This window comes from Anaerostipes butyraticus (genome assembly GCF_016586355.1).
GTDB lineage: Bacteria > Bacillota > Clostridia > Lachnospirales > Lachnospiraceae > Anaerostipes > Anaerostipes butyraticus.
On sequence record NZ_BLYI01000038.1, the window covers coordinates 1 to 52,031 of the forward strand.

Annotated in this window: 61 protein-coding genes and 6 tRNA genes; 59 read left to right on the forward strand and 8 right to left on the reverse strand. The window is 44.2% G+C overall.

Features of this window, described 5'->3' with window-relative positions; all coding sequences use genetic code 11:
• Positions 1-21: 21 nt before the first annotated feature.
• From JMF81_RS08805 to JMF81_RS08815, 3 genes are all read left to right on the forward strand, one after another.
• A tRNA-Ser gene (locus JMF81_RS08805) sits at positions 22-101 on the forward strand.
• A gap of 80 nt (positions 102-181) precedes the next feature.
• Positions 182-1,111 carry a DUF1848 domain-containing protein gene (locus JMF81_RS08810; protein ID WP_201311091.1) on the forward strand — a complete coding sequence of 310 codons (930 nt, stop codon included), beginning with the start codon at positions 182-184 and terminating at the stop codon, positions 1,109-1,111.
• A gap of 23 nt (positions 1,112-1,134) precedes the next feature.
• Positions 1,135-1,929 (forward strand): carbon-nitrogen hydrolase family protein, encoded by a 795-nt coding sequence (locus JMF81_RS08815; RefSeq protein WP_201311092.1) that lies wholly within the window; start codon positions 1,135-1,137, stop codon positions 1,927-1,929.
• A gap of 27 nt (positions 1,930-1,956) precedes the next feature.
• On the opposite strand, the gene JMF81_RS08820 is transcribed toward JMF81_RS08815, so the two are convergent.
• Positions 1,957-2,628, reverse strand: a complete 672-nt coding sequence (locus tag JMF81_RS08820) for a DUF554 domain-containing protein (protein WP_330611505.1) — start codon at positions 2,626-2,628, stop codon at positions 1,957-1,959.
• Between the two features lie 146 nt (positions 2,629-2,774).
• Between JMF81_RS08820 and JMF81_RS08825 the strand changes: the two genes are divergently transcribed.
• From JMF81_RS08825 to JMF81_RS08905, 17 genes are all read left to right on the forward strand, one after another.
• Positions 2,775-3,263 carry a C-GCAxxG-C-C family protein gene (locus JMF81_RS08825; protein WP_201311093.1) on the forward strand — a complete coding sequence of 163 codons (489 nt, stop codon included), beginning with the start codon at positions 2,775-2,777 and terminating at the stop codon, positions 3,261-3,263.
• 74 nt (positions 3,264-3,337) lie between these two features.
• Positions 3,338-5,281, forward strand: coding sequence for a penicillin-binding transpeptidase domain-containing protein (locus tag JMF81_RS08830; RefSeq protein ID WP_201311094.1), 1,944 nt, complete (start codon positions 3,338-3,340; stop codon positions 5,279-5,281).
• Positions 5,232-5,909 carry a DUF6070 family protein gene (locus tag JMF81_RS08835; RefSeq protein ID WP_201311095.1) on the forward strand — a complete coding sequence of 226 codons (678 nt, stop codon included), beginning with the start codon at positions 5,232-5,234 and terminating at the stop codon, positions 5,907-5,909. Before JMF81_RS08830 ends, JMF81_RS08835 begins: the two co-directional genes overlap by 50 nt.
• A gap of 179 nt (positions 5,910-6,088) precedes the next feature.
• Positions 6,089-6,589, forward strand: a complete 501-nt coding sequence (locus JMF81_RS08840) for a MarR family winged helix-turn-helix transcriptional regulator (RefSeq protein WP_201311096.1) — start codon at positions 6,089-6,091, stop codon at positions 6,587-6,589.
• Positions 6,573-7,004 carry a zinc ribbon domain-containing protein gene (locus JMF81_RS08845; protein ID WP_201311097.1) on the forward strand — a complete coding sequence of 144 codons (432 nt, stop codon included), beginning with the start codon at positions 6,573-6,575 and terminating at the stop codon, positions 7,002-7,004. The genes JMF81_RS08840 and JMF81_RS08845 overlap by 17 nt, the downstream gene beginning before the upstream one ends.
• A gap of 1 nt (position 7,005) precedes the next feature.
• Complete coding sequence (locus tag JMF81_RS08850; RefSeq protein WP_201311098.1) at positions 7,006-7,851, forward strand: DUF5685 family protein; 846 nt, start codon at positions 7,006-7,008, stop codon at positions 7,849-7,851.
• Positions 7,844-8,620 (forward strand): DnaJ domain-containing protein, encoded by a 777-nt coding sequence (locus tag JMF81_RS08855; protein ID WP_201311099.1) that lies wholly within the window; start codon positions 7,844-7,846, stop codon positions 8,618-8,620. Before JMF81_RS08850 ends, JMF81_RS08855 begins: the two co-directional genes overlap by 8 nt.
• 33 nt (positions 8,621-8,653) lie before the next feature.
• Positions 8,654-10,387 (forward strand): molecular chaperone DnaK, encoded by a 1,734-nt coding sequence (gene dnaK, locus JMF81_RS08860; protein ID WP_201311100.1) that lies wholly within the window; start codon positions 8,654-8,656, stop codon positions 10,385-10,387.
• A 164-nt stretch (positions 10,388-10,551) separates the two neighbouring features.
• Entirely contained in the window at positions 10,552-11,163 is a 612-nt protein-coding gene (locus tag JMF81_RS08865; RefSeq protein ID WP_201311101.1) for a DUF3793 family protein, read from the forward strand.
• A gap of 27 nt (positions 11,164-11,190) precedes the next feature.
• Positions 11,191-11,622: a flavodoxin gene (locus tag JMF81_RS08870; RefSeq protein WP_201311102.1), complete on the forward strand. Its 432-nt coding sequence runs from the start codon at positions 11,191-11,193 to the stop codon at positions 11,620-11,622.
• A 108-nt stretch (positions 11,623-11,730) separates the two neighbouring features.
• Entirely contained in the window at positions 11,731-12,012 is a 282-nt protein-coding gene (locus JMF81_RS08875; protein WP_201311103.1) for a DUF2325 domain-containing protein, read from the forward strand.
• A 203-nt stretch (positions 12,013-12,215) separates the two neighbouring features.
• On the forward strand, positions 12,216-12,428 hold the full coding sequence (locus JMF81_RS08880) for a FeoA family protein (protein WP_201311104.1): 213 nt from the start codon (positions 12,216-12,218) through the stop codon (positions 12,426-12,428).
• A 46-nt stretch (positions 12,429-12,474) separates the two neighbouring features.
• On the forward strand, positions 12,475-12,702 hold the full coding sequence (locus JMF81_RS08885; RefSeq protein WP_201311105.1) for a FeoA family protein: 228 nt from the start codon (positions 12,475-12,477) through the stop codon (positions 12,700-12,702).
• A gap of 49 nt (positions 12,703-12,751) precedes the next feature.
• Positions 12,752-14,938 (forward strand): ferrous iron transport protein B, encoded by a 2,187-nt coding sequence (feoB, locus tag JMF81_RS08890; protein ID WP_201311106.1) that lies wholly within the window; start codon positions 12,752-12,754, stop codon positions 14,936-14,938.
• A 114-nt stretch (positions 14,939-15,052) separates the two neighbouring features.
• Positions 15,053-15,226, forward strand: coding sequence for a FeoB-associated Cys-rich membrane protein (locus JMF81_RS08895; RefSeq protein ID WP_201311107.1), 174 nt, complete (start codon positions 15,053-15,055; stop codon positions 15,224-15,226).
• Between the two features lie 12 nt (positions 15,227-15,238).
• Positions 15,239-15,376 carry a hypothetical protein gene (locus tag JMF81_RS08900; protein WP_201311108.1) on the forward strand — a complete coding sequence of 46 codons (138 nt, stop codon included), beginning with the start codon at positions 15,239-15,241 and terminating at the stop codon, positions 15,374-15,376.
• A gap of 16 nt (positions 15,377-15,392) precedes the next feature.
• Entirely contained in the window at positions 15,393-15,758 is a 366-nt protein-coding gene (locus JMF81_RS08905; RefSeq protein ID WP_201311109.1) for a heavy-metal-associated domain-containing protein, read from the forward strand.
• A 69-nt stretch (positions 15,759-15,827) separates the two neighbouring features.
• Here the strand turns inward: JMF81_RS08905 and JMF81_RS08910 are convergent, their stop codons facing one another.
• On the reverse strand, positions 15,828-16,217 hold the full coding sequence (locus JMF81_RS08910) for a metal-dependent transcriptional regulator (protein ID WP_201311110.1): 390 nt from the start codon (positions 16,215-16,217) through the stop codon (positions 15,828-15,830).
• 278 nt (positions 16,218-16,495) lie between these two features.
• Between JMF81_RS08910 and JMF81_RS08915 the strand changes: the two genes are divergently transcribed.
• The 4 genes from JMF81_RS08915 (at position 16,496) to JMF81_RS08930 (ending at position 19,281) form a co-directional block, all read left to right on the forward strand.
• A complete protein-coding gene (locus JMF81_RS08915) occupies positions 16,496-16,747 on the forward strand; it encodes a transcriptional repressor (protein ID WP_201311111.1) in 252 nt (83 codons plus the stop codon).
• Positions 16,748-16,861: 114 nt separating this feature from the next.
• Positions 16,862-17,584 carry a class B sortase gene (gene srtB / locus JMF81_RS08920; protein WP_201311112.1) on the forward strand — a complete coding sequence of 241 codons (723 nt, stop codon included), beginning with the start codon at positions 16,862-16,864 and terminating at the stop codon, positions 17,582-17,584.
• Positions 17,581-18,321 (forward strand): glycoside hydrolase family 25 protein, encoded by a 741-nt coding sequence (locus JMF81_RS08925; protein ID WP_201311113.1) that lies wholly within the window; start codon positions 17,581-17,583, stop codon positions 18,319-18,321. Before srtB ends, JMF81_RS08925 begins: the two co-directional genes overlap by 4 nt.
• A gap of 15 nt (positions 18,322-18,336) precedes the next feature.
• Positions 18,337-19,281 carry a ketopantoate reductase family protein gene (locus JMF81_RS08930; RefSeq protein WP_201311114.1) on the forward strand — a complete coding sequence of 315 codons (945 nt, stop codon included), beginning with the start codon at positions 18,337-18,339 and terminating at the stop codon, positions 19,279-19,281.
• A 2-nt stretch (positions 19,282-19,283) separates the two neighbouring features.
• Here JMF81_RS08930 and JMF81_RS08935 read toward each other — a convergent pair whose 3' ends face one another.
• Together JMF81_RS08935 and JMF81_RS08940 are read right to left on the reverse strand one after the other, a co-directional pair.
• Positions 19,284-20,207, reverse strand: a complete 924-nt coding sequence (locus JMF81_RS08935; protein WP_201311115.1) for a CPBP family intramembrane glutamic endopeptidase — start codon at positions 20,205-20,207, stop codon at positions 19,284-19,286.
• A 15-nt stretch (positions 20,208-20,222) separates the two neighbouring features.
• Positions 20,223-21,059 (reverse strand): CvfB family protein, encoded by an 837-nt coding sequence (locus JMF81_RS08940; protein ID WP_201311116.1) that lies wholly within the window; start codon positions 21,057-21,059, stop codon positions 20,223-20,225.
• A 90-nt stretch (positions 21,060-21,149) separates the two neighbouring features.
• Here JMF81_RS08940 and JMF81_RS08945 point away from each other — a divergent pair, with 90 nt between their 5' ends.
• The 14 genes from JMF81_RS08945 (at position 21,150) to JMF81_RS09010 (ending at position 30,605) form a co-directional block, all read left to right on the forward strand.
• Positions 21,150-21,554: a MazG family protein gene (locus JMF81_RS08945; RefSeq protein ID WP_201311117.1), complete on the forward strand. Its 405-nt coding sequence runs from the start codon at positions 21,150-21,152 to the stop codon at positions 21,552-21,554.
• A gap of 124 nt (positions 21,555-21,678) precedes the next feature.
• The gene (locus JMF81_RS08950; RefSeq protein WP_201311118.1) at positions 21,679-21,954 is read left to right on the forward strand and encodes an HU family DNA-binding protein; all 276 of its coding nucleotides are present in this window, start codon (positions 21,679-21,681) and stop codon (positions 21,952-21,954) included.
• Between the two features lie 128 nt (positions 21,955-22,082).
• Positions 22,083-22,322, forward strand: coding sequence for an RNA-binding S4 domain-containing protein (locus tag JMF81_RS08955; protein ID WP_201311119.1), 240 nt, complete (start codon positions 22,083-22,085; stop codon positions 22,320-22,322).
• Positions 22,323-22,377: 55 nt separating this feature from the next.
• Positions 22,378-22,665, forward strand: a complete 288-nt coding sequence (yabP, locus tag JMF81_RS08960; protein WP_201311120.1) for a sporulation protein YabP — start codon at positions 22,378-22,380, stop codon at positions 22,663-22,665.
• Positions 22,665-23,144, forward strand: a complete 480-nt coding sequence (gene yabQ / locus JMF81_RS08965; protein ID WP_201311121.1) for a spore cortex biosynthesis protein YabQ — start codon at positions 22,665-22,667, stop codon at positions 23,142-23,144. Before yabP ends, yabQ begins: the two co-directional genes overlap by 1 nt.
• The gene (locus JMF81_RS08970) at positions 23,116-23,424 is read left to right on the forward strand and encodes a septum formation initiator family protein (protein WP_201311122.1); all 309 of its coding nucleotides are present in this window, start codon (positions 23,116-23,118) and stop codon (positions 23,422-23,424) included. Before yabQ ends, JMF81_RS08970 begins: the two co-directional genes overlap by 29 nt.
• A gap of 244 nt (positions 23,425-23,668) precedes the next feature.
• The gene (locus JMF81_RS08975; RefSeq protein WP_201311123.1) at positions 23,669-25,630 is read left to right on the forward strand and encodes a BglG family transcription antiterminator; all 1,962 of its coding nucleotides are present in this window, start codon (positions 23,669-23,671) and stop codon (positions 25,628-25,630) included.
• 18 nt (positions 25,631-25,648) lie between these two features.
• Complete coding sequence (locus JMF81_RS08980) at positions 25,649-26,086, forward strand: PTS sugar transporter subunit IIA (protein WP_201311124.1); 438 nt, start codon at positions 25,649-25,651, stop codon at positions 26,084-26,086.
• A gap of 30 nt (positions 26,087-26,116) precedes the next feature.
• A complete protein-coding gene (locus JMF81_RS08985; protein ID WP_201311125.1) occupies positions 26,117-26,407 on the forward strand; it encodes a PTS sugar transporter subunit IIB in 291 nt (96 codons plus the stop codon).
• Between the two features lie 31 nt (positions 26,408-26,438).
• On the forward strand, positions 26,439-27,716 hold the full coding sequence (locus JMF81_RS08990; RefSeq protein WP_201311126.1) for a PTS ascorbate transporter subunit IIC: 1,278 nt from the start codon (positions 26,439-26,441) through the stop codon (positions 27,714-27,716).
• Positions 27,717-27,756: 40 nt separating this feature from the next.
• On the forward strand, positions 27,757-28,134 hold the full coding sequence (locus JMF81_RS08995; protein ID WP_201311127.1) for a tetratricopeptide repeat protein: 378 nt from the start codon (positions 27,757-27,759) through the stop codon (positions 28,132-28,134).
• An 18-nt stretch (positions 28,135-28,152) separates the two neighbouring features.
• Positions 28,153-28,998 (forward strand): class II fructose-bisphosphate aldolase, encoded by an 846-nt coding sequence (locus tag JMF81_RS09000; protein ID WP_201311128.1) that lies wholly within the window; start codon positions 28,153-28,155, stop codon positions 28,996-28,998.
• A 66-nt stretch (positions 28,999-29,064) separates the two neighbouring features.
• On the forward strand, positions 29,065-29,676 hold the full coding sequence (locus tag JMF81_RS09005) for an AAA family ATPase (protein ID WP_243282594.1): 612 nt from the start codon (positions 29,065-29,067) through the stop codon (positions 29,674-29,676).
• Between the two features lie 14 nt (positions 29,677-29,690).
• Positions 29,691-30,605: a carbohydrate kinase family protein gene (locus JMF81_RS09010; RefSeq protein ID WP_201311129.1), complete on the forward strand. Its 915-nt coding sequence runs from the start codon at positions 29,691-29,693 to the stop codon at positions 30,603-30,605.
• Between the two features lie 202 nt (positions 30,606-30,807).
• On the opposite strand, the gene JMF81_RS09015 is transcribed toward JMF81_RS09010, so the two are convergent.
• On the reverse strand, positions 30,808-31,632 hold the full coding sequence (locus JMF81_RS09015; RefSeq protein WP_201311130.1) for an MBL fold metallo-hydrolase: 825 nt from the start codon (positions 31,630-31,632) through the stop codon (positions 30,808-30,810).
• A gap of 125 nt (positions 31,633-31,757) precedes the next feature.
• Between JMF81_RS09015 and JMF81_RS09020 the strand changes: the two genes are divergently transcribed.
• The 17 genes from JMF81_RS09020 (at position 31,758) to JMF81_RS09100 (ending at position 48,501) form a co-directional block, all read left to right on the forward strand.
• Positions 31,758-33,155: a SpoIIE family protein phosphatase gene (locus tag JMF81_RS09020; protein ID WP_201311131.1), complete on the forward strand. Its 1,398-nt coding sequence runs from the start codon at positions 31,758-31,760 to the stop codon at positions 33,153-33,155.
• A gap of 31 nt (positions 33,156-33,186) precedes the next feature.
• A complete protein-coding gene (gene tilS, locus JMF81_RS09025; protein ID WP_243282595.1) occupies positions 33,187-34,572 on the forward strand; it encodes a tRNA lysidine(34) synthetase TilS in 1,386 nt (461 codons plus the stop codon).
• A complete protein-coding gene (hpt, locus tag JMF81_RS09030; protein WP_201311132.1) occupies positions 34,517-35,032 on the forward strand; it encodes a hypoxanthine phosphoribosyltransferase in 516 nt (171 codons plus the stop codon). The genes tilS and hpt overlap by 56 nt, the downstream gene beginning before the upstream one ends.
• Positions 35,033-35,050: 18 nt before the next feature.
• The gene (gene ftsH, locus JMF81_RS09035; RefSeq protein WP_201311133.1) at positions 35,051-36,871 is read left to right on the forward strand and encodes an ATP-dependent zinc metalloprotease FtsH; all 1,821 of its coding nucleotides are present in this window, start codon (positions 35,051-35,053) and stop codon (positions 36,869-36,871) included.
• A 69-nt stretch (positions 36,872-36,940) separates the two neighbouring features.
• Positions 36,941-37,022, forward strand: a tRNA-Tyr gene (locus JMF81_RS09040).
• Positions 37,023-37,029: 7 nt separating this feature from the next.
• Positions 37,030-37,115 (forward strand) — tRNA-Leu (locus tag JMF81_RS09045).
• Positions 37,116-37,312: 197 nt separating this feature from the next.
• Positions 37,313-38,254, forward strand: coding sequence for a hypothetical protein (locus tag JMF81_RS09050; RefSeq protein ID WP_201311134.1), 942 nt, complete (start codon positions 37,313-37,315; stop codon positions 38,252-38,254).
• Between the two features lie 139 nt (positions 38,255-38,393).
• Positions 38,394-39,353, forward strand: a complete 960-nt coding sequence (locus JMF81_RS09055; RefSeq protein ID WP_201311135.1) for a leucine-rich repeat protein — start codon at positions 38,394-38,396, stop codon at positions 39,351-39,353.
• A gap of 14 nt (positions 39,354-39,367) precedes the next feature.
• Entirely contained in the window at positions 39,368-40,690 is a 1,323-nt protein-coding gene (locus JMF81_RS09060) for a vWA domain-containing protein (RefSeq protein WP_243282596.1), read from the forward strand.
• Complete coding sequence (locus tag JMF81_RS09065) at positions 40,680-42,179, forward strand: AAA family ATPase (protein ID WP_201311136.1); 1,500 nt, start codon at positions 40,680-40,682, stop codon at positions 42,177-42,179. The genes JMF81_RS09060 and JMF81_RS09065 overlap by 11 nt, the downstream gene beginning before the upstream one ends.
• Positions 42,176-42,955, forward strand: a complete 780-nt coding sequence (locus JMF81_RS09070) for a metal-dependent transcriptional regulator (RefSeq protein WP_201311137.1) — start codon at positions 42,176-42,178, stop codon at positions 42,953-42,955. Before JMF81_RS09065 ends, JMF81_RS09070 begins: the two co-directional genes overlap by 4 nt.
• A 13-nt stretch (positions 42,956-42,968) precedes the next feature.
• Entirely contained in the window at positions 42,969-43,808 is an 840-nt protein-coding gene (locus tag JMF81_RS09075) for a helix-turn-helix domain-containing protein (RefSeq protein ID WP_201311138.1), read from the forward strand.
• A gap of 241 nt (positions 43,809-44,049) precedes the next feature.
• Positions 44,050-44,454, forward strand: a complete 405-nt coding sequence (locus JMF81_RS09080; RefSeq protein WP_201311139.1) for a YbaN family protein — start codon at positions 44,050-44,052, stop codon at positions 44,452-44,454.
• On the forward strand, positions 44,447-46,210 hold the full coding sequence (locus JMF81_RS09085) for an ABC transporter ATP-binding protein/permease (protein ID WP_201311140.1): 1,764 nt from the start codon (positions 44,447-44,449) through the stop codon (positions 46,208-46,210). The genes JMF81_RS09080 and JMF81_RS09085 overlap by 8 nt, the downstream gene beginning before the upstream one ends.
• Positions 46,197-47,858 (forward strand): amino acid ABC transporter ATP-binding/permease protein, encoded by a 1,662-nt coding sequence (locus JMF81_RS09090; RefSeq protein WP_201311141.1) that lies wholly within the window; start codon positions 46,197-46,199, stop codon positions 47,856-47,858. The genes JMF81_RS09085 and JMF81_RS09090 overlap by 14 nt, the downstream gene beginning before the upstream one ends.
• Before the next feature lie 26 nt (positions 47,859-47,884).
• Complete coding sequence (locus JMF81_RS09095; RefSeq protein ID WP_201311142.1) at positions 47,885-48,268, forward strand: hypothetical protein; 384 nt, start codon at positions 47,885-47,887, stop codon at positions 48,266-48,268.
• Positions 48,269-48,428: 160 nt separating this feature from the next.
• A tRNA-Gly gene (locus JMF81_RS09100) sits at positions 48,429-48,501 on the forward strand.
• Positions 48,502-48,930: 429 nt separating this feature from the next.
• Here JMF81_RS09100 and bilS read toward each other — a convergent pair.
• The 3 genes from bilS to JMF81_RS09115 form a co-directional block, all read right to left on the reverse strand.
• A complete protein-coding gene (gene bilS / locus JMF81_RS09105) occupies positions 48,931-49,425 on the reverse strand; it encodes a flavodoxin family protein BilS (RefSeq protein WP_201311143.1) in 495 nt (164 codons plus the stop codon).
• A gap of 149 nt (positions 49,426-49,574) precedes the next feature.
• Positions 49,575-49,784 carry a DUF378 domain-containing protein gene (locus tag JMF81_RS09110; RefSeq protein ID WP_201311144.1) on the reverse strand — a complete coding sequence of 70 codons (210 nt, stop codon included), beginning with the start codon at positions 49,782-49,784 and terminating at the stop codon, positions 49,575-49,577.
• A 62-nt stretch (positions 49,785-49,846) separates the two neighbouring features.
• Positions 49,847-50,506 (reverse strand): HAD family hydrolase, encoded by a 660-nt coding sequence (locus JMF81_RS09115; protein WP_201311145.1) that lies wholly within the window; start codon positions 50,504-50,506, stop codon positions 49,847-49,849.
• A 234-nt stretch (positions 50,507-50,740) separates the two neighbouring features.
• Here JMF81_RS09115 and JMF81_RS09120 point away from each other — a divergent pair, with 234 nt between their 5' ends.
• The 4 genes from JMF81_RS09120 (at position 50,741) to JMF81_RS09135 (ending at position 51,953) form a co-directional block, all read left to right on the forward strand.
• Entirely contained in the window at positions 50,741-51,256 is a 516-nt protein-coding gene (locus tag JMF81_RS09120; RefSeq protein ID WP_201311146.1) for an HAD domain-containing protein, read from the forward strand.
• Positions 51,253-51,747: an HD domain-containing protein gene (locus tag JMF81_RS09125; protein WP_201311147.1), complete on the forward strand. Its 495-nt coding sequence runs from the start codon at positions 51,253-51,255 to the stop codon at positions 51,745-51,747. Before JMF81_RS09120 ends, JMF81_RS09125 begins: the two co-directional genes overlap by 4 nt.
• A gap of 58 nt (positions 51,748-51,805) precedes the next feature.
• Positions 51,806-51,878, forward strand: a tRNA-Phe gene (locus JMF81_RS09130).
• 4 nt (positions 51,879-51,882) lie between these two features.
• Positions 51,883-51,953: transfer RNA gene (locus JMF81_RS09135), tRNA-Gly, on the forward strand.
• Positions 51,954-52,031 lie beyond the last annotated feature (78 nt).

Consider the following 52,031-nt stretch of genomic DNA (forward strand, 5'->3'; position numbering starts at 1 on the left):
TCCATTAATTTCTGCCAAGTGCCGTATTTATGCGGCATAAGAGCATTTTTATTCCCTGACTCTTAATCAGGGTGTCGAGGGTTCGAACCCCTCATCGCGTACTGAAGATGCTGTTTTTGGCGGAAGCCGGGGATGGCATTTTTTCTTGTACATATTTATTATGAATTCAGAAAGGCAGTATATGATCATCAATACAGGAAACCGGACAGATATCCCGGCTTTTTTCAGCGAATGGTTTTATAATCGAATCAAAGAAGGGTTTGTCCTTGTAAGAAATCCTTATCACCCGGAACAGATTACCAGGTATCGTCTGGATCCTTCTGTGGTGGACTGCCTTTGTTTCTGTACGAAAAATCCGGAGCCGATGCTGGAACGAATTTCAGAACTGGATGATTTCCGGCAGCTGTGGTATGTAACGATCACACCTTACGGAAGAGATATAGAACCCTTTGTCCCGGAGTATTCCAAGGTGATCCGTTCATTTCAGAAATTATCTCAAAAGAAAGGAAAAGAGAGGGTCATATGGCGGTATGATCCGATTTTTATGACAGAGAAGTATGATCTTCAATTTCACCTGGAAGTATTTCATGAAATGGCGGAGAAGTTAAAAGGATATACCAAACGGTGCGTGATCAGTTTTATTGACCTGTATGAAAAGACCAGACGCAATTTTCCTCAGGCAGAGAGAGTTATGGAAAAGGACCGTCTGGAGATCGGGAAAGCCTTTGTCAGGATTGGAGAAGAGAACGGAATCAGGATTATGACCTGCTGTGAAGGAAATGAGCTGGAACCTTATGGAGCAGACTGCGGGGGATGCATGACCCAGGAAGTGATTGAAGAAGCCATCGGGGAATATCTGAAAGTGCCGGCTCAAAAGAAAAACATTCGGGAAGGGTGCAGATGTCTTCTTGGTGCGGATATCGGAGTGTACAATACCTGCGGGCATGGATGCCTTTATTGTTACGCAAACTATGACAGGGAATCTGTGGAATTTAACCGAAAATACCATGACCGCCGGTCCCCGCTTCTAATCGGACATTTGAACCGGGGAGAAATCGTGAAGGAAGCCCGTCAGGAATCATATGTGGATTATCAGCTAAGATTGTTTTGAACGTTTTGCAGGGAGGTAAGAAGATGGCGGTAAAAATTGCGCTGGCTCAGACAACATCAGGGAAAAAATGGGAAGTAAACCTGCGTAAAGCCTGGGAATATGCAGAAGAGGCATCTAGACAAAAAGCGGAGATGATTGTTTTTCCGGAATATTTTATGACTTATTATCCTATGGAAGAAGGAGATTATCAGAAGCAGGGGCAGAGCCTGGAAGGAGAGTTTGTACGGGAAATGGGCAGAGCTGCCAGAGAGACCGGGCTGTGGATGGTATTTGGAGTCAATGAAACGGGAAAAGACCGGAATTATAATACGATCGTTATTCTGGATGCGGAGGGGCAGCTCAGGGGAGATTACCGGAAAACACATTTGTTTGACGCCTACCGCTGGAAAGAGTCAGACGATACCATGGCAGGAGATGAGATTTTTTGTCCGGTGGACTCTCCTGCCGGGAAAATAGGAATCGGAACCTGTTATGATCTGAGATTTCCGGAACTGGCACGAATGGAGGCGCTGCAGGGAGCGCAGGTCATGCTGTATCCGTCTGCATGGGTCAAGGGAGAGAATAAGTTTATGCAGTGGGAGACTCTGCTTCGTGCAAGAGCCATTGAAAATGAGATGTATGTTTTTGGGTGCTGTCATTACAGCGAAAAACACTATATGGGAAGAAGTCTTGGATTTGATCCTTCAGGAAGAGAAATCCTGCGGGGAGGAGAAAAAGAAGAACTTCTGACCGGAGGGATCGAGTTAGAAGAGATTAAAAAGGTACGCCATGCCAATCCGGTGTTTTCGAATCGAAGGGGAGATTTATATCATATCTGATCTTCCGGCACGGCGAAATAAAGCAATTCAGAGAAAGAGGAAGAAAAGGATGGGAATCAGAAGAGACGGAAGCATGTTCAGTGTCTTCATATCCTTTACATTCAGGATGGACAATCCGGAGGCTGCGATCAGAAAGCCTCCGATGATGGTGATTTCTGTCATCAGCGGTCCGGTCAGGAAGGTCTGGAGGAAGGAAGCTCCCAGATAAATGCTGCCCTGCCAGCAAAAAAGCACAGGAGCGGCAAAGGCCATCCCGATTCCATAGGTGGACGCAAGCACGGTGGAAGTTACGAAATCCAGAGTCGCATTGGTAAAGAGATAGGTGTTATCGCCGTACAGAGCGCTCTGCATCGGTCCGAGAATGGACAGGCTTCCAATGCAGAACAAAAGGATTCCCGTGGACAGTCCTTTGGCAAGTTCTGATTTTCCAAAATGTCCCACCAGGGCCTGAAATCTGTCCTCAAGATTCAGAATGGTTCCGGCAAGACTTCCGATGGCAAGGCTTACAATAAATAAAACCGGATATTTGCTGTCGGACATATTAGAAGTGACAGAATTGATTCCAAGGCCGAGAGCGGCCAGACCCATGGCATTATAGAGACAATTCTGATATTTTTCTTTGATTCCCTGCCGCAGAACGCTGCCCAGAATGCTGCCGGCAAGGATCGTTCCTGTATTCACAAAAGTTCCAATCATCATAATTAAAAATATCTCCTGATCTTTTATGTTTTTTTCAGTATATCATAAAAAGCAGCTTCATACGGTCAAATTCTTGAAAGGAATGAAAAAGTGCGGTGCATTCTGTGAAAAATCCTGATACAATAGGAAGCAGGAGGAATGGAAGAATGAAAACAGTGGAAGAAAGCAAATATGCCAAAGAAGCGGGCGAATTGTTTATGGAAGGATATAATTGTGCCCAGTCTGTTTTTTTGGCTTTTCGGGAATTTTATGATCTGGATTTTGAAACGGCGGCCAGGATCAGCTCCTCATTTGGAGGAGGTATGGGACGGCTGCGGGAAGTGTGCGGCTCTGTCAGCGGAATGTTTCTGGCAGCAGGATATATCTATGGATACGATGATCCAAAAGATTACGAAGCTAAGAAAGAACATTACGCCAGGATTCAGGAACTGGCGGAAGCCTTCAGAAAAGAAAATGGATCCATTGTGTGCAGGGAACTTCTGGGTCTTAAGCAGAAGAAGGATGATCCGGAGCCGTCTCACAGGACGAAGGAGTATTATAAGAAACGACCTTGCAGGAAATTAATAGAAATGTCTGCCGGTATTTTTCATGAATATCTGGAGAAAAATCCGGTCAGGACGGAAAAGAACGCTTGACTTTAAATCTTACATATGTAATATTATAAAGAAAAGGGGATCAAGAAGATAAGGAAGGGAAAGAGAGGGAAAGTATGGACAGGTTAAAAAAAATATGGATTGGAATCGCGGTTCTTCTGGCAGCGGCAGGGGCATTTTTGTTTTATAAGAATCATATTGCCAGCAATCCTGGAAGCCGTCTGGTTACGTATATGGAACTGCTGGATGAAGGCAGATATGACGAGATGTATGATATGCTGGACAAAGCCAGTCAGAAGAGCATATCAAAAAAAGATTTTATCAGGAGAAACCGGAATATTTATGAGGGAATTTCCATGAAGAATCTGGAAGTAGAGGTTACTACGAAAAAAAGAGAAGAAAATGTCGGTTATCAGGTACACATGGATACCAGTGCCGGTGAAATCAGTTATCAGACAGAAACAAAATTTGTGAAAGAGAAAGGTTCCTATCGTATGTGCTGGGATGATTCGGTTATTTTTCCTGATCTTACAGCGGAAGATAAAGTCAGAGTCGAAGTGCTTCATGCCCAGAGAGGAACGATTACAGATAAAAATGGCAATCTGCTTGCAGGAGAGGGAAAGATCGATTCTGTGGGAATTGTCCCGGGGAAAATGGATAACAATACCATAAGCAGAATGGCAGCGATTCTGGATATGGATAAAAAGGAAATACAGAAAGATCTGGATCAGACCTGGGTAACCGATGAATCTTTTGTACCAATCTGTAAGATGGATGGATATCCGAAAGAACTTTTGTCAGTTGCAGGAGTTATGGTATCCAAGACAACGGAGCGGATCTATCCTATGGGGGAGGCAGCGGCGCATCTGATCGGCTACGTCCAGGATGGGGAAGGAAAAGCCGGACTGGAAAAACTGTATGACGGAACTTTAAAAGGCAGGGATGGAAGAAGAATCACTATCCAGGATAAAAATGGAAGGGTTAAGAAAAAGCTGGCTGTAAAGGCAGAAGAAGACGGAGAAAACATTCAGACTACCATCGACAGCAGCCTGCAAAAAGCATTATATGATCAGTTTAAGGATGACAAGAGCGCCCACGCAGCGATGAATCCGAAAACCGGGGAGATTCTGGCTCTTGTCAGCACACCATCTTATGACAGCGAGGCGCTTTCATGGGGAATGAGCCAGGAACAATGGAATGAGTTGTCAAAAGATCCCGATCACCCGATGCAGAATCGATGGAAAGGAACCTGGTGTCCGGGATCATCCATAAAACCAATCATTGGAGCCATTGGAGTGACAGAAGGAAAGTTTACCGCGGATGAGGATTTTGGAGATTCAGGAACCCGGTGGCAGAAAGATAAAAGCTGGGGCGGCTATTTTGTGACGACGCTGCACAATTATAAGAAGCATAATCTTTCCAATGCTCTGATTTATTCTGATAACATTTATTTTGCAAAAGCCGCGTTAAAGATCGGAAAGGAAGTTTTAACACAGAAGCTCAACGACATCGGATTTGGAGAGAAGGTACCCTTTGAATTTGGGCTGACAGAGTCTTCTTACGGCGGAAGCGGCGGTTTTGAGACCGAAGTACAGCTGGCAGACAGCGGATATGGACAGGGAAAGATGATGGTGAATCCAATCCATATGCTTTCTATTTATTCTGCTTTTTCCAATGATGGGAATATGCTTCGTCCAAGACTGGTGAAAGCAAAAAATTCCGGGAAAAAGGTGTGGAAATCCAAAGTATTTTCTCAGAAAGCGGTAAAAGAGATCAAAAGCGCCATGAAACTGGTGGTGGAAGATCCCAACGGAACCGCACATGCAGTGAAGATTGCAAAACTGGATATTGCGGGAAAGACGGGAACCGCGGAAATTAAGGAATCTAAAGAAGATACAAAAGGAACGGAACTGGGATGGTTTGTTACTTTTACGGGAAAAAACGGCGGAGATGATACAGTGGAAATGGTTTCTATGACGGAAGATGTAAAAGGCAGAGGAGGAAGCGGATATGTGGTCGATAAGACAAAGAAAGTCCTGGAAGCATATATGCAGAATTAGAGGATGGTGTCTTGCGGTGATCCTGGCAGGGGCTGTGCTGGTGCTGGCAGGATGTGGAAAAAATACGGTGAAGAAGCCGGCAGGAAGTGAAAACCGGGAGAAAAGCAGCGGGACATGGAAGCCGATGAAGCTTTCGGAAGACGAAAAAAAGCAGGCGGAAAAGTCCGTACAGGAGGCTGCCGGGGCATATGGAAAAATTTATCCGTATCAGGAGCAGAAAGCCATCAGTGAAAAAGACAGAAAAAAAGTCGTAGAAGCGATGGGAAAAAAGGGACTGGCGGCAGTGGACTGTGCAGATGGTTCGGTGATGGAAAACAGCCGCAGGGCGGAAAAATTCTATGAAAAAGTCCAGGCCGGGAAAACAGCGGATATGACGATCATAAGAGTCAGTCCGTCCGGCGGCTTCAGCTGTATCTGGCTGAAAGCAGAAAATGGAAATGTGACCGGCATTCTGGCAACTGCGGTCTGGGACCAGAATGGATCGGTTTCCATCAGTGAATTGGTAAAATATAAAGTAAAACAGCTGGAAATCACAGAAGATCATAAGATGATCTGTGAGTTTTATCTGTCAGACCAGGCGGAAATGCAAAGTGACGGTACCATGGAATTTGGTCTGCAGGATCTGTGAAAAAGCCGTTGTCTGCGGGAGATGAATCCTGCAGACAACGGTTTTTTTCAATTCTAAAAATAAATTTATAAATTATTCATTTGTGTTTTATTGACTTTTTTAAGGGCAGGGGGTATGCTCATGATTACAGAATTGATAACAGTGTTAACTATTTAGAGATCAGATAGGAAGTAAGGCCGATGGAGCAAAAAGCTATGGAAGATGATCTGATCCGCCTGTTCCGCAAGATGATAAAAGTCGATTTTTCCGCGTATCTTCAAGGAATTTCCAGAGAAGAATTTTACATGATGGGAGTGATTGAGGAATATTTTAAACAGGAAGAAGAAGCGGAAGGAATAAAAGTATCAGCCATTGCGAAAGCACTGGATGTATCCTCACCGGCGGTGTCAAGAATGCTGCGGGGGATGGAACAGAAGGGATATATCATGAAGCGGATCAGCAGTCAGAATCGGAGAAATACTCTGGTGAGACTGACTGAGAAAGGGACCCAGGCGTATACACGCTCAAGAAGTGAGCTGGACCGTCTGTTGTCAAAAGTAATGGATTATATGGGACAGAGAGATATGGAGGAATTCTTAAGACTCTGGAATAAACTGGCCGGAGGATTTATCGAAGAGTACCGGCTCTGTCAAAATGCTGTATATGCCAAAGGAGATGATCAAGATGAGAGAAAAATTTAATCAATTTATGCAGGGAAGATATGGATACGATGATCTGAACCGGTTTTTATCGAAAGTGTTCTTTGTGGCTCTGATTCTGTCACTGATTGGAACATTTGCCGGAGGATGGATTCCGGGAATCGCAGTTGTGTCAAGGGTTTTGTACTGGATTGCGCTGGTGTGCCTGGCATACTGTTATTTTCGTATGTTTTCCAGAAATATTTATAAGAGATCAGAGGAAAATAATCGTTTTCTGCAGAGGACGGAAGGCGTCCGGAGCTTTTTCAGGAACAAAAAAAATATCATGGAACAGAGAAAATATTACCATATTTATACTTGCCCCGGATGCAGACAGAAAATAAGAATTCCCAAAGGAAAAGGAAAGATCGAAGTACGCTGTCCGAAATGTGGAAAAACATTTATAAAAAGGAGTTAAGATGTTCGGGTATATTATTGTCAATAAACCAGAAATGAAATTTAAAGAGTTTGATGTTTACCACGGATATTATTGTGGATTATGCAGGAAACTAAAAGAGCATTATGGAAAGATCGGACAGATGACTTTATCTTACGACATGACCTTTGTTGTGATGCTGCTTTCCAGTCTTTACGAGCCGGAAACAGAAAGAGGAGTGACAAAGTGCGCGGCACATCCGCTTCAGAAACATCCGACCAGGATCAATGAGATTACGGACTATGCGGCTCATATGAATGTGCTTCTGACATATTATAAATGCCAGGATGACTGGAAGGATGAGCGCAGACACAAGCAGCTGCTCATGGGAAAATTACTGTACAAAAGGTGTGGATTTTCAAAAAACTTTTACAGGGAAAAGTGGAGAAAGATTGAGAAACTGCTTCGAAAACTGTCAGAAGAGGAGAAGAAGAATAATCTGGATCTGGATTACATGTCAGGAATGTTTGGACAGATTATGGCAGAGATCATGCTCTATCAGAGAGATGAGTGGGAGGAACTGCTGACAAGATGCGGTTTTTATCTGGGCAAATTTGTTTATCTGATGGATGCTTATGAAGATATTGAAGAAGACCTGAAAAAAGGAAATTATAATCCGTTTCGGGAAATGTACAAAGAGCCTGATTTTGATGATCAGTGCCATAATATTTTGATGATGATGATGGCGGAATGTTCAAAGGCGTTTGAACAGCTTCCGCTGATCGATCATATCGAGATTCTGAGGAATATTCTGTATTCCGGAGTCTGGTACCGGTATGATCAGGTAAGAAGCAAACGAGAAGAAAAAAAGGGAGAAAAAAATGGCTGATCCATATGAGATTCTGGGAGTATCGAGGGATGCTTCAGAAGAAGAAATAAAAAAAGCATATAAAAGACTGAGCCGGAAGTATCATCCGGATGCGAATCTGGACAATCCGAAAGCGGCTGAAGAAAAATTCAAACAGATACAGCAGGCATATCAGCAGGTAATGAAGGAGAAGACAGAAGGCTACAGCCAGAACAGCTATGGCGGCGGCGCTCAGAGCGGACCGTATGGAAATCAGGGAAATCCGTATGGAAACCAGGGGAATCCATATGGCGGCCAGGGAAATCCGTTTGATGATATATTTGGCGGTTTCGGCGGTTTTGGCGGCTTTGGAGGATACGGATACGGCGGGCAGCAGCAGAATACCAGTACCGGATATGAAAAAGACAATCATCTGCGTGCCGCGGGCAACTATGTAAGAAATGGATATTATCAGGAAGCAAGGACGGTCCTGGATGGAATGGAAGCAGGAAAGAGAAACGCCAGGTGGTATTATTACAGCGCCTGCGCCAATGCCGGTCTTGGCAACAATGTTACCGCAATGGAACATGCCCGGAGGGCGGCGTCCATGGAACCAAATAACTTGGAGTACAGGGCTTTGGTCAATCAGCTGGAAGGGAATGGAAACTGGTATCAGCAGAGACAGAGAAATTATGAAAGCCCTTATGCGGCAGGCGGAGACTGGTGCATGAAGATGTGCATGCTAAGCGTTGCCTGCAATATATGCTGCGGCGGCAGTGGATTCTGCTGTGGAAGTCCGTACGGCATTTAACGGGAAGACTGGCTTGAATGGAGGAAGAAGAAAATGAGCAAGATTATAGGCATTGATTTAGGAACAACAAATTCCTGTGTGGCGGTTCTGGAAGGCGGAAAACCTGTAGTAATCCCTAATGCGGAAGGACAGAGGACGACGCCGTCCATTGTTGCTTTTACCAAAAACGGAGAGAGACTGGTTGGGGATCCGGCGAAACGTCAGGCGGTAACCAATGTAGACAGGACAGTGGCATCTGTAAAACGTCAGATGGGAACTGACCGGAGAGTGAAGATTGACGGCAGAAAGTACAGTCCGCAGGAGATTTCCGCTATGATTCTTCAGAAGCTAAAAAAGGATGCGGAAGAATATCTGGGAGAACCGGTGGACCGGGCAGTCATAACAGTTCCAGCCTACTTCAGCGATTCTCAGCGCCAGGCAACCAAGGATGCGGGAAAGATTGCCGGTCTGAAAGTAGAGCGTATCATCAACGAGCCTACGGCGGCAGCTCTGGCTTACGGACTGGATAAATCCCAGTCACAGAAGATCATGGTATACGATCTGGGAGGAGGAACCTTCGATGTATCAGTGATCGAGATTGGGGATGGAGTTGTGGAAGTTCTTGCGACCGCCGGGGATAATCATCTGGGCGGAGATGATTTCGATGCAAGGATCGTGGATTATCTGCTGAAAGAATTCCGGCAGCAGGAAGGAATCGATCTGTCTAAAGACCGCACAGCGGTACAGAGAATTATGGAAGAAGCGGAGAAAGCCAAAAAAGAACTTTCCTCTGCCATGACAGTACAGATCAATCTGCCGTTTATCGCAACAGACAGCAGCGGTCCAAAACATATGGATCTTACACTGACCAGAGCGAAATTCCAGGAACTGACCTATGATCTGATCGACCGCACATCGGGACCGGTCAGTCAGGCTCTGTCAGACGCAGACATCAGCGCGTCACAGCTGAACATGGTGCTTCTGGTGGGAGGATCTACCAGAATGCCGGCAGTCAGTGAAAAAGTAAAACAGCTGACGGGAAAAGAGCCAAGCAAAAATATGAACCCAGATGAATGCGTTGCGCTGGGAGCGGCGATCCAGGGCGGAAAGATGGCTGGAGAAGCAGGATTAAATGAAATCCTTCTGATGGACGTCACACCGCTGTCTCTTTCTATTGAAACGGCAGGAGGCGTGGCAACCAGGCTGATCGAGAGAAATACAACGATACCGACCAGATACAGTCAGGTATTTACAACGGCGGCCAATTTCCAGACAGCGGTTGATATTAAAGTCCTTCAGGGAGAGCGGGCCATGGCGAAAGACAATAAGCTGATCGGCAATTTCCGTCTGAAAGGAATCAAACGGGCGATGCGGGGAGTACCGCAGATCGAGGTAACATTTGATATCGATGTAAACGGTATTTTGAATGTTTCTGCCAAAGATCTTGGAACCGGAAAAGAGCAGTCGATTACGATCACGGCAAGTTCCAATCTGTCAGATGAAGAGATTGACCGGGCAATGGAAGAAGCCAGAGCGTATGAGAGCCAGGATCAGGAAAAGAAAGAAGCCATTGATATTTACAATGAGGCAGAGCGCAGCATTTACAAGGGACAGCAGTATCTTACGGAGAAGAAAAAAGAACTGTCCAGAGAAGAAAAGGCAGAGATTAAGTCTGCGATCCGGGAACTGCAGAAGATCATGAAAAAAGTAAAACCGAAAAATATTACGGAAGAAGACGGGCGCAGGATCAAGGAAGCGAAGGACGCCCTGGATCAGATCATCTGGTAAAAAGAACCGGAAAATTTTCGGATATAAAGTGAAAAAACTGAAGATAATAAAGACAAGGCGGGAAGATAAGTGAAAAAACTTCTCGTCTTTTTGTATGGACATTTTCTGCGATTCAGCGTATGATACATATTAGTTAGTTAAGGCTAACCAAAAGGAGGAACCAGATGAGGTATCAGGAAGAATTAAGCCAGGTAAAATGGAAAAAGAACATGCAGATGCAGATCGCAATGCACTGCGGTCCTGTATTTGCAGGAATCAAACCATCCAACACAGTGACTTTAGATTTTCACGATTCCCGAAAACTGATGGAAACATTTCGAGGGAGCGGCATCAAATGTGCTTTGATCTACGCAGGATCCCAAAAGTGCCTTTGGCTTCTGTACAGAGAGCAGGAAGTACAGGAGTATCTGATGAAGCCCGGACATAGAAAATTTTTAAAGGACTGCGGATATTCATCCTTTCAATTAAAAGACATTCTTCATGCGCTTAGGGAACGTTATCACTTATATAAAACAAAACAACAGGAATTTCCACATGAGCTTGGCCTGATTCTTGGATACCCTCTGTGCGATGTGACAGGATTCATAGAATACCAGGGAAGGAATTATCTTTATTCCGGCTACTGGAAGGTTTATGAAAACCTGGAAGAGACCAGAAAGCTGTTTGATCTTTATGATCATATCCGTTACTACATGGTAAAGCAGGTAGAATACGGAAAATCCCTGGAACAGCTGATGGAGGCATATGGCAGGCGTCAGGTTCCGAATTATGCATAAGGAAATAGTTCATAAGGAGGATATGAAATGAACGAAATTATAGTAGCTTACTGGACAGGAACAGGAAACACACAGACAATGGCGGAATATGTAGCGGAAGGAATCCGGGAAGGCGGAAAGACTCCGAAAGTTGTTTCGGTAGAAGAAATCAGCGCCGATGAACTGAAAGACGCGCCGGTATTTGCACTGGGCTGCCCTTCCATGGGAGTTGAGACTCTGGAAGAATCTGTTATGGAGCCTTTTGTGGAAGAAGTAACGGGATTTGCGGCAGGAAAGAAAATCGGACTGTTCGGATCTTACGGATGGGGCGACGGTGAATGGATGCGCAACTGGACAGACCAGATGCAGGAAGCAGGAGCCGAAGTATACGGCGGAGAAGATGCGATCTGCCAGGAAGCTCCGGATGAAGATGCCCAGGATGATCTGAAAGAACTTGGAAAAGAATTAGCATCTTTATAAAATGATCAAAGGCTTCCTGCCCTGAAATTTTCCGGCAGGAAGCTTTCTCTCTTTAGCGGAACCATATCCGGCTGTATCATTGGACTTGCAAGGGAAAGGAAGGTTGTTATGAGCGTTGTTATCATAGGAGGGCATGACCGGATGGTGTGCCAGTATAAACAGATCTGCAGACAGCACAAATGCAAGGTAAAGGTATTTACGCAGATGCCGTCAGCATTCAATAAAAAGATCGGGACGCCGGATCTTGTGGTGCTGTTTACCAATACGGTTTCTCACAAAATGGTAAAATGTGCTGTTGCGGAGGCAAAAAATAAAAAGATAGAGATTGTACGCAGCCATACAAGCAGCCAGGCTGCTTTAAAGGAAATTTTGGAAGAAAAAAGAAGATAATGGTTGACAACAGAAAATAAATCTGATAATCTACAGTTGCGGTTAGAAGACGCTAACTTAGATTGGACTAACTAAAGATAAGTATGAATTTATCAAAAATAGAATAAAAAAGACTAAAAAAGTTCTTGACGACTAACTTAAGTTAGCGTATACTAACGGATTGGAAAGAAGAATAATATCTATAAAGCGAAAAGAGGAATAATATGATGCCTTTGATTATGGTAAATACAGGTGAAAAAAATATCATCCGCAAAGTCGGCGGGAGCGGGGAGACCAGGAGGTTTCTGGAGAACCTGGGATTTGTCGCGGGAACTGAGATAGAAGTATTATCGGCAATCGGAGGAAATGTCATTGTAAATATTAAAGATTCCAGGGTTGCGATTAATAAGGATATGGCACGGCACATCATGGTTTAGTGCTGGTTGTATTATAGATCATTGTGAAAAGAAAGGAGACATGGACATGACTCTAGGAGAAGCAGAGGTTGGAAGTACTGTCGTTGTAGCGAAGATCGAGGGCGACAGCGCGTACAAACGTCGGATTATGGATATGGGAATTACAAAAGGCAGTGAGCTTTACATAAGAAAAGTAGCTCCGCTGGGAGACCCGGTTGAAATCACGGTACGCGGGTATGAACTTTCTGTCAGAAAAAATGATGCCCAGTGCGTACAGGTAAAAGAGGTAAATTAATCTTATTCGTGCAGAGCCAAAGATGCAGATCAAAAGGGAGGGAAAAGAAATGGCGATTAATATTGCACTCGCAGGAAATCCAAACTGCGGTAAGACAACGATGTTCAATGCTCTGACCGGAGCAAACCAATATGTTGGAAACTGGCCGGGCGTAACAGTAGAGAAAAAAGAAGGAAAACTGAAAGGGAAAAGAAAAGGGGAAGACATTACGATTACAGACCTTCCGGGAATTTATTCTCTTTCACCATATACACTGGAAGAGGTTGTCAGCCGTGATTTTCTTCTGAATGAAAATCCGGATGTGATCATTGACCTGGTGGATGCGACAAATATTGAGAGAAACTTATATCTGACGACTCAGCTGATCGAGACAGGGATCCCGGTTGTAATCGCGCTGAACATGGCAGATCTGATCGAGAAGAGAGGAATGAAGATTGATACGCAGCGTTTATCTATGCTGCTGAATTGTCCGATCATCGAGACATCTGCATTGAAACAGACCGGACTGGATGAACTGATCGATGAGGCTGTTCGTGTAGCCAATAAAAAGACAGTGGATCTTCCGAAAGAAATTTTCTCAAAAGAACTGGAGACAGCAGTTGAGGAAGTAAAGAAAGTCCTTCCGGGATCTGTCACAGAAGACAAGAGAAGATGGTATGCAGTGAAATTCCTTGAAAACGACAGCAAAGTAGCAGAAGAGATGCAGCTTTCTGCTTCAGGAAGATCACTGGTGGAAACGAATAGAAAGAAAATAGAAGAAGCGCATGATGATGATATGGAAAGTATCGTAACAGATCAGCGTTATCAGTTTATACAGAAAATCGTAAAAACAGCGGTAAAGAAAGGAAAAGATAAACTTACGGTATCTGACAAGATTGACCGGATCGTAACAAACCGTATTCTCGGAATTCCGATTTTCATTGCGGTCATGTTCGTGGTATACTACATATCAGTAACGACCATCGGAACGATCGTAACCGACTGGACCAATGATGTCTTTGTTGTGGCAATCCAGGATGCAGTCAGCGGATTTCTTGGAAGCATCGGCGCAGGAGATCTGGTTGTCAGTCTTGTGGTAAACGGCATTATCGGCGGTGTGGGAGCAGTTCTTGGCTTCGTTCCTCAGATGGCGATTCTGTTCTTGTTCCTGTCTCTGCTGGAAGACTGTGGTTATATGGTTCGTATCGCATTCGTTATGGACCGTGTATTCCGCCATTTCGGATTATCAGGAAAGAGTTTTATTCCTCTTCTGATTTCTTCCGGATGCGGAATTCCTGGAATCATGGCTTCTAAGACCATTGAGCAGGATAATGACAGACGATTAACGATCATGACAGCAACATTCATTCCTTGCGGAGCGAAACTTCCGGTAATCGCGCTGATGGGCGGAGTTATGGCAAGTTACACAACAGGAAGCTATGAAGCGGGAGGAATTATCGCTCCTGCCATGTATTTCATGGGAATTGCAGCGGTATTAGTGTCAGCCATCATCCTGAAGAAGACAAAACCGTTCTCAGGGAAACCGGCTCCGTTCGTTATGGAACTTCCGCAGTACCATATTCCGTCTGCTAAAACAGTTCTGCTTCATGTATGGGAGAGACTGAAAGGATTTATCATTAAAGCCGGAACAATTCTGTTCCTTGCCTGTGTTGTTATGTGGTTCCTGGGCGGATTCGGATTTGACGGAGGAAGCTTCGGAATGGTAGAAGACAGCGCCGACAGCCTCCTGGCTATGATCGGCGGAGTGATCGCTCCATTATTTGCGCCGCTTGGATTCGGCGAATGGCAGCCGGTGGCAGCTTCTCTTTCCGGATTTACGGCAAAAGAGGCAATCGTTTCTACAATGGGTGTTCTTGCCAATGTAGGAGCAGACGATGTGGAAAACGCGATCACAGTAGGTCAGGCAGTTCAGGGATGGTTCCCAAGTGCTCTGGCAGCGTTTACCTTCCTGGTATTTAACCTGCTTGATTCACCTTGCCTTGCGGCGATCGCGACAATGGCTCAGCAGATGCAGTCCAGAAAATGGTTCTGGTTCGCAATCCTGTTCCAGAATATCTTTGCATATGTTGTATGCCTGTGCATTTATCAGATTGGATCATTTGCGATGGGAGGAGAATTTGGAATTGGAACCGCAGCTGGAATTATCTTAGCGGTTGTGCTGCTCTTCCTGTTGTTCAGACCGGATCCTTACAAAAATCAGAAAGTTTATTCTAAGAGGTCTGTACAGTCAGTATAGAAAGAAAATAGTAAAAGCTGGATGCACACCTGCATCCGGCTTTTTGGCCATAAAACAGATACAGTAAAATCAGCTGACGAAGCAGACAGAAGTTATAGAAAGGGGAAGTGAAAAATGGCAGATATTATCATATTAATTCTTGTTTTAGGATACTGTGGATATGTTATCTGGAACCGGCGTAAAAAAGCCAAAAACGGACAGACGTCCTGCGCCGGCTGCTCAGGGGGCTGTGCGGGCTGCTCAGGATGCAGCAGTTTTACTGTACAGGAAAAGAAGAAGAACGGATAAGGAGGCGGAAGAATGGGAGATTCCACAGGCTCCATGTTTTATATGTTTGCGATTTTCATCGGTATCTATATTGTGGGAATGCTGCTTTATCAGGGATATCAGATGATCAGGAAGTGGTGCAGAAACCACCGCTCGAAGGATAAAGAATAAGGAAGGAGTGCTGAAAATGGCAGATACGATTATTGTTATCCTAATTGTTTTACTTATGATATTGGCCGCAAAACAGGCGGCAAAACATTTTCGGGGTGAAGGCTCATGCTGCGGCGGAGGTTCCGGAGCATCCAAGGTAACGATAAGAGAAAAGAAACTCGATGGACCGATCATCGGGAAAAAAACAATTGCCATTGAAGGAATGCATTGTGAACATTGTGCGCAGAATGTAACGGAGGCGATCAATAAAATTCAGGGAGTTTCCGCAAAGGTTTTCTTAAAAGAAAAGAAAGCCGTTGTATCCTATGAAAATGAAGTAAAAGATGAGACTTTGAAACGGGCTGTAGAAGGAGCCGGATACAAAGTCCGTTCCATTATATAACATACAAAAGAATGCTGCAGGATCCATCCTCTGGATGATTTCTGCAGCATTGTTGTTTACGTGAAAATATCAGACGTCCTGTCCGTTACCGCTCTTTTTCTGGCGGATATGATCTTTAATGGCATTAAAACTTTCAGGACTGATCACATGTTCCATACGGCAGGCATCCTGCGTTGCAATCTCCGGATCGACGCCCAGGTCGATCAGCATCTGAGATAATACCGTGTGCCGTTCATAGATGGTCTCTGCGATCTTACGCCCGGATTCCGTAAGGGCAATATGTCCGTCCGTGTCCATAACGATCAACCCTTTTTGCCTTAAATTCTTCATTGCAACACTGACGCTGGGTTTTGAAAAATTCAGTTTATGGACGATATCAATAGAACGGACGGTATTTTGCGCCTGCCCCAGAATCAGAATGGTTTCCAGATAATTTTCAGCAGACTCTTGTACCTTCAAAAAAACTTCCTCCTTACATCAGTGTCTAAAAATAATTAAGTTTGTTCATGATTATAGCATAGAAGAAAAAAACTGTAAAGCGGATGGCTCCGGGGAAAAAGAAATGTAAAAAAGGGGGTTGACAAATTGGTTAGACAATGCTAACCTATAAATGAATTAGGAGTGACTAACCAATTCTTTTTGTATAGTAAATAATCAATTATGACAAAGCTGTGGATGAAGCACGGGAGTGCTTTATCCATATGGCTGTGCAACAGGAGTCAAAGGGTGAGATGAGTATGTGTCAACAAGATGTAGAAAAGGTATTACAGCAAAACGGCAAACGGATTACCAGGCAGAGAAAGATTCTGCTGGATGTCATATTAAACGGCAAATGGGAATGCTGCAAAGAAATCTATTATGAAGCGGTGAAACGGGATCCTTCTATCGGTATGGCCACAGTATACCGTATGATGGCAACCTTGGAAGAAATCGGCGTCCTGGAGCGCAGAAGCGTATTCCGTATGAAGGATGATGTACAGCACTGTTAGAAAATCCGCCGGAATAACAGAATATAAAAAAATTAAGAAAGTATTTGGTTTCTTTCAATGAAATCAGATACTTTTTCTGTTATGATAAGAAACAAAAGGAAGGGAGGAAATGGTTTGAAGAAAACTCTGTTTGGCATTCTTCTGGCGTTATGTGCTGTGATATTTCTTTTCTGCGGATGGAAATTATACCAGTATTATCATGCATATCACCAGGCGGAAACGGAATATAACGAGATTCAAAAAGATGCCTCATCTTCGGAAGAAGAGGGAAAGATTGATTTTCAGGAGCTTCGGAAGATAAATAAGGATGTTGTCGGCTGGGTCCGGGCAGATGGAACGAAGATTGATTATCCGATCGTAAAAAGTCATGACAATGAAGAATATTTAAGTCATACGTTTCAGGGAACCGAAAACCGTTCCGGAGCGATTTTTATGGACAAGAACTGCAGCAGTACTTTTGATTCAGACAATAATGTCATTTACGGACATCATATGAGGGATGGATCCATGTTTGCGGATCTTCTGAAGTTCAGGGAAGAATCATTTCTGAAGGAAAATCAGGAGATCACAGTTTATACACCGGAAAAGACACTGCATCTGAAAGTGATTTCCGCATATGCGGCAGGCGGAGACACACTGATTCCAGTGACTTTTGCCAGTCAGGAGAAAAAAGAAGAGTATATATCAAAGATACTCAGGCAGAGTGATATATCTGCGGATATTTCAGAAGAGGACCAGAAAAAAATAGGAAAGCTGTATACTTTTGTTACATGCAGTTACGAAGAGGAGAATAATCGTACCTTTGTTCATGCGGTAGAAAGCGATGATATTACATGAGATTAAATAAAAGGAACAAAAGAGAGCTGAAGAAAATCTGTCTGCTCCTTGCGGTGATCGGCGTTGTCTTTTTATGGGCAGTGGAGACCATAGGGTTTCCGATTACAACGAATATCCAGAGAGGGAGGATACAGGTTATAGACGTCTCGGTCTACAATGGAAGGATTAACTGGAAGAAGGTCAAAGATCAGAAGATCAATCACGCAATGCTTCGGATCGGATCCGGGATCAACAGCAGGCGGAAGGGGAGTGAGGACAGCCGGTTTGCGTCTAACTACCGGAGTGCCTCCTATGCCTCCATCCATACGGGAGTGTATTATTATTCTTATGCGTCAACGAAAAAACAGGCAAAGCAGGAAGCGGCGCACTGTCTTTCCCTGCTTCAGAAGTACGGCATTGAGCCGGGAGATCTGGATCTTCCGGTAGCTTTTGACATTGAAGAAGAGCCGGTTTTAAAAACAGGAAGAGAAAATGTAACCGGCATTACGGAAACGTTCTGTGAAGAGATAAAAAAGGCAGGATTTACGCCAATGATATATTCCGGAGCTTCTGCCCTGAAAAGCTATTTTATTTATGATAAAATAAAGGACTATGAGATATGGGTGGCTCATTATACAGAAGCAGCTGCTCCATCGATTCCATTTCCATATCGTATGTGGCAGTACACGAGTTCCGCATCTGTGGAAGGAGCTAATACGAAACAGGGACGATGTGATGTGAATTATTATCAGGTATAGAGAAAGGATGAAAAAATGAGAGAGATTAAGACAGCAGCGCTGATCGGTCTGGGCGCCATTGGAGGGTATGTGGCTCCAAGGCTGGAAACTGCGCTGGGACAGGAAGGATTTACTGTAATTGCAGGAGGGGAAAGAAAACGGCGTCTGGAGCAGGAAGGATGCTGCATTAATGATACTGTATGGAAATTTCATATTGGAGATCCGGAAGAAGCAGAAGAACCGGCGGATCTGGTGATTTTTGCAGTAAAATATCATGGACTCAGACAGGCGGCCAGAGACGCGGCAGGCTATATCGGGAAAAATACGATCCTTATGTCCCTGCTGAATGGAGTTGACAGTGAAGATATTTTAAGAGAATATTTTCCGGATCAGCATATTTTGTATTCAGTGATCCGCATTCCTTCCATTCATGAAAATGGGAAGATTTCCTATCCGGACGGATGGGGAGAGATTTCTTTTGGAGAAGCGGTAAATGCTCAGCTGTCACAGGAAGTGCAGGCAGTAAAAGATCTGTTTGAAAAAAGCGGGATCGGATATCAGATACCGAGAGATATGAAAAAGAATATGTGGCATAAGTTTATGACCAATGTCAGTGAAAATCAGATTTCCGCAGTGCTTCGGATGCCTTATGGAATTTTCCAGGTCAGTGACACGATCAATCAGTTCAGAGAAAAAACAGCGAAAGAAGTGATTTCGATCGCCCAGGCAAAAGGCATCGACCTGACGGACAAAGATTTGGAAGAACAGAAGAAGAAAGTCGCATCATATCCGTTCTGGGGCAAAACATCCACAACGCAGGATATCCAAAATGGAAGAAAAACTGAAGTGGAGATGTTTGCCGGAACGGTGATACGGATGGGAAAAGAACTGGGGATACCGACTCCGTGTAATGAAATGCTTTACCAGTGTATCCGGGCGCTGGAAGCATGGAACGATACCCCAAAAGAAGATAAGAAATAAAATCAGGCAATCCGCATCAGAAGCTCTGTGGCTGCCGCAAAGAAAATGCAGATTCCGACAGCCGCAAAATAGGACAGGCTGGCTGCTTTCTCTTTGGGCCATGTGCTCCGGATCCGGGAAGAAAACCAGGTCTTTATATAGCCCAGACGTCCGTTCAGATGCGCAATGGCCATGATCAGAAGAACAGACAGGATCAGGCTGATCAAAGCTGCCGGAAGGAGAGCGGTCATGGATGCCAGGTTATTCTGAAAAGCGGAGCCAGACGTCTGTTCAGACGCAATGCGTGAGAAAGACGGCATAAGAGTCATCAGGTAAGTCAGGATCAGGGACGTACCGTTGAATACCGCATGCAGGAGCATGGAGGCGAACAGACTGTCTGTAGCTTCCACCAGGACTCCGAGAATGATTCCAAGAACAAAAGCATAGCAGAACTGCTGAAAATTCATGTGGGCAAGGCCGAAAAACAGGGAGGATAAAAGAATTCCCTTGATCGGGTTTGCCTTTCTCATGCCGGAATAAATGACACCGCGGAAAATCAGTTCTTCCACGATTCCCGGAAGAAGAGCCGTGGAAAAGATCATAATTCCAAGTCCGTGGGACAGTTCCTCGGTAATGGAGGAGGAGACAATGTCCTGAAACAGCAGATTTCCGGCCAGACTGACAAATCCGGTCAGAGGCCGGATCACGGCAGACAGAACCAGGATCAGCAGCAGGGAGAGGACATTCACCTTATGAAGCCTTAATGTCTGCACAATGTTCCTGCCGCATAAAAGCAGATAGACCAAAGAGACAGCGGCAAGACAAAAATAAATAAGGATCGTGGTAATCTGACTGTTGCTGATAAATATGGAAAATGTAATATTTAAAAACCAGAAAATAAAGACAAAAAACAGGCAGAAAAAGCCCGATGATTTAAAATACGACATATGCAGAAGTCTCCTTTACTTTTTCAAAATACCGGTTGGTGTGATCGTAATCTTTCCTTCTTTTAAAAGACGTCCTACGGCTCGTTTAAATGCGTTTTTGCTAAGTCCCAGTTCCCGTTCGATCACGGCAGGTTTTGCTTTGTCATTAAAAGGAAGGGCGCCGTCATAGCTCTCAATGGTGTCCATCACAAGTTTTGCGTCACGGTCCATCTGCAGATAGGCTTTTTCGTGAAGGCTTAAGTTCAGTTTTCCATCGGAAGCGACGGAAGTGATCCTCATGCGGAGATGGTCTCCCACGGAAAGTTTTTCGTGGATTTCCTGTTTGGGGATCCTGCCCAGGTACTGATCTTCTACCGCCACAAAAGCGCCGTGATCCGGATGGATGTTATAGATTGTTCCCAGAACCCAGTCGCCGGCGTGATAGGAATGGTCGGTGGACAAAAGTTTTCCAATCTTCATGGTAGCGCATAAGCGGGAACTTTTATCAATATACAGAGATACGAGATATTCCCTGCCGGGACGGATGTGGCCGATCTGTTCTTTAAAAGGAAGGAAGAGATCTTTTTCCAGCCCCCAGTCCAGAAAAGCGCCGATGGAACTTACATCTTTGACCCGGAGAGGACGGATTGCCCCAAGGGTGATCTTTGGAACATGAACCGTAGCGATCGGTCGGTCTTCGGAATCCTTGTAGACAAAGCAGGAGATCCGGTCTCCGATGCGGGCGTCTTTTGGAACCTGTTTTGCAGGGAGCAGGATGCTTCCGTCATCTGCATCTTTTTTATCATTGACATAGACGCCGAAATCCTTTCTTTTTACAATATATAAATCCTGAAATTTTCCTAATTCAATCATATGTATCCTCTTTCTATCATAATTATTTTGTTCTAGTATAACATAGTTTGTTCGGATTGTGGTAGAATATGAAAAGGAGGATAAAACAGGATGGAAGAAAAAGAAACATACACATTGAAAGATCTGACGGAGATCGTGTCAGACCTCCGGGGTGAGAGAGGATGTCCGTGGGATCAGAAGCAGACTCATGAGTCTTTGATTTCCTGTATGGAAGAAGAATGTCAGGAAGCGGTGGATGCCATCCGGAATCAGGATATGGAGAATCTTCAGGAGGAACTGGGGGATGTTCTGCTTCAGGTTGTAATGCATGCTCAGATCGCGGCAGAAGAAGGAGTTTTTTCTATCCATGAGGTGATCGATGGAATCTGCCGGAAAATGATACGGCGTCATCCTCATGTATTTGGAAACGCGGTATTTTCCAGTGAGGAAGAACTGAAGAAAAACTGGCGTGAAATCAAAGAGATGGAAAAACAGGAAAGAAATCATGAAGAGTAGCATAAAAACGTGGGTTTCGAATATTTTTACTTGACTAACATTACGAAAGACTATAGAATTATCTTATGCGAATTCAAGAGCATAACATTCATTATGTTTGATGTGAGATTAGGAGGAAGAATGAATGAACAAGACAGAATTAGTTGCAGCAATTGCAAAGAGAACAGAATTGTCTAAAAAAGATGCAGAAAAGGCTTTAAAAGCATTTACAGATGTTGTAGCAGAAGAATTAAAGAAAGGTGAGAAGATCCAGCTCGTTGGATTTGGAACTTTTGAGGTTTCCCACAGAGCCGCAAGAGAAGGAAGAAATCCTCGCAGCGGCGAGATCATGAAAATTGCTGCTTCTAAGGCTCCAAAATTTAAAGCAGGAAAAGCTTTAAAAGATATCGTAAACGAATAGTCAGTTCATTTGACGTGAAAACTGCTGGTTGCTTTTGAACCGGCAGTTTTGTTGTTTTATGGGAGATTTTTGTAAATCCTGAAGATAGAACAACAGGTCAGAAGAACAGAAGAATCAGGAGGAGAGACATGAGATTAGATAAATATTTAAAAGTGTCCAGGCTGATCAAGAGAAGAACTGTTGCCAATGAGGCCTGCAGCGGCGGAAGAGTGACAGTGAACGGAAAGACAGCGAAGGCAGGAACCAATGTAAAGCCGGGGGATGAGATCCGCATTCAGTTCGGAAACCGGGAGGTAGCAGTGGAAGTGCTTGCTGTAATGGATACAGTGAAAAAGGATCAGGCGGCCGAACTATATCGGTATTTATAGGCATGTTTTTATTTCCCCTTTCATATGATATACAAAATTGAAAGGAGAAGATGCTATGATCGAAGATAGACAACCTGTAAAGGCACATAAGGTAAGTCTTTTAAACCGGTCTCTGGGGGTGATCACAGGAGTCAGGGATGTGGTATCCTTTGATTTAAATGAGATCATCCTGGATACAGAACAGGGTCTTTTGATGATTAAGGGGATAAACCTGCACGTGAAGCGGCTGCTGGTAGAAAAAGGAGAAGTCGAGATTGACGGAAAGGTCGAGAGTTTTCTGTACTCTAATGTGGACGAGTCATCCAGCCGCAGGGAAGGGTTCCTGGGAAGGCTGTTTAAGTAATGAGAGAAGCAGTGATCGGGCAGATCAGTTTTTTTGGAGCGTCTGTTTTATTTGGAGGAATTCTGCTGGCGGTATATGATGTCATCCGGGGGATCCGCAGGACATGGGTACATAAAAGCAGCTGGGTGGCAGCAGAGGATCTGATCTTCTGGCTGTTTGTCGGAATTGCCAGTTTTGTTTTTCTCTGCCGCTACAATCAGGGACAGCTGAGAGGCTTCTTTTTTCTGGGACTTTTGCTGGGGATGGCAGTGTATTACTGGAAAGGAAGCCGTTTTGTCCTTGGGTGGATGGTCAGGATATTTGGCTGGATCCGAAGGATTACGGACCGGGGAGCCGCCCTGGTCCAGAAACCTGTGGTACGTGTCAGGAGAAATATAAAATGGAAATTGAAAAAAGAGAAGCAATCCATTAAAATGATATTTAAGAAAGGGAGCAAAAGAGGTGATTTCCATGAAGAGAAGAAGAAAAAGAACCGCTAAGAAGATAGATCAGAGGACGAAGATCGTTCTGTTTTTTGTGCTGGTCTTCGTAATTGCCATGTCTGTATCTTATGCCGGTCTTTATCAGAAATCACGTGCCGTTGCCAGGGAAGAACAGCAGGTGGAGGCTGACATTGAAGATGCCAAAGATGAAAAGGAAAAACTCGAGGAGAAGAAAGAGTATGTAAAAACAAAAGAGTTCGTTGAGAAGATTGCAACGGAAAAATTCGGCCTCTTATATCCGGGGGAATATCTCTTAAAAGGAGATGAAGAGAAATAACAATTGAATCAATTTTATAAACTGATGGCAGGAAAACTCCAGACAGATGTAGGAATGCATCTGTCTGGAGTTTTTTTTGTGCAATAAGCCCGGCAAATGCCGGCAGTATCGCAGGGACAGGTCAGGGATCCTGCCCTGGATGATCATTAAAAATAAGACTATTTATTTCCGCTTAAGGCGGAAAAAGGTGAACTATATTCCAGGAATGAAAATACATATAATTTAGGACAGAAGGAGAAAAGGAATGGAATTATCAAACAAACGTTGTATCCGGATTTTGCATTTGCTGTTAAAAAGCAGGGATACGGTAACGGGGGAGAACCTGGGTGTTTCCATCGGCGTTTCATCAAGAACGATACGCAATGACATCAAAGAACTAAATCAGATTCTGAAAGATTATGGAGCGTGTGTCGTTTCAGAGATCAGTCAGGGATATCATCTGAGAATTGAAGATCAGGAAAAATTTTCAGGCTTTCTCAAAGGTCTGGAACGCCAGAAAAAGGGGAGAGATTTTCAAAATATCATACCTTCAGAGCCGGAAGACCGGGTGCGGTATATCATCTCAAAACTTTTGCTCGCTTCACTTAATGGAAGTCAGGAAATCATAGATTTTTTTGACCTGGAAGAAGAACTGTTTATCAGCACTTCGACTTTGAAAAAGGATTTCCGGACGATAGATCATATTTTAAATGATTATGGACTGAGAGTCAGCATTACGAAGAAAAAGGGGGTCCATATTGTTGGAGACGAACAGAAGATCCGGTATTGTATTTCAGAATATATTTTCAACAGTGGAGGATACTTTGGGGCAGAAGAAAATGAATTTTATGCCAGTGTCTTTACACAGAAAGAAATGGAAGATCTGAGGAAAATCCTGCTGGATGCAATGTCACGGCACGATCTCAGACTTACGGATATTGCTTTTAAGAATGTGCTGGTCCACAGCCTGATCATGCTGAAACGGTTCGCCGGGCAGCAGAGTGTAACTTATAAAAAAAGTGATATAGAAGAATTTGAGTCAAAAAAGGAGTTTGGATGTGCCAAAGATATCGTAGAACAGATTGAGGAAATGTTTGGAATGGATCTGGGAAATGAAGTTTACTATCTTACGCAGCATCTGCTTTCCAGCCAGAGATTTCTGATCGATGATCCGGAAGATGATTATAAATACAAACCGGAAATTGAGAAGATTTTAAAGACGATCCGGGATGAGACGAACATCGATCTGTCAGATGACAAACAGCTGATCAACGGACTGGCCATGCATCTGGAAGCCGCGCTGCAGAGACTTCGATTTGATATGAACATTCGGAATGAGTTTTTAGACTCCATCAAAAATATGTACCCGTTAGCCTTTGAGCTTGCGGTGCTTGCCAGCCAGGTGATTGAGGATACCTACAATTTTAAAACGAAAGAAAATGAGATCGGATTTCTGGCCATGCATTTCGGAGCGGCTCTGGAGAGAAAGGGATTGAACCGGAAACCGAAAAAGCCTAAAAAGGCAGTGATTGTCTGCATTGCAGGCGTGGCAACGGCGATGCTCCTGAAAGAAAAAATACAGAAACATTTTGGACAGAAGATTAAGATTGAGAGAACCTGTCCCCAGCAGGAGGTGACACAGGAGCTGATCGATTCGGTAGATCTTGTGCTGACAACGGTGGAACTGACCGGTTTTTCTTCCCCTAAAATCAAGAAGATCAATTTGTTTTTAGAAGAGGAGGATATGAGAGCGATCCAAAATGCCATAGAAGAGAAACCCAATGGCGAAATCGTGGACTACCGGGCAATTTTCCCAAAGGACTTGTTTTTTCCGGAAGGAAGTTTCCGGGACAAAACAGAGGCAATGGAATATATGACAGAAATCATGAAAAAGAAGGACTACATAACCGAGAGTGTAAAACAGTCCATTTTCAAGAGAGAGGAAATGGCAACAACGGAGCTGGGAAGTCTGGTGGCAATTCCGCATGCGCTGCTTAATAACACCCAGGAAGCGGTTGTGTCGGTAATGATTCTGAATAAACCGATTCTTTGGGAGAACGAAAAGGTGCAGGTGGTTCTGCTGTTAAATATTCCAAAGGATAAATATGCCATATGGGAAGTGGTCTTTAAACGGCTGTATCAGTATCTGATCGGCGAGCAGGGGGTAACCCGGCTGATTCGAAATAGAAACTACGAAGAATTTATCGGCTATCTGGAACAGGGATAGAGAAAAGGAGGAAAAGTTTTGGAAGGATTGGTATTGACAGAAAAAAATGTAAAGCTGCAGGTTTCGGCAGACAGCTGGGAAGAGGCGGTCCGGATCGGAGGGCAGCTTCTGGTGGAACAGGGATGCGCAAAACCTTCTTATGTGGAGGGAATTATCAGGGCGGTAAAAGAACTGGGACCGTATATTATCATATCTGACGGGCTTGCGATGCCTCATACGAGACCGGAAGAAGGGGCAGCAGCCATCGGGTGCAGCCTGATTACTTTGAAAGAACCGGTTTTGTTTGAAGGAGATGACTGTCCGGTAAAAGTAATGATCTGCTTTTCTGCTGTGGACAGCGAAAGTCATATGGATATTCTCAAGATGATCGTTGAGTTTGTAGAACGCGGACTCATTGATGATATAGCGAAGGCAGAGACTTATGAGGAACTGCTGGAGATTATTAAAACAAAGTAACCATTTATCAACAAGAAAGGAGGAAAAATTATGCTGCAGATTTTAACTGTATGCGGAGCAGGACTGGGAAGCAGTTTTGCATGTCAGATGAGCATTGATGCCGTATTGAAAGAACTTGGGGTGGAGGCCAAACTGGACCATACGGATATTTCCAGTGTAGGAGGCGCTAAAGCTGACATTATTCTTTCCGGAAAGAATTTTGAGAAACAGTTTGAACGCTATAATCTGGACTGCCCAACGATTTTCCTGGATCGTCTGGTAGATAAAAATGAAATTCGGGAAAAGCTGACGCCGGTATTAAAAGAACTGGGAGCGCTGTAAAACGAAAGAAAAAAGAGAGTGAGGAGAAAAAATGCAAATATTAAACTTTATTATTCAGAACATCCTGACCCAGGCGGCGGTCGTTATTGGTCTGATCGCATGCCTTGGACTGGCACTGCAGAAAAAATCCATCGGAGCAATTGTATCCGGAACCATGAAAACAATTCTCGGATTCCTTGTATTATCTGCAGGTTCCAGTGTGATCCAGGCGTCTCTGGCAATCTTTGGAGACTTATTTAACAAAGCATTCGGATTGAAAGGTCTGGTTGCTTCTATTGAAGGAATCAATGGACAGGCAATGACAGATCTTGGACTGGGATCAGAAATTGCGATCACTCTGGCAGGTATTTTCATTGTAAACATTGTTCTGGCCAGAGTCACGAAGTTTAAATACATTTTCCTGACAGGACAGGCCTTATTATGGGAATCTACACTGTGCGTTGTGTTTGCTTATTTCTGCGGACTGCGAGGAGTGCCGCTGATCCTGGTAGGATCTATCGTCGGCGGTGCATTTGCAACCTTAATGCCGGCATTTGCCCAGCCGATCATGCGTCAGATTACAGGAAGCGATGATATCGCGCTTGGACATTTCTGTACATTTGGATATATGTTCACTGCCCTGATTTCCAAGATCACAGGAAACAAGAGCAAATCAACGGAAGACATTAATCTTCCAAAGAGCCTTGAATTCTTACAGGATACATACCTTTCCGTTATGGTTGTCATGGTTCCATTCTATCTGATCGTGGCAATCGCGGCAGGACCGGAAACATGTGCCCAGTACTGCGGAGATACAAACTATATTGTATATATGTTCCTTCAGGCGCTGCAGTTTGTAACCGGACTTTATGTACTGATGTCAGGTGTCCGTCTGCTGCTGGCAGAACTGGTACCTGCATTCCAGGGAATTTCCATGAAACTGGTACCGGATTCCAAACCGGCTTTAGACTGCCCGGTATTGTTCCCATATGCGCCAAACGCAGTTATCCTTGGATTCATCTTTACAACCATCGGATCTATTATCGGTATGTTTTTAACACCAATGCTTGGACTTCCTATGATTCTTCCGGGAGTTATGAGCAACTTCTTTGCCGGAGGTACCGCAGGAATCTTTGCAAATCAGGTAGGAGGCCGCCGGGGCGTTGTGATCGGATGTATCGCACATGGAATTTTTATCATGATTCTGCCGGCGCTGCTGTCACCAATGCTTGGACAGATTGGATTCCAGAACATGACATGTACAGATGTGGATACCGTAGTAACAGGTTTCTTCTTCATGATCATCAAATCAATTACAGGAATTTTCTAATCTGACAGGGGAAACAGTCATCGGATAGGAGGGATAACCCATGTTTTTCTTTAAGAAAAAGGAGAAGAAAAAAGAATCAGAAGCCCCGTCTGTCAATAAAGAAGAGTTGATTGCTCAGGCAGAAGGCAGGATAAAAGAACTGGAAGGAAAGGAAGGCAATGACCGTGTTTCACTTCTGAATGAAATTGGTTCTCTGTTTACACAGGCAGAAGAAACAGATCAGGCGATCCGTTATTATGAAGAAAGCCTGGAAATCTGCAAACAGCACGGAAAAGCTTCTACGGACCTTATGAAACTTTACAACAAAAAACGTCAGCAGGCTGCAGAAGCAAAAGATGACGAAAAAGTGAAAGAGTATATGGATAAAGTACAGAGCCTCATGCAAATGTCAAAAGACATGATTCGGGGAAATGTGTAGAAAAAGGAGACAGACAAAATGTATAAAAATTTGATTGACTTATTTAAAGAAAATGAAGGAAAAGGAGCAGTCGGAGCATTTAACCTCCATTGTTTTGAAATGCTTCCATCTATGATCCATGCAGCAGAAGAACTGGATGTGCCGATCATCATCCAGACTTCTCTTGGAACCGCCGAATATATTGGGTTTGAACCACTGATCGCGGCAGTAAAAGCCCTGGCGGAAAAATCATCTGTCAGCGTAGCGCTTCATATGGATCACTGCAAAGATGTAGAAGCTTTGAAAAAAGCCATTGATCTCGGGTATTCTTCAGTAATGTATGACGGATCTGCTCTTCCAATCGAAGAGAATATCAAAAATACCAAAGAAGTAGTTGCCTATGCACATGAACATGGAGTATCTGTAGAAGGTGAAATCGGATCCATCGGAGGAGCAGAAGAAGGTGTAGTTGTGGAAAAAGACGCTGCAATGTACACAAAACCGGAAGATGCGCTTCATTATGTGGACGAAACTCATGTAGACGCTCTTGCGGTATCCATTGGAACAACCCATGGACAGTTTAAATCAAAGGCAAAGATCAATTATGAACTTCTGACAGAACTCAAGTCAAAATTAGGAGATGTAGGACTTGTGCTTCATGGAGGAACCGGGGTATCAGATGAGGATATGAAACGCTGTGTTCGTGAAGGAATGAAGAAAATCAATGTAGGAACGGAATTAAATAAAAACTACATTGAAGTAGTCAGCAGGACATTCACAGCAGATGATGTAACACCTTTGACTTCTTTAAGAAATCTTCTTGGACCGGCAAATGACCGAATCAAAGAAATTGTAAAGGAAAAGGCTTCTTTATTCAGATTATAAATAAGGAAATGAAGGTAAGAGCAGCGGCGGGGAGGAATCCCCGCCGCCGCTGGGTTATGGAGGAAAATGATGAAGAAAACAATCGTACTTTTGGCAGGTTATCCGGCAACCGGAAAAAGCTATCTGTGCCATAAGATTCTTGAGAAACTGCCGGATTTTGTCGTTGTATCTCAGGATGAGATGAAAGAAAAACTGTTCGACCAGTATGGATTTGACAATATGGAAGAAAAAGTTCAAATTGAAAACAAAAGCTGGACGATGTATTATGAAACCATGGAAAAATGTCTGAAAGCAGGAGAGTCCATTATTTCGGATTATCCATTCAGCGATAAGCAAAAGGGAAGGATTGCCGCCCTTGCAGAGACTTATGATTATCAGGTGGTAACATTCCGTCTGATTGGTGATCTGGATGTTTTGTATGAAAGATCCAGAAAAAGAGATCTGGATCCGGGCAGACATTTAAGCCATCTGGTGTCCAGGTACCACAAAGGAGATGTGCTGGAAGACCGGACAAAAGCAGATTGTCTGGTGACCTATGATATTTTTATGGACCGGTGTAAGAACAGGGGCTACGGTACATTCGAGCTGGGACATCTGATTGAGATCGATGTGACAGATTATGAAGCAATTGATTATCCGAAGATCATACAGGAACTTTGCGGCCTGGTAGAAGAATAAGAAGGAGTGTGCGTATGGGAAAGATTTTTTGTATTGGCCAGTCTGCCTATGATATTACGATCCCGCTGTCAGGGCCGATTGTGGAGAATCAGAAATACAGGGTGGAAGAAAAAATAGAATGTGGGGGAGGCCCTGCATTTAACGCTGCCTGTCTGTGCGGCATCTGGGGAGCGGATGTGTGCCTGATCAGCCGCCTGGGTCAGGATGAGTACGGGAAGAAGCTTCATCAGACTGCAGAGGAGTGCGGTATAAACGTGAAATATCTGATTCCGGATCCGGATCTGGAAACCCCTCACAGTTATATTTTTTCCAATAAAATCAATGGTTCCAGGACCCTGTTTAATTTTCCGGGAAATCCGGGGAAGGTGGATTACAGATTCCCGGAGGAAGATGTTTCTGTTATCTTAAGTGATGGGCATGAACCGGAAATCACTCTGGGGGCGGTACAAAAATATCCTCACGCCTTTTCTCTGGTGGATGCAGGAACCTGCCGGGAAAGTACACTTCTTGTGGCAGAAAAAGTAGATTATCTGGTGTGCTCTGAGGATTTCGCGTGTCAGTATACCGGTAAAAAGATAGATCTGGATGACTGGGAGGCGTGCAGAGAAATTTTCCATGAAATCGAACAGATCAACGGAAAATACGCAGTGATTACTCTGGGAGAAAAAGGTCTGTTATACCGCACCTGTGGAGAAATGCGCCGGCTGCCTGCATACCCGGCAAAAGCAGTGGATACAACGGGAGCAGGTGATATCTTTCACGGGGCATTTGCCTACGGACTTTGGAAAGGAATGCAGCTGATCGATATCCTGAAGCTTAGTTCCATGGCGTTATCTCTTTCTGTCAGAAGAGCGGGAAGCCAGACATCCATTCCGAAACTCCCGGAAGTTGAAACGGAACTAAAAAAATATAAAATCAATACTAAATGACGAAAGAAAGCAGGATAAAGGAAAATCTTTTTGAAATTTTATAAAAAATATATTGAACATTTGACAAAATCAGTTTATTATGAACATGTAAATACACTCATATAATTTTCAAAGGTTAGGGGCGGAGAATTTTTTCTCCGCCCCTAACCTTTGTTGTTTGTTTTTCAGGAAACCGTCTTTCTGTGAAATAAAAACGCTCCGTTTATGTATGGGAGGTCTCTTCCGGAAAAAGAAAAATATCCTGATCATCCGGAACATACAGGTTTCCGTGGTAATACTGCTGTCCTTCCAGGAGATAGGACTGCTGCCGGTGAGAGAGATCCTTATCTTCAGTATGCCAGAGAATCAGATTCTTTACAGAAAGAGACTCTGCCAGGGAACAGGCATCTTTGACGGTGCTGTGACTTTTTTCATAGGGATGGAAGATATCCTTCTGACGGTAAAGGCAGAAAGCTTCGTGAAGCAGCCAGTCTGTTTCCCGGACATAAGGAATCAGATGATCCCGGCACGGTTCGTCTCCAAGAAAGGCCAGGGTGGTGCCGCGTTCCATGTTCATGGAAAAGGCGAACTGCTTTTCTTTGACTGACCGGATATCAAAGAAGGTAACCTGGTCTCCAAGGATATTTTTGGAATCTCCGTCCGCTGCAATATGAAACAGCATTCTTTCGTCAAAATGCTGATAGAATTTTTCCCCTACAGTGAGGGTGGTCAGAGTGCGGATCACAGGCTCCAGTTCTTTGTGGCAGTAAATATGAAGACTGCCCTCATAGCGCCCCTGATTCATGGAAGCGCCGATCATACGGATCATCCATACCATACCGAGGATATGATCATTGTGGGCGTGTGTGATAAAAATGTGGTGGATATGTTCCAGAGGAATCCCAGCCTGCTCCAGAGCAGACAAAATCCCGTTTCCGCCGCCGGCATCCACGAGAAAATACTCCCTGCCCTTTTGCATGGCAAAACAGGTGTTGTAGCAGTGGATGGCCTGCGCATTTCCGGTTCCTAAAACAATTAATTTTTCCATAAAAACTCCTTTCCGGCAGATGAATGCTGATAGCAAAACATTTTCAAGAAGTATATCATTTCTTTCACGCATCGACAAATATTTTTGAAGAGAAACTTTATGATAGGTGAGAGGAGGAATGCAGTATGGAAATCGCAAGAAAAAGGGAAGCGGAGGAAAGCCGCCTGCTTCAGGAATTTCATGAAATGATCGACTATAACATGAAAGAGATGCAGCAGTGTCTGGTTGCGGCAGGAAAACTGTTTTGCAATTATGAAAAAGATTCAGAGAACAGGCAGTGCGCCCGGGAAATAGTAGAAAGTGTGATCCTGAAAGAATGTGTTGGATGCCAGGAGAGAAATTCCTGTCGTTTTACTGTGGAAGATAAAGACAGACTGGGACAGATGATGGAAGAACAGGGAGGGCTCAGTGTTGCTGATTTTCGCAGATGTCATACCTGTCAGAAAGCCCAGGATTTTGTAGAGGAAGCCAATCGTATTTATGAGAGGGAACTGTTTTCTAAATCGATGGAGCGGGGGATTCTGCAGATGAGGCAGATGGTGGGAAAGCAGTATATAGAAGCGGGACAGATGCTGGGAGAATTTTCAGGAGGCCAGTTTCGCTCCTCAGAGGAAAACCGGAAATACTATGGAAAGATTCTGAAAGGATTTGCCAGGAGCAGCATGAAAGTAAAAGAGGTGTACTTTTATGAGAATCAGGAGAGAGGGAAACAGATCTATCTGTATGTAAAAAAAAGAAAGGGGAAAGAAATTTCGGCCAGACAGGCGGCGGCCCTGCTGTCAGAGATCGTTGAGATGAAAATGGAACTTCTGCCAGGACAAAAAAAGATCATCGGACACAGATATGAGATGCTGGGATTTGCTCCGGCAGCCAAATTTCATGTTTTGGGCGGTGTTTTGTCCAGACCGTACAGAGAAGGAAGTCCGAATGGAGATAGTTTTTCCATGGATAACATGGGAAAGAAGCGGTTTGTATCCATGATTTCTGATGGAATGGGGACGGGGGCGGCAGCCAGCGCAGAGAGCAAACGTGCAATTGAAATTCTGGAAGAACTTCTGGGAGCAGGAATTCATGAAGACCAGGCTATCCGGATGTGGCAGTCCATGTTTTCTTTTTGGACAGAAAAAGAAAGATATGCTACTCTGGATTATTTTCAGCTGGATTTGTTCGCAGGAGTCGGAACATTTTTAAAGATTGGTGCGTGTCCGTGCTTTCTGAAACGAAAAGGAAAAGCAGAGATGATAGAGACGGAAAGCCTTCCGGTAGGATTTAGCGGAAGTCAGCTTCCATTTTACCGTAAAAAGCTGGAAAGTGAGGATCTGATCCTTCAGATCAGCGACGGGGTGCTGGATGCTCTGGGAGAAGGAGCTCAGGAAAAAATCAGAAATTATATGGAAGAAATCCGGGCAATCCGGCCTCAGGCATTTGTGGAACAGCTGTTTCATAAAATAGAAATGGCGGAAGGGTATGAAAAAAGTGATGATATGACAATGCTGGCGCTGGGAATTTGGGATAAGTATTGAATGAAAAGTCCGGGAATGATAAAGTTATCCTATGGAAAAAGTAATAAAATTTATAAAAAAGAAATCATTGATACAGGAGGGCGATTTTGTCGTAGCCGGTGTTTCCGGAGGAGCGGATTCTGTTTATCTGCTTCTGGTACTGTGCCGTCTTAGAAAGGAAATGAAGATAGATATTTTGGCGGTACACGTAAATCATCAGATCCGGCAGGAAGCGTATGAGGATCAGCATTTTGTAGAGACGCTTTGCAGAAATCTGAATGTACCGTGCAGAGTTGTATCCGAGGATGTAGCGGCCAGAGCAGGCAGAAGAAAGATGACGCTGGAAGAAGCAGGCCGGGAGGCCAGATACGAGGCATTTTATAAAGAGCTGAAAGGAAAGAAAAATGGTAAGATCGCGGTCGCTCATCATCAGAATGATCAGGCAGAGACATTTTTGTTCCGAATTGCCAGAGGAACCGGACTGGAAGGCGCCAAAGCCATGAGAGCGGACGATTTTCCTGTGGTTCGTCCACTGCTGTGCATGAAAAAACAGGAAATCAAGGATGAACTGGAAAAAACAGGACAGACATGGGTGGAAGATGCCAGCAATGAAGATACCGCCTATGCGAGAAATCAGATTCGTCATTACGTAGTGCCGCCTCTTGAGAAGGTAAATGAAAAGGCGGTAAAGCATATTGCATCCTTAACCGAGGATCTGCAGGAAGCAGGCGCTTTTCTGGAAGAAGAAATCAAAAAAGCTTTTCAGGAAGCAGTGACCAGGCAGGATGGAAGAAGGATCATTGACACCGGCATTTTGAAGGAAAAGCATCTGTGGATTCAGAAACAGGTCATAAAAAGGACGCTGGAAGAGACTGCGGGAAGAAAAAAAGACATTGAAAAACGTCATATCCTGCAGGTGCTTGATCTGGCGCAGGGAGAGACCGGAAGACAGATTTCTCTTCCATATAAAATCACAGCTGAGAAAAGTTATCAGTTTCTTTTTTTGTATCAAAAAGGGAAAGAAGAAGAAAAAGGCATAAAGGGACGCCTGATTCAGGAGAAAATGAAGGATTTTTTAAATATCAGTGAAAAAGATTGTATCAAAATCATTGATTATGATAGAATAGAGAAAGGTATTCAATTACGCTGCCGGCAGCCGGGAGATTATTTTACATTTGGCCCCCGGGAGAAGAAGAAGTCACTGAATCGATATTTTATTGATGAGAAAGTTCCAAGACATCTTCGGGACCGGATACCGCTGGCTGCGGATGGAAGCCATATTGTATGGATCATTGGCAGAAGAGTCAGCAGCCATTATGAGGTTTCAGATGCGACCAGGCATTATCTGAAACTGGAGTTCAAAGGAGAAGGAGATGAAGTACATGCCGAAAATCAGGGAGTTGATCTCAGAGGAGAAAGTAAATCAGAGGATTGCTGAGATGGGAGAACAGATCAGCAGAGATTATGAAGGAAAAGAGATTCATCTGATCGCGATCTTAAAGGGAAGCGTGTTTTTTGCCTGTGAACTGGCAAAAAGAATCACGATCCCGGTAACGATGGATTTTATGTCTGTTTCCAGTTATGGAGATTCCAGAGAATCTTCAGGAATTGTCAAGATTGCAAAAGATCTGGATGAACCGATTCAGGATAAAGAAGTGCTCGTAGTCGAAGATATCATTGATTCCGGAAAGACATTAAACCACTTAAAGCCGATGCTTTTGAGCAGAGGGCCAGCGTCACTGAAGCTGTGTACACTTCTGAACAAGCCGGAACGCAGAGAAGTAGAAGTGGAAGTAGAATATATCGGATTTGATGTGCCGGATGAATTTGTCGTGGGATACGGACTTGACGTAGCACAAAAATACCGCAACCTGCCGTATATCGGAGTTGCGGAATAGTAGAGAGGAGACATAATTTTGAACCCGAAGAGAAGCAGTAATGGATTTTTGATCATTATACTTCTGCTTGCAATTGGAATATATTATTTTTCAAGTACATTGCATACAGGAAGCAGTGATTATTCTTATCAGACTTTTTTAAATGATGTGAAAAATGAAAAAGTCCAGAGCATAACCATTGAGCAGAATAAGGAAGTGCCTACGGGAAGCCTGACTGCCGAGTATAAAGGAGATGAGTATAAGACCTGTCAGCTGACGGATGTAAATCAGGCGCTGGATGATATTGAAGAAGCATCGCCGGATCTGGCGGCAAAGGTTAACTTAAAAGGAATCGACCGCAGCGGAGAGATGATCTCGAATCTTCTGAGCGTTGTCCTGCCGGTGGGAATCGTGATTTTCTTTATGGTGATGATGATGCGTCAGAATGGCGGCGGGAACGGCAAGATGATGGATTTTGGAAAGAGCCGGGCTAAACTTGCGAATCCTAATGGCAGGAAAGTAACCTTCCAGGACGTAGCCGGACTGGATGAAGAAAAAGAAGAACTGGCAGAGGTTGTGGAATTTTTGAAAAATCCAGCCAAGTTTATTAAGATCGGAGCAAGGATTCCGAAGGGCGTCCTTCTCGTGGGACCTCCGGGAACCGGTAAGACCCTGCTTGCCAAAGCAGTGGCAGGAGAGGCCAATGTGCCGTTCTTCAGCATTTCCGGATCCGATTTCGTGGAAATGTTCGTTGGTGTCGGAGCGGCCCGTGTCCGTGACCTGTTTGCCGAGGCAAAGAAGAACGCTCCGTGTATTGTATTTATTGACGAGATTGACGCGGTGGCAAGACGGAGAGGTTCCGGTCTTGGAGGCGGACATGATGAGAGAGAACAGACTCTCAACCAGATGCTGGTAGAGATGGATGGTTTCGGAGTGAATGAAGGAATCATCATGATCGCGGCAACCAACCGTGTGGACATCCTGGATCCTGCGATTCTGCGTCCGGGACGTTTTGACCGAAAAGTTGGTGTCGGACGTCCGGATATCAAGGGAAGAGAAGAGATTCTGAAAGTACACTGCCGGGAGAAGCCTCTGGGAGATGATGTGGATCTTCATGAGATCGCAAGGACGACAGCGGGATTTGTCGGAGCGGATCTTGAGAATCTTATGAATGAAGCGGCAATTCAGGCTGCCAGGGAAAACAGGGCCTATATTGTAAAAGAAGATATCGATAAAGCATTTATCAAAGTGGGAATCGGAACAGAGAAGAAGAGCCGTATTGTGCCGGACAGCGAAAAGAAGATCACAGCTTATCACGAGTCAGGTCATGCGCTGCTGTTTCATCTGCTGCCGGATGTGGGACCGGTCTATACGGTTTCTATCATTCCGACCGGCACCGGAGCAGCCGGCTATACCATGCCGCTGCCGGAGAACGATAATGTGTTTATGACCAAGGGCAAGATGCTTCAGAATATCATGGTAAGTCTGGGTGGACGTATTGCCGAGGAACTGATCTTTGATGATGTAACTACAGGAGCATCTCAGGATATCAAACAGGTAACCCAGTATGCCAGAGCCATGGTGACGAAATATGGAATGTCCGATGAACTGGGACTGATCAGCTATGACAGCGGGGAAAGCGATGAAGTCTTCTTAGGTAAGGAAATCGGACAGCAGAGACCTTACGGCGAGGATACGCAGGCAGTGATCGATAAAGAAGTCAAGAGGATTGTAAACCAGTGTTATAAAGATGCAAAAGCTATGATTGAGGAACACATGGATATCCTTCACAAATGTGCACAGAGACTTCTGGAAAAAGAAAGAATCGACAGAACAGAATTCGAATCACTTTTTGAGTAAAATTTTATAAAAAGACTTGCAATTTACCTGACAATGACGTATAATTCGTAGTTGTCAGGTAAATATTCCGGTGGGATTCCCGAGTGGCCAAAGGGGGCAGACTGTAAATCTGTTGGCAACGCCTTCGAAGGTTCGAATCCTTCTCCCACCATTCGCTGGCCGCAGTGGCGGAACTGGCAGACGCGCGGGACTTAAAATCCCGTTCGAGTTAAATCGAGTACCGGTTCGATTCCGGTCTGCGGCATTAAATAGAGATGAGAGAAACGTTTGTGATATCAGCGTTTCTTTTTTTATTTCACAGGAAACTTCGTTCCTGTGAAATAAAAACGCTCCGCGAGAATCACACTGCGGCGGAACGGAAGATGCTGTATATTTATTTACTCGTGTCAGGGTGATTGCTATAATAAGGGAAAGAGGAAAAACTTAGAAAGGAAGAATCGTATGAGAAAAAGTTTTATTTTAGCATTGTGTCTGAGTCTGTCTGTTTTTGCGGCCGGATGCAGCCGTTCCGGCAGCACAGCAGCCCATAAAAGCGGTGGAAGCCAGACGGCCCGGACAACGACAGAGGCGGAGGGAACGGAATATGAGGCTTCGTCAGAGACAACAACAGCATCCGCCAGCTCTGCCAGCACATCATCTGCCGGCTCCCTTTATGGAAGCCAGTCGTCTTCCAGTGATGTGACAGATACTTATCCGGTCAGCCGTCTGGAAGGAGCAAATGGGTTTTATCGTCTGGAATCTGATGGTGATACGGCAGCCAGCCTGTGGCAGAATACGGCAGAGAGGACAAAGGTGAAAAGCTTCAATGGAAAAGACTATGGGTACCGCTCATGGGAAGGCGCTTATCTTTGCGCAGGTGAGAGAGATCCGCTGAGAATCAATGTAAGCGGCGGTCAGAACCTGTTGTTTGTCTATTCGAAGTATAATTATCAGCCGGAAGCACTGAAACTGTATCCTCTCTCTCAGATTGGCTATGGAAATGAAGCGATATTCCACAAATACAGAATCCACAATCTTGACACGTTTGAAGGAATAGATGTTTCCGAAGCAAATAAAAGTACAGAAAGTTTTAATAAAGCGGTCAGAAGCACAGGTGTGCAGGCCTATCCATATGAGACGTCAGCCAATTATGAATATGAAGCCTTGCTGACAAAGACAAAAAATAAAATGATACGATATGGACAGTACAGCGGAACGAATTATCAGGAAGAAGAGGCTGAGATGTATTACACGTATTATATTGCAGAGGTAAAAAACGAAGTGGAGGCGCCGCTTCAGAAGACAACCAAAGGATACTTTACGACAGATTTTTCCAACGTGCCGAAAGGCCAGTATCTGTTATATGACCGGGTGCTTGGAAGTTATCTGATCAATGTACAGTAGATATAAGACTTCAGATTTGTGATTGCAGGTCTGAAGTCTTTTTTTGAGAAATAAAATAGCCGGGAGTCTTTTGCATTTCAGCGATTCTGTTATATAATGAACGATATGTAAGAATTTCAGAAAAGATAAGGAAGAAGATATGTTGGAAATTCAATATAGAGAAATGAAAAACAAAGGGATTGAGATCCTGCGGTGTTTCGGAAAAGATGTTTCCGTGCGTCTTCCGGAGGAAATCAACGGAAAACCTGTGCTGAAAATCGGGGATTATGCATTCTCCGGGCATAAACGAAAAGAAGATGAGGCGGAGACGATCCGGATCGGAGAGGATCTTTTTGAGGAAGAGAATCCGGAGATGATCTGCGGCCCAAGAGTAGAGGAAGTATATCTGCCGGTGCATGTGGAAGAGATTGGACGATATGCTTTTTACGGATGTGTCAATCTGCGGTGTCTGGGATTTTCAGATTCTCTGCTGAGAACCGGAACCGGTATTTTTACAGGATGCAAGCTTCGGGAAATCCGGCTGGATCTGTATCATGGAGAAAAGACGGCGCTGAAAGATGTAGTGGGAGATACCAGATTTCCGGTAACGGTCAGAATCCGGGATCATCAGGACGGCCACGAGGCCTCTCTGTTTTTCCCAGAATATTATGAGGAGTCGGTGGAAAATACACCAGCCAGGATCGTGGAACTTCATTTTCACGGAACCGGGTACCAGTACCGCCAGTGCTTTTTCCAGGGAAAACTGGATTATGAAAAATACGATGCGCTGTTTCCGGTGGCTTCTGTACAGGAAGATCCGGAGATTGCATGGGAAATTGCCCTGGGAAGGATGCTGCAGCCGTATCGGATGACGGAGGAACATAAGAAGCGATATCTGGATTACATGAGAGAAAATCTGGATCAGATCCTGGAGCATCTGCTGACGGAGGAAAATCTTCCGGCATTTCACATGTTTGCGAAAGAGAATGTCTGGACCAGAGAAACGATAGAGGCAGCGATTGAAAAAGCGTCAGCAGGGAAGAAAACCGGAATTTTAAGTGTTCTAATGGATGAGCAGAACCGCCGGTTTCCAAGGAAGAAGAAAACATTTGATTTATAGCAGAGGGAAAAACAGTGGAAGAAAATATTAATGAGAGTCTCAGCCGGCTGGGACGGAGGATCCTTGAGATGGCAAGGAATGAATTGTATATCCATATGCGGTTTCTGGATGTAGCTCTGAGCAGTTTTCTGTATGAGCCTGATCCGTCCATCCGGTGCGTTGCCACCGATGGGATCCATATGTTTTATCATCCGGTCATGCTGGGAAATGTATTTCAGAAAAACCGAATCTGGGTTAACCGAAGCTATCTTCATATGGTGCTGCATTGCATTCTGCATCATGTGACGCGGCGAGGAAAGAGAGAAAAAACCTTATGGAATCTGTCCTGCGATATTGCAGTGGAATCCATCATTGATCACTGGTATTTAAAATGCGTGCATTTTCCTCAGACGAGACTTCGGAAAGATACGTATGGGCAATTGTCAAAAGCCATGAAAGTGCTGACGGCGGAAGGCATTTACCGCCAGCTGGCAGGCTGGAATCTGCCTGAGGATAAGGTCAGGGAACTGGCTGCGGAATTTCAGAAAGATGAGCATGGTTACTGGCCGGACGATCCAAAGCAGGAAATGCATCAGGAAGTAGAAAACCGCTGGAAAAACATCAGTGAAAAGACAGAGACTGATATGGAGACATTTTCCAGTGAGCAGTCCAGCCAGGCAGGGGATCTGATGGGACAGATCCGGGTAGAAAACAGAGACCGTTATGACTACCGGGAATTTTTGCGGAAGTTTGCGGTAATGCGGGAAGAAGTGACGGTGGATCCGGATTCTTTCGACTATGTATTTTACAGCTATGGTTTGTCCATGTATGGAAATATGCCCCTGATCGAGCCTCAGGAATGGAAAGAAGTCAAGAAGGTGCAGGAATTTGCCATTGTGATCGATACTTCCATGTCCTGTTCCGGAGATCTGGTAAAAAAATTTCTGGAGGAAACCTACGATATCTTAAGTGAAGAAAACAGCTTTTTCCATAAAGTCAATATTCATATCATTCAGTGTGATGAGCAGGTGCAGAATGATCAGAAGATTACAGATGAGAAAGAGCTGAAAGAATATATGGAACATCTGGAGCTTCGGGGTGAGGGAGGCACGGATTTTCGTCCGGCCTTTGCCTATGTAAATAAGCTGATGGAAACAGGACAATTTCAGGATTTAAAGGGGCTTATTTATTTTACCGATGGGAAAGGCGTGTATCCAAAGAAAATGCCGCCTTATGAAACTGCCTTTATTTTTATGGAAGAAGAATATGAGGATGTGGATGTTCCGCCCTGGGCAATGAAACTGATCGTCACAGGGGAAGAGGATTTGAGTGAAGGAGAACAGGAAAATGAACATTAAACGAGCAAAACAGGAAATCAAAGATTCCATTGAAGCATATCTGAAGAAAAATGAATACGGAGAGTATGAGATTCCGTCCATCCGTCAGAGACCGATTCTTTTGATGGGGCCTCCGGGAATCGGAAAAACACAGATCATGGAGCAGATTGCCAGGGAATGCGGCATTGGGCTGGTTGCCTATACGATCACTCATCATACGAGACAGAGCGCCATCGGACTTCCGTTTATCAGAGAAAAAGAATATGGCGGGACTACATTTTCTGTTACGGAATATACCATGAGTGAGATCATTGCGTCTGTATATGAGAAGATGGAGAAAACAGGGAACAAGGAAGGAATTTTATTCATTGATGAGATTAACTGTGTGTCCGAAACTCTGGCGCCGACCATGCTGCAGTTTCTGCAGTGTAAAATGTTTGGAAACCAGAAGATACCGGATGGATGGATGATTGTTGCCGCAGGAAATCCGCCGGAGTACAATAAATCTGTCCGGGATTTTGATGTGGTAACACTGGATCGTATTAAAAAGATTGATGTGGAAGCGGATTACGGAGTGTGGAAGGAATATGCTTATCAGGCAGGAATCCATCCGGCTATTCTGGCCTATCTGGAAATCCGCAAGGAATATTTTTACCGGATGGAGACGACGGTGGATGGAAAGGCATTTGTGACAGCCAGGGGATGGGAAGATTTGTCCCGGCTGATCCAGGTATATGAAGAGCTGGGAAAGGAAATCGACCGGGAAGTAGTCCATCAGTATCTGCAGCATGGGAAAATTGCCAAGGATTTTGCCAATTATTACGCTCTGTATAAGAAATACAAAGAAGATTATGGGATTGAGCGGATTCTGCAGGGACAGTTCCAGCCGGAAACGATCCAGAGACTGAAATTTGCGGCCTTTGATGAAAAGTTAAGTGTAGTAGAGCTGTTAAATGGAAAATTAAGTGAGTTGTTTAAAAACTGCTGGAAGACGGATACGTATGTAACCCAGCTGTTCTCCTGGCTGAAACAGATGAAGGCCAGGGAATCTGTGGAAGAGATTGTAAAAGAAGCAAAAGAAGGGCTGGAACAGAGAAAACAGGCGGAACAGATCGGCAAAGAGGAGGAATATATCTTCAAGGATGTGATTGCGGATCTGGAAGGCTACAGCCGGATGCAGCAGAGAGAACATCTGGATTTCCCGGCAGCTTTTGAAAAAATAAGAGAAGATTTCCAGGAAAAGACACGAAAGAGAGAACGGGAAATCGAAGAAACCCAGGAAGCTCTTTATCATGCCTTCGAGTTTATGGAAGAGGCCTTTGGAGAGAGTCAGGAAATGGTAGTCTTTGTAACAGAGTTAAATGTAAATTATTACAGCATTCAGTTTATCAAAGAAAATGGATGCGACAAATATTATCAGTACAACAAAGGACTTCTGTTCGATGAACAGCAGGAAGCGATTTCAACGGAGTTAGAAAATCTGAAACAGAAAATGAGGCTGAGTGAATGACGAAAACTGTCAGACAAAGAGAAAAAGAAGATTATCTTGGAACAATGTATGCCATGAAACGGAAGGATCATCAGATCATAAAGGCAGAGATTGCCAGAGAACTGGGAGTATCTGCCGCAAAAGTAGACCGGCTGTCCCGGGAACTGACAGAAGAAGGCTATCTGCAGAGGGATGGAAGCAGAGGGCTGTTTCTGACTCCGTTTGGCCTGAGCAAAGGACAGGAATGGATGGAGAGAAAACGATGCCTGACAGAATTTTTGTGCCTGGTATCCGGAGTGGACCGGAGTCTGGCGCAGGAAAATGCCTGTGCCATAGAACATATCCTGGATGAGAGAGTTCTTATGGGAATCCGTATGTTTATGCAAAGCAGGCATACGTATTCTTACACCATGCGCGAAAGTGATCTGAATCTGATGTTCCCCGAAGGAAAGAGGGAATTTCCGGCGGCTTTCTTTGAAAAAGGGACAAGTCATCCAAGAATCCTGTCAGAGGAATACTGGGACTTTGAGAAGAAAGCAAAGGCAGTAATCTGCAGGGAGAGTTTTCTGTATCTTTGTCCTGCGGCTGAAAAAACGGAAATCAGAGCGCTGGAGTATTCAGAGAAAGATCGTTGGGAGAGAGCTGTCAGAGAAAAAAACGGATTTGCAGTTCCTGCAAGAACGCTGCATTGCATTTTAAGACAGAGCGGAAGGATATCAGAAGGAACTGTACCAATCAGGACGTTAAAAGAGAACGGACAATGGCATGAATGTATTCTGGCGGTTTCACTGATATGACCGGGAGGATGAAATGGAAAAAAGCAATCACCCTAATGTGTTCTGGCTGAGATGTCTGCAGGATGTGAAATATCAGACAGAGGAAAAAGGGAAATATAATGAAGCAGAAACAGCCCGGAAGCTGGGAGTTAACCGTTCCACCATATCCCGCTGGATGAAAAAAAGCCAGGAGCAGGGGTTTGTTTCAGGAAGTGAAAAGAAACTGACGAAAAAGGGAGAAGAATACCTTCGGTTTTATGATGAAATTGAGAAGGATCTGATGGAATATTTTGAGAATCTGGGAGTGGAAGAAGGAAATCGGAGTCAGGCGGCTGCCGGTATGATCGATTCGGTGGATCCGGCAGTCATTAGAAAAATGTGCCAGAAAGAGAAAAAGCACCTTCGGTATGATAAGATTGGTGAAAATGAAGGAAAAGAAATAAGACAGGTTCCGTATGAACAGCTGAAAGATTTCCTGAAAGCCGGCACGTATCCGGTGGATTTTGCACTTTACCGGCAGGGAAAAGACAGGCAGACTCTTTCTATGGCGGATATGGGATTTCAGAAGCCGGGATATCTTGTGTACGAAGAAGACCGGCAGTATCTGGAACTGGCCATACAGGAAATCAGGGCGTATACGAAAGGCGGAGTCCTGCTGTCCGGTCATGTTCAGAGTATAAAATACAGAAATCGACAGGATGTGATTGAGGAACTGCCTTTTATGGAATCGAAAGTAAGGATTCCTCTGCAGGCGTTCTGGTTTGAAACTTTGTCTGAATGGGAAATGAGCGGGCAGGTCCAGCTGTTTATGACCAGCAGTGTAGGAGAACGAAGAATGCCGGAGAGTTCAGCTGTGCTGATCCTGAGGTTTTAATTGAAAACAATTTTCAATAAGAAGAAAAATGTTGCAGGGGTGCAGCAAAAATAAGGAAGACAGGAAAAGAAAGAAAATATTGAGAAAAATCCATCTTTCAGATGAAAGGTGGATTTTTTTATGATCATTTTTTTAGAAAATCGAGGAAAATCCTGCTGTTGACAGGGGAAACTTTTCTATGGTACATGTTAGATGCCTTTTGAGTTACACAAAACTAACCAAAGCGGATAAGGAGATATCTATGAAAAAACAGCCATCACGAATTTTTTGGATTTTGATCGGATTTATAAGCCTGGGACTGGGAACCGTGGGGATCCTGCTTCCGATTCTGCCGACTGTGCCGTTTTACATGGCGGCGGCCTTTTGCTTTGCAAAAAGTTCCCCAAGACTGCATCAGTGGTTTCTTGGAACCGGACTTTATAAAAAACATCTGGAAAGTTTTGCAGAAGAAAAATCAATGACCATGAAAACCAAGTGTTCCATCGTTGGAACCGTTACTGTTGTTATGCTGGCCGGATTTCTGGCAATGCACCGCGTGCCGGCAGGCCGGATTTGCATTTTGATCGTCTGGATCTGTCATATCCTGTATTTCTTTTTCAAGGTGGAAACAAAGAAAACAGGACATAAGGAGGCAGCTTATGATTAAGACAAGGCTTCTGGCTTTACTATCCGAAGGGAAAAAATACATCATATATCAGGTGCTGTGGCAGTGGGCCGTGCTCCTTGGACAAATCATATCGGTGTTTGCGATTGGAAATCTGGTACAGAAAATCCTGGAAGGCAGAGGAAATAAGGAAATCGTATTTCTTACATTGTGGATCCTGATTTTAATGACGGCTCTGAGATTTCTGGCAGACCAGATGGCGGCACGAATGTCTTACGCAGCCAGCGCCGGTGTAAAAAGGATTCTGAGAGACAAGATTTATGAAAAGCTTCTGAAACTGGGCGCATCCTACCGGGAACGAATTTCATCAGCAGAGGCGGTGCAGATGAGCGTGGAAGGCGTAGAACAGCTGGAGACTTATTTTGGACGGTATCTGCCTCAGTTATTTTACAGTATACTGGCGCCTGTCACACTTTTTTTCTGCCTGAAGCCCATCAGTTTAAAAGCAAGTGCGGTTTTGCTGATCTGTGTCCCTTTGATTCCTATATCCATCGTGGCGGTACAGAAAATCGCAAAAAGACTTCTCCAGCGTTACTGGGGAATGTATACACAGCTGGGAGACAGCTTCCTGGAAAATCTCCAGGGGATGACGACACTGAAAATTTATCAGGCGGATGAACAGAAAGCGGCTGAAATGGATGAAGAAGCCAGCCGGTTCCGAAAGATTACGATGAAAGTTCTGACCATGCAGTTAAATTCCACCAGTGTGATGGATATCATCGCCTATGGCGGCGCGGCAGCAGGAATGATTCTGGCGGTCAGAGAGTTTATGGCAGGAAATGTATCTTTCGGCGGAGCCCTGGTCATAATCCTGCTGGCGGCAGAATTTTTCATTCCCCTGCGTCTGCTGGGATCCTTTTTTCACATCGCGATGAATGGAATGGCGGCCAGTGATAAGATTTTTGCCCTTCTGGATCAGGAAGAACCCAGACAGGGGACCGAAGATTTCCCGGAAGATGATTTTGGCATTCATATAAAAAATGTGAGCTTTTCTTATGATGGGAAGCGGCAAATCCTGAAAGATATTTCCATGGAATTTCCGTCTGGAAGCTTCATTTCCCTGGTGGGAGAATCCGGATGCGGGAAAAGCACCATTGCAGGAATTCTGGCCGGAAAAAATAAGAATGATCAAGGGGAGGTCTGCATTGGACAGACTCCGCTTGAGAACATCAGGGAAGAGGAAAGGATGAAGCACATCACCCTGGTAACACATAACAGTTATCTGTTCCAGGGAACTGTGGAGGAAAATCTCAGAATGGCAAAGCCGGACGCGGAATTGTCTGAAATGCGGGAAGCGCTGCAGGCAGTGAATCTGCTGGACTTTTTAAATGATCAGGACGGCCTGCAGACAAAACTGACGGAAAAAGCAGAAAATTTCTCCGGAGGGCAGCGTCAGAGGCTGGCGCTGGCACGAGCTTTGCTTCACGATACCCCGATTTATATTTTTGATGAAGCGGCGTCGAATATTGATGCCGAAAGCGAAGAAATGATCATGGATGTGATCCGGAAACTGGCAGAAACAAAAACAGTGCTGCTGATTTCCCACAGACTGTCCAATGTAACAGAATGTGACCGGATTTATATGATGGAAGGCGGTCAGATAAAAGAACAGGGAACCCATGATCAGCTGATTTCCAGGGAAGGAAAATACAAAATGTTATATCAGGAACAGAGAGAACTGGAACAATACGTCCGGATACCGGATGCAGGAGAGGAGGCACAGGATGCATCACAATAGAAGAAGTGCCATAAAAATCATGAGCCGTCTGATTGTGCTGGTCAGACCGCTGATTCATCTGATGGTTCTGGCGGTGCTGCTGGGAAGCGCAGGATATCTGTGCGCCATTTTCCTTACGATCGCAGCTGCGTACGGCTTGTTAAGAGAACTGGCAGGGATAACGGCCGGAAGTATTTTTATCGGTATGGGAGTTATGGCGGTTATGAGGGGAATCCTTCATTATGCAGAACAATACTGCAATCATTATATTGCGTTTCGTCTGCTTGCCATCATCCGGCATAAGGTATTTGCAGCACTGCGCAGATTATGTCCGGCGAAACTGGAAGGCAGGGAAAAAGGAAATCTGATTTCCATTATTACTTCGGATATTGAACTGCTGGAAGTATTTTATGCTCATACAATTTCACCGGTTTGTATCGCGGTTCTTACATCTCTGATCATGATCATCTTTATCGGACGATACCACTGGGCGGCGGGAGCATTTGCAGCCGCAGCCTATATCATAGTGGGAGCAGTGATTCCTTTATGGAATGGGAAAAAGGGAGCTGCCACAGGCATGGAGTTTCGTGACGGACTGGGACATCTCAACAGTTTTGTTCTGGATTCCCTTCACGGAATCGATGAAACCATCCAATACGGCCAGGGAAGGAAACGGAAACAGGAGATGATGGAGCGGTCCAGAAATCTCGGAAACCTGCAGAAACATTTAAATCGTATGGAAGCAGGACAGAAAGCGGTTACAAACCTGGTGATTCTGGCGGCCTCGTTTCTTATGCTGTTTATGACATGGAACCTGTATCAGACGGGACAGCTTCGTTTTGAAGGTATGGTGCTTGTTGCGACTGCCATGATGGGGTCATTTGGACCGGCTGTAGCTTTATCGAATCTGTCCAATAACCTTCATCAGACGCTGGCATGCGGAGAACGGGTTCTTTCTCTGCTGGAAGAAGAGCCGGCGGTGGAAGAAATTCCGGACAGAGAAGAAGCGAAGATGGATTTTAGTGGAGCCAGTGCGGAGAATGTTACATTTTCTTATGGGGAAGGGGAGACTCTAAAGGACTGTACGCTTGAAATACCGAAGGGAAAGGTTGTAGGGATTTATGGAAAAAGCGGTTCCGGAAAATCAACGCTATTAAAACTTCTGATGCGGTTTTGGGAGACAGATCAGGGAGAAATCCGGATATCCGGACAAAAGATCAGGGAAATACCGACGCGGAGGCTTCGGAATACTCAGTCTTATGTAACACAGGAAACACAGATATTCCATGACACGATTGCAGGAAATATCTCGGTCGGAAAACCAGGGGCATCCAGAGAAGAAATTATAGAAGCAGCTAAAAAGGCGTCTCTCCATAAATTTATTGAGTCACTTCCCAATGGCTATGATACGAATGCAGGAGAGCTGGGGGATTGTTTATCCGGCGGAGAAAAACAAAGGATCGGAATTGCCAGGGCGTTCCTTCATGACGCCCCGATGATGCTTCTGGACGAGCCTACCAGCAATCTGGATTCGTTAAATGAAGGAATGATTTTAAAGTCACTGGAGAAGGAACGGAATCAGAGAACTGTGGTTCTTGTATCTCACAGACAGTCTACGATTAGTTTTGCGGATACTATTTATCAGATGAAGAGCGGGAGGATGTCTTAGAAAAACTTGACAGAAGGAGAAAAAACATGACATTTTTAAATATGATACTGCCATGGTTTGTTACACTTTGCATCGTTTTATTATCACTGAATTATCCTGTACGAAAATATTGCCAGAGACGCTGCCTGGCATCCCGGGATATATCTTACAAGGGATACCGGTTTTTAAGAAAAAGCCACAGAGTATTAGGAATCCTGACGATCATCCTTACCTTTCTTCACTGCCGGCTGTCCTCTGCGGGTCCCGGCATGAATATAGGAAAAATCAGCTTTTTGATTTTACTGCTGATGTTTATCATACATTTATTTCGTAATACAATGAAAAAGAAGTGGATTATTCTTCATCGGATGCTGGCAGTACTGCTATGGGTAACGATCATCGTACATATCGTACAGGAAGTATGGATGTAAAAAAGTGCAGGGCGGAGAATTCCTTTTGGAGTTCTCTGCTTTGTGAAATTTCAGGCGAAAAAAGGAATAGAATAAGAAAATAAAAAAATATGAAAAAAAGGTTGACAAAGAAGAAATTATACGGTAGAATCATCATTGTTCTGAAAAACACAGAACATATGCGATAGTGGCGTAGCTGGTAACGCGCAACCTTGCCAAGGTTGAGACCGCGGGTTCGAACCCCGTCTATCGCTCTATTACAAATCGCCGTAAACCATAGGTATACTTAAGGTTTACGGCTTTTTTCTTTTCTTAAAATGATATTACACTTGTTACACTTTCAGGCAGCAGGAAAAGCTGAACCTGTTTTCCGATCCTGATTTTTATAAAATGAAAAATGACAAAAGCCCCAATTCAGATGTTCTGGATCGGGGCTTTTGCGGAACATGGAATCCCGGAACACACCGGGAATGGAAACGTTATAAAATAAACAGTAAAAGATAAAAGAGCTTGTCATTAAAATCGGCCTTTAAAACTACTTGGTTCGTTTAAAGAGACTGAAAAGCCATGCCAGCCATGCAAACATATTACCACCTCGTATTCTTTCGAAAAACGTTTCTCTATACTTATAATATACTACGTTATGAGATCGTTATACAGTTAAAAATCTGTGAAAAAACAACTTATATAAAATCGCGGATTTTTTGATTCAGATGTGCAAGGTCTTCTTTATCAGGATGAGTCAGAGCCTGATCAAAGTTGGCAATCAGCTGTCTGGCTTTTTCCGGTTCCTGAGACATCATGGCCTCGTAGCGTTTCCGTACAGAATCCGGCATTTTTCCCTGACACATAAATGTACCGGTTACCTGACAGGATTTTGGAATCTGTTCCCTGACTCTGGATAAAATCTGTTCAAAGTAAGCATCGCTTTGTCCAAATCCGGCAGTGCCAAATAAAAAGATTTTTTTGCTGCTCAGCAGAGTAAGAAAATCGGTTACTGTTTCATCGCAGCAGCCCTTATCAGTCCAGAAACCAAGGAAGATCAGATCGGCTTCTGCAGCCTCGGCAGATGGTTTTCCAAAGTAGATGACGGAATCATCCGGAAGGCTGGATTTTAAATGTTCTGCAAGAAGTTTTGTATTGCCGGTACGGCTGCTGTAAACAATAGAATACTTCATATTATATCTCCTGTTATGTAAAAATAATAGTTATCAGGTTTTTGAATAGAAATAGTATAGGATGACGGATAGGAACTGTCAAAGGGCGGCAGCGGAAAATGGCCGTACCCGGAGATTCGCAGCGGATACGGCCTGATTTTTGATGCTGCCTAAGGATTTTTTCTGCCGCAGTAGCGGTAAAAGCTCAGCAGATACAATCCGCAGATACCAACGAGATCATAGATGATCCGGGAAACTACACTCATGTTTCCGAAAAGAAAGGCGACAAGATCGAACTGAAAAAAGCCGATCAATCCCCAGTTAATGGCACCGATGATCACGATGGTTAACGCTGTACAATCTAAAAATTTGTTTCCCATAAAGAACCTCCTTTTCACTTTGATCAGGAATCAGTGAATAGTATGGCGGGAAATGAAAAAAATTATTCAGGAAGTAATTCGCGGAACGAACGAATGATTTTTAAAACTCCGGGTTTTCCTTCAAATTCAGAAAAATCTTTTTCGGCGGCCATCACAATAATGTTAGGACATCCGGATTCGTAAGCATTTCGAATACCGGAGCCGGAATCTTCAAAAATCAAAGAATGTTCTGGATCAGATCCGAGGATTCGGCATGCGTCACGAAACATATCGATCTTGTTTTCATAAGAGCCATCATCATAGACAAAGTTCTCGCGCGGAATCCAGCGGTCCAGATGGAAACTGTCAATAAAAAAATCAACGTTTGGCTTTATGGAGGCAGTCGCGATCGTAAAAGGAATATTTTGAGATTTCAGGTAATCAAAATATTCTTCCGCCCCGTCAACCAGATGAAAATGTTCCGTGTCTTCCAGACATTTTTCACGGTAAACAGCTTCCTTTTTCTGAGAATAAAATTCAATCTGTTCCGGACTGTAAGTGCCGTTGGACAGGAAAGAAATTGTCTTCTGGTTGGGAACGCCGTTAATATTCTCATGAAGTTCTTCCGGCGTAATGCCTATGCCCCGGATTTCTTTTGAAATCTGATTCCAGGCTGCAACATGTTTGTCATCATCAAAAAACAAGGTTCCGTTAAAATCAAAAATAACACAGTTAAAATTCATTGCATACTCCTTATATATAGGGTGGGTATTTGATATCATTGTAGCATGAAAGAGGGAAATCGTAAATGAAAGAAAAGGATCTGCATTTACAATCTAAAGGAGAAATAGTATAATAAGAACGATTTAGAACGGGTCTGCTGAAGGAGTATAGTATAGTGAAAAGAGGATTTCTTAAAAGTATGGAAAATGTGTGGTCGAAAGTGCAATGCAGTTGCCATGAAGGAGGAAGGCAGAATGAAAGTTATTTTTCTGGATGTGGATGGCGTGTTGAATTCTCAGGACTTGTTTGAAAGATGCGGTGATGAACTGGTTCCGATCGATGAAGAGAATATTCGCTGCCTGAAGGAAATTGTTGATGCAACTGGAGCTGAGATTGTTTTATCATCATCCTGGAGATACGGATGGACAGAACATCGGGATGAAGTCCAGGACTGGTGCCAGCTTTTGGTAGAAACTCTGGAAAAATATCAGATGAAGATCATTGACAAGACGGAGTATTTCAGCAGCGGACGACGGGAAGACGAGATCAAGGACTGGCTGGAAAAATGTCCGGAGAAGGTAGAGAGTTTTGTAATTCTCGATGACGGTGATTATGACTGGTACCGCCATGGATATGATAAGCATTTGGTAAAGACAGATTTTTGTACAGGAGGGCTGCGCAAAGAACATGTGGAGCGCGCGATCAGGATTCTGAACAAAAAGCATTTTTGGAGATTCTTTAAGAACAGGAAGAGAGGAGCGGAAAGATGACAGCGGGAGACTTGGTAAAAGAGATGATCTCCTATTATGAAGGGGATCCGAAGCGGATCCAGCATTTTTTAAAAGTATATGCTTATGCCAAGATTATTGGTGAAGGAGAAGGTCTGGATGAAGAGACACAGGATATTTTAGAGACTGCGGCAATTACCCATGATATTGGGATTAAATTAAGTGAGAAAAAATATCAAAGCAGCAGCGGAAAATATCAGGAGATCGAGGGACCGGCAGAAGCAGAAAAAATGCTGACCAGGCTGGGATACGACAAAGCGCGGATGGAGAGAGTCTGTTATCTGATTGGACATCATCATACCTATGATCATATAGATGGTATGGATTATCAGATTCTTGTAGAAGCAGATTTTCTGGTGAATCTTGCGGAGGAACATGCAAAAGAGGAAACAATATGCAGCGTTAGAGACAAAATCTTTCGTACAGGAACCGGAAAATTTATGCTGGAAAAAATTTTTTCAAAAAAATCTTGATATCTTCCGGATGATGTGGTAAAGTATAGGAGTCGCAGAAATACGACAAAAGACAGGAGCCCAGATAGCTCAGTCGGTAGAGCAGAGGACTGAAAATCCTCGTGTCGCTGGTTCGATTCCGGCTCTGGGCATTGTGCGGGTGTAGTTCAATGGTAGAACTCCAGCCTTCCAAGCTGATCACGTGGGTTCGATTCCCATCACCCGCTTAGAAGACAGAGGCATGTAGAAGTAAGATACTTTTACATGCTTTTCTCTTTTTCAGGAACAGGAGAGAAAATAAAATG

Excerpts from the sequence above, each read along its gene's own strand:
- JMF81_RS08810 (WP_201311091.1), top strand. The coding sequence starts at position 182 with ATGATCATCAATACAGGAAACCGGACAGATATCCCGGCTTTTTTCAGC.
- JMF81_RS08815 (WP_201311092.1), top strand. The coding sequence starts at position 1,135 with ATGGCGGTAAAAATTGCGCTGGCTCAGACAACATCAGGGAAAAAATGG.
- JMF81_RS08820 (WP_330611505.1), bottom strand. The coding sequence starts at position 2,628 with ATGATGATTGGAACTTTTGTGAATACAGGAACGATCCTTGCCGGCAGC.
- JMF81_RS08825 (WP_201311093.1), top strand. The coding sequence starts at position 2,775 with ATGAAAACAGTGGAAGAAAGCAAATATGCCAAAGAAGCGGGCGAATTG.
- JMF81_RS08830 (WP_201311094.1), top strand. The coding sequence starts at position 3,338 with ATGGACAGGTTAAAAAAAATATGGATTGGAATCGCGGTTCTTCTGGCA.
- JMF81_RS08835 (WP_201311095.1), top strand. The coding sequence starts at position 5,232 with ATGTGGTCGATAAGACAAAGAAAGTCCTGGAAGCATATATGCAGAATT.
- JMF81_RS08840 (WP_201311096.1), top strand. The coding sequence starts at position 6,089 with ATGGAGCAAAAAGCTATGGAAGATGATCTGATCCGCCTGTTCCGCAAG.
- JMF81_RS08845 (WP_201311097.1), top strand. The coding sequence starts at position 6,573 with ATGAGAGAAAAATTTAATCAATTTATGCAGGGAAGATATGGATACGAT.
- JMF81_RS08850 (WP_201311098.1), top strand. The coding sequence starts at position 7,006 with ATGTTCGGGTATATTATTGTCAATAAACCAGAAATGAAATTTAAAGAG.
- JMF81_RS08855 (WP_201311099.1), top strand. The coding sequence starts at position 7,844 with ATGGCTGATCCATATGAGATTCTGGGAGTATCGAGGGATGCTTCAGAA.
- dnaK (WP_201311100.1), top strand. The coding sequence starts at position 8,654 with ATGAGCAAGATTATAGGCATTGATTTAGGAACAACAAATTCCTGTGTG.
- JMF81_RS08865 (WP_201311101.1), top strand. The coding sequence starts at position 10,552 with ATGAGGTATCAGGAAGAATTAAGCCAGGTAAAATGGAAAAAGAACATG.
- JMF81_RS08870 (WP_201311102.1), top strand. The coding sequence starts at position 11,191 with ATGAACGAAATTATAGTAGCTTACTGGACAGGAACAGGAAACACACAG.
- JMF81_RS08875 (WP_201311103.1), top strand. The coding sequence starts at position 11,731 with ATGAGCGTTGTTATCATAGGAGGGCATGACCGGATGGTGTGCCAGTAT.
- JMF81_RS08880 (WP_201311104.1), top strand. The coding sequence starts at position 12,216 with ATGATGCCTTTGATTATGGTAAATACAGGTGAAAAAAATATCATCCGC.
- JMF81_RS08885 (WP_201311105.1), top strand. The coding sequence starts at position 12,475 with ATGACTCTAGGAGAAGCAGAGGTTGGAAGTACTGTCGTTGTAGCGAAG.
- feoB (WP_201311106.1), top strand. The coding sequence starts at position 12,752 with ATGGCGATTAATATTGCACTCGCAGGAAATCCAAACTGCGGTAAGACA.
- JMF81_RS08895 (WP_201311107.1), top strand. The coding sequence starts at position 15,053 with ATGGCAGATATTATCATATTAATTCTTGTTTTAGGATACTGTGGATAT.
- JMF81_RS08900 (WP_201311108.1), top strand. The coding sequence starts at position 15,239 with ATGGGAGATTCCACAGGCTCCATGTTTTATATGTTTGCGATTTTCATC.
- JMF81_RS08905 (WP_201311109.1), top strand. The coding sequence starts at position 15,393 with ATGGCAGATACGATTATTGTTATCCTAATTGTTTTACTTATGATATTG.
- JMF81_RS08915 (WP_201311111.1), top strand. The coding sequence starts at position 16,496 with ATGTGTCAACAAGATGTAGAAAAGGTATTACAGCAAAACGGCAAACGG.
- JMF81_RS08925 (WP_201311113.1), top strand. The coding sequence starts at position 17,581 with ATGAGATTAAATAAAAGGAACAAAAGAGAGCTGAAGAAAATCTGTCTG.
- JMF81_RS08930 (WP_201311114.1), top strand. The coding sequence starts at position 18,337 with ATGAGAGAGATTAAGACAGCAGCGCTGATCGGTCTGGGCGCCATTGGA.
- JMF81_RS08935 (WP_201311115.1), bottom strand. The coding sequence starts at position 20,207 with ATGTCGTATTTTAAATCATCGGGCTTTTTCTGCCTGTTTTTTGTCTTT.
- JMF81_RS08940 (WP_201311116.1), bottom strand. The coding sequence starts at position 21,059 with ATGATTGAATTAGGAAAATTTCAGGATTTATATATTGTAAAAAGAAAG.
- JMF81_RS08945 (WP_201311117.1), top strand. The coding sequence starts at position 21,150 with ATGGAAGAAAAAGAAACATACACATTGAAAGATCTGACGGAGATCGTG.
- JMF81_RS08950 (WP_201311118.1), top strand. The coding sequence starts at position 21,679 with ATGAACAAGACAGAATTAGTTGCAGCAATTGCAAAGAGAACAGAATTG.
- JMF81_RS08955 (WP_201311119.1), top strand. The coding sequence starts at position 22,083 with ATGAGATTAGATAAATATTTAAAAGTGTCCAGGCTGATCAAGAGAAGA.
- yabP (WP_201311120.1), top strand. The coding sequence starts at position 22,378 with ATGATCGAAGATAGACAACCTGTAAAGGCACATAAGGTAAGTCTTTTA.
- yabQ (WP_201311121.1), top strand. The coding sequence starts at position 22,665 with ATGAGAGAAGCAGTGATCGGGCAGATCAGTTTTTTTGGAGCGTCTGTT.
- JMF81_RS08970 (WP_201311122.1), top strand. The coding sequence starts at position 23,116 with ATGAAGAGAAGAAGAAAAAGAACCGCTAAGAAGATAGATCAGAGGACG.
- JMF81_RS08975 (WP_201311123.1), top strand. The coding sequence starts at position 23,669 with ATGGAATTATCAAACAAACGTTGTATCCGGATTTTGCATTTGCTGTTA.
- JMF81_RS08985 (WP_201311125.1), top strand. The coding sequence starts at position 26,117 with ATGCTGCAGATTTTAACTGTATGCGGAGCAGGACTGGGAAGCAGTTTT.
- JMF81_RS08990 (WP_201311126.1), top strand. The coding sequence starts at position 26,439 with ATGCAAATATTAAACTTTATTATTCAGAACATCCTGACCCAGGCGGCG.
- JMF81_RS08995 (WP_201311127.1), top strand. The coding sequence starts at position 27,757 with ATGTTTTTCTTTAAGAAAAAGGAGAAGAAAAAAGAATCAGAAGCCCCG.
- JMF81_RS09000 (WP_201311128.1), top strand. The coding sequence starts at position 28,153 with ATGTATAAAAATTTGATTGACTTATTTAAAGAAAATGAAGGAAAAGGA.
- JMF81_RS09005 (WP_243282594.1), top strand. The coding sequence starts at position 29,065 with ATGATGAAGAAAACAATCGTACTTTTGGCAGGTTATCCGGCAACCGGA.
- JMF81_RS09010 (WP_201311129.1), top strand. The coding sequence starts at position 29,691 with ATGGGAAAGATTTTTTGTATTGGCCAGTCTGCCTATGATATTACGATC.
- JMF81_RS09015 (WP_201311130.1), bottom strand. The coding sequence starts at position 31,632 with ATGGAAAAATTAATTGTTTTAGGAACCGGAAATGCGCAGGCCATCCAC.
- JMF81_RS09020 (WP_201311131.1), top strand. The coding sequence starts at position 31,758 with ATGGAAATCGCAAGAAAAAGGGAAGCGGAGGAAAGCCGCCTGCTTCAG.
- tilS (WP_243282595.1), top strand. The coding sequence starts at position 33,187 with ATGGAAAAAGTAATAAAATTTATAAAAAAGAAATCATTGATACAGGAG.
- hpt (WP_201311132.1), top strand. The coding sequence starts at position 34,517 with ATGCCGAAAATCAGGGAGTTGATCTCAGAGGAGAAAGTAAATCAGAGG.
- JMF81_RS09050 (WP_201311134.1), top strand. The coding sequence starts at position 37,313 with ATGAGAAAAAGTTTTATTTTAGCATTGTGTCTGAGTCTGTCTGTTTTT.
- JMF81_RS09055 (WP_201311135.1), top strand. The coding sequence starts at position 38,394 with ATGTTGGAAATTCAATATAGAGAAATGAAAAACAAAGGGATTGAGATC.
- JMF81_RS09065 (WP_201311136.1), top strand. The coding sequence starts at position 40,680 with ATGAACATTAAACGAGCAAAACAGGAAATCAAAGATTCCATTGAAGCA.
- JMF81_RS09070 (WP_201311137.1), top strand. The coding sequence starts at position 42,176 with ATGACGAAAACTGTCAGACAAAGAGAAAAAGAAGATTATCTTGGAACA.
- JMF81_RS09075 (WP_201311138.1), top strand. The coding sequence starts at position 42,969 with ATGGAAAAAAGCAATCACCCTAATGTGTTCTGGCTGAGATGTCTGCAG.
- JMF81_RS09080 (WP_201311139.1), top strand. The coding sequence starts at position 44,050 with ATGAAAAAACAGCCATCACGAATTTTTTGGATTTTGATCGGATTTATA.
- JMF81_RS09085 (WP_201311140.1), top strand. The coding sequence starts at position 44,447 with ATGATTAAGACAAGGCTTCTGGCTTTACTATCCGAAGGGAAAAAATAC.
- JMF81_RS09090 (WP_201311141.1), top strand. The coding sequence starts at position 46,197 with ATGCATCACAATAGAAGAAGTGCCATAAAAATCATGAGCCGTCTGATT.
- JMF81_RS09095 (WP_201311142.1), top strand. The coding sequence starts at position 47,885 with ATGACATTTTTAAATATGATACTGCCATGGTTTGTTACACTTTGCATC.
- bilS (WP_201311143.1), bottom strand. The coding sequence starts at position 49,425 with ATGAAGTATTCTATTGTTTACAGCAGCCGTACCGGCAATACAAAACTT.
- JMF81_RS09110 (WP_201311144.1), bottom strand. The coding sequence starts at position 49,784 with ATGGGAAACAAATTTTTAGATTGTACAGCGTTAACCATCGTGATCATC.
- JMF81_RS09115 (WP_201311145.1), bottom strand. The coding sequence starts at position 50,506 with ATGAATTTTAACTGTGTTATTTTTGATTTTAACGGAACCTTGTTTTTT.
- JMF81_RS09120 (WP_201311146.1), top strand. The coding sequence starts at position 50,741 with ATGAAAGTTATTTTTCTGGATGTGGATGGCGTGTTGAATTCTCAGGAC.
- JMF81_RS09125 (WP_201311147.1), top strand. The coding sequence starts at position 51,253 with ATGACAGCGGGAGACTTGGTAAAAGAGATGATCTCCTATTATGAAGGG.